We start from the raw sequence: 56,991 nt of genomic DNA, 5'->3' as shown, positions 1-56,991 counted from the left end.
TCCAGGATCCGGCGCCGCACGATCAGGTACGGGGCCGGCGAGCGGAAAGGCCTGCCGGATGGCAGGCCTCAGCCGGAGCGGCACCTGGTCTCGGTGGCGCTCCGGTGGGACGGCCGTCAGACGACGGCGACTCCGCGCGGTGGACCCCTTGAGGTGATGGCGTGAACGAGGAGGAACGGCCGAAGCGTCCTGGGGGAGTGGTGCGGCCGGATGTTCGGCTGGTGGAGGGTGACTCGTGGGCCGGAGATCAGTCGCAGCGGGAGCAACAGCCGCCTGGTGGCGGTACGGAGAACGGCGAAGGCAGCCCGTTCCCCATAAGCCAGCCAGAAGCCGCAAAGCAGCGCCGCAAGCAAGTGAGCGGCGAGCATGCCGTACGACCCCATGCCGGCCAGATGCTCAACGCTGGTCTCGGCTGCTGCCTGCATCGAATGGTGGCCATGAGCGGCGTCGGCCGCCATCGGCATCGTGTGGTGCGCCATGTGCATGGCATGCGGATCCGACGGAGACTGCGGGTGGCGTTGCGCCTGCGCCGCGGAGAACCACAGATGCAGCGTGCTCTGCGCCGCCAGCGTCACGAGGACCACGAACGGTACGCCGCGCTCTCGGTCGGCCACGAACCATGCGGCCATCCCGACGCCGGCGAAGGAGGTGCCCAGCGCCCATCCCGGTATCGGCGTTCCGGACATGAGGTGATGACCGAGGGCGGCGAGCAGCACACAGATGGCCGCGAACATCGCGGCCCGCGTTGCTCGGAATCCCCAGGCCGGTCGCATGGCTGAACCATGGTCGCACCTCCTTGGCGGTCGCCACAGAGGACCCAACTCCGGGACCATGGCGCAGGTCACATCCGGCACCCGGGAACCAATCACCACAGCGATCCGACTACTGCCTTGGAACTGCGGACAAGGAGTGGACGTGACCGAAGTACAGCGCTCGGAGGTCGAGACGGGTGCCCAGCCGTCGTCAGGCCGGGCCGGCTCGGCGAAGACCGGCGCGCGCAGCGGGGGCTCGGGGATGTTCCGGGCCTTCTGGCGGTGGCACTTCTACGCCAGCTTCCTGGTGATCCCGGTGGTGGTGCTTCTGGCCGGGACCGGACTGATTTACCTGTTCCGGTTTCAGATCGAGCCGATGCTGCACGCGGAAGTGATGAAGGTCGAGCGGCCGGCCGGATTGCAGGCCCAGCCGTACGCCGCGCAGGTCGAAGCGGTGCAGCGGGCTTTCCCGGAGGCGACGGTGGTGTCGATGACCGAGCCGTCCGCGGCGGATCGGTCGACGACGTTCTCGCTCGACACGGGCGACGGGCCCCGGGACGTGTTCGTCGATCCGTACGAGGGCAAGGTGCTGGGTTCGCTGAATCCCGACACCACGCTGTCGGGTGGCGCGATCCGATTGCACGGGGATCTGATGGTCGGCCGGTGGGGCGAGTACGTGATCGAGATCGCCGCCTGCTGGGCGATTGTGATGGCCCTGACCGGCTACTACCTGTTCTTCCGCGGCCGGGTCGCCAGAGCGCGGCGCCGCGCGGCTGGTGCGGCCGGCGCCGTACTACGGTCGCGGCACGGCCGGACGGGCGCAGTACTCGGTGTCGGGCTGTTGTTCCTGATCGTGTCCGGGCTGCCCTGGACAGGGTTCTGGGGTGAGAAAACCCAGCAACTCGTGACCAGCCAGGGCAGCTCGTTGTGGAGCGAGGATCATGGCGCGTTGTCGAATCCGACCTCGACGCTGGACGAGTCGCTGCCGCACAGTCACACCGTTCCGTGGGGGCTGGGCAAGACCGAGGTGCCGAGCTCTGACCCGTCCCAAGCGAAGCGGTCGGTGGCGACTGTCGACACCGCGATCGAGGTCGGGCAACGCAACGGCCTGCGGCACCCGATGACGATCGCGCTGCCCGACGGCGACGAAGGCGTCTATTCGGCGATCGGCTACGCCTTCCAGGACCCCGGCAAGGAACGCACCGTGCATGTCGACCAGTACGGCGGCCGCGTGGTCTCCACGTACGGCTACGGCGACTATCCGGCGTTGGCCAAGGTGGTCTCGCAAGGCATCGCGCTGCACGAAGGGCGACGCCTCGGGCTGGTCAACTTCTGGGCCACGGCCTTGTTCTGCGCCGGGGTGATCTTCATGTCGGTCAGCGGCCCGATCATGTGGTGGCGTCGACGTCCCTCCGGCCGAGCGGTAGGCGCACCACGGGGCCGGCTCCCACTCCGCGCGACGCCGGCCCTGGCCGCCCTGATCGTTGCCCTCGGCCTCTTCCTCCCACTCTTCGGCATCACCCTGGCCGCGCTACTCCTCCTCGACCAACTCCTCCTCCGCCGATTCCCCAGCCTCCGCGACTGGTTCAACGTCACCCCCTAGCACAGGCGCCGCCGAACTGCGCCGTGATGATCGCCGAATTGGTCACCGCGCAGTTGAGATAGCCGTCAGCTGTTCTCGGTGATGCGGCTCATCGACGCATTCCCGTTCGCCAGGGACTGTGCGAGGACTTCGGCCTTGTCTGTCCCGTTGGCGGCGAGGAATGTTGTGGCAGCCTCACGACTCAGGACGAGTGCCAGTGAGATGGTCTTCCCGGCCTTCTCCACCCACGAAATCAGTCTGTCCACCAGCTCGGCCGGCGTTCCTTGCGTGTCTACCAGGGACGGGTCGGCGGTGGTCACCGAGGTGACGCGGAGGTGGTCGTCGAAGTCCAGCACCAGCGACGTCCACAGCTCGCCGTCCGCGTGAACGCCAAGCACTGCGCTCGATCGGGGTTCGACGTAGGCGCCGACGGCTGCACGAACTTCGTCGTAGGAGGCACCCAGTCGCCACTGCAGGCCGAGCGTCTCGCGCGCCGGTCCGGGACATGTGACGATCCCGTCTGGGTAGGAGTCCAGTGTGGCATAGGTCTTGCGGATGTAGTCATCGAGGTCCTCGTCGATGGTCCAGTTATCCTGGACCTCGGCGAAGTAGCTGTCCACCGCGTCCCGCTCCATCACCACGACGAAGTCAACGAGGTGTTGGTTGGCCTCGTAGAGCTCGCGGGCGACACGCTGCGGATCGTCGATGACGTCGACGCGCCCGTTGACCGGCAGACCCGCGGTGTGCTGGAACTTGAGCACCCGCCCGGCCTCATGGATGACGACCAGGCGGCGGCATGCCTTGGCTGAGTGGAGCAGCAGCGCCTGGGCGTTGCGCCACTGGTCGACGTCGATGTCGGCCATCAGAACGTTCTCGTGCAGCATCGCAGACTCCCTCAGGCGCTGAAGACGCACCGGTAGACGTGAATCGAGTAGGGCGGCAGACTCTCGGCAATGGTCGTTCCGTGGGTGGCCACGTCCCGTCCGTCCCAGATCTCCCGTACGGCGTCCAGCTCCGTGCCGACCTCGATCTCGGCCGGGATCGTCGCGGCGGTCGGGTTGGCCACGAACACGACCTTGGTCCTGGGATCGCCGACCGTGTGATGCACCGTGACCTCGATCGCTGGGTCGTTGGCGGTCATCTTCACCAGGCCGGAGCGCCCGCACACCTCGGCCAGGATGGCCGGCACGGTGTCCAGGTCGGGCACCAGGATGATTCGGCCGGAACCGATCTTGGCCTCAGCTGCTCCGGCGGCCAGCGGGACAGCATCCGCCAGAGCTTCCCGGAGCACCGTGCACGGCCGCATGGTGCTGTCCAGACTCGGGGCTTTCGGCCCGATCACCAGCGTGCCACCGCTGTCGACGTACTCGGCGAGCGAGGTCTGCAGGCCGGAATCCAGATAGTCGAAGGTACTCAGCACCAGCAATTTGTGTGCCTGCCAGCGCTTGGCAGGCAGCGCTGTATCGGACAGTACATAACCGAATCCGGAGCGGGTCAATGCATCCGAGAACGCCGAGAACCAGGTCGCCTTGGCCAGCTGGACAGGCTCGTCGAATCCGAGCGAGTCCTCGCTGACCGTCAGAGCACCGGCGTACTCCGAGAAGCCCGAGGGCGTTTCCAGGAAGTCACCCGGGAAGGAGATGAGGACCGACGCTGCTTCGAGCCGGTCATATTCACGGTTGGCGAGCAGCAGGACGTCCTCCTGCCTGCGCAGGTTCCGGAAGTCGCCGGCCTCGAGCATCTCGTTGACAGTACGGAACATCTCGACCTTCTCGGGCCGTTCCCGGCCGTCGCGGCGGATCGGCGAGTCCAGCCAGCGGTCGCGTTCCACCAGCATGTAGCGGGAGAACCCCCGGATGCCGTGCATCAGGGCCGCCTTGGTGACGAACTCCTCGTCATCGAGATCACCAGGGTTGAGGTACCACGGCCAGACGCCGGCGATGAACTCGGGGATGTACGGGTACCGGCTGGTGCCCACGACGTACGAGGCGATCGTCTTGACGTGGGAGTAGAGCTCCTTGCGCGAGTAGATGTCGAACCCGACGAAGTCGAGGTGCTCCTCCAGGGCCGCGAGGTTGTACGGCGCGGTGAACCCCGAGACCGCTCCGCCGGGGCCGAGAGGGTGCGGATAGTTGTGGAACAACGCGATTCCGGCCAGCCCTCGTTCCCGCATCATGTCGGCGAGCCGGGCCATCGAGGTGATCAGGTAGCGCTCGCGGTACTCGGCCCAGTCCGCGTACCACGGGATCTCCTGTCTGCTGGTGGCATCGAAGCGCCTCGGCGGATCGAGCGACTCCACGCTCGAGTAGCTGGCGGAGTACGCCGAGTTGAGCCCGGGCAGGTCGCCGTACTTGTCGAGGACGAACTGCCGGTATCCCTCGATCGAGGCGTCCGAGTAGTCGGCGATGTAAGCGTTGACGCCGAAGAAGTACGCCATCTCGTTGTCGACCTGGGCCGCCACGATCCCACCGTGCGGGTAGGCGTGCTTGGCGAGGATCGAGCAGATCGCGTCGTACCACAGTGCGGTCTCGGCGAAGAACTCCTCGCTCGCGTAGTTCAGCGCAGGAATCGGTTTCGGCACCTGGGTCAGGACGACCTTCGAGCCCCTCGCGCTGCGCGCGTGCAGCCGTTCGTCGGCCAGAATCCGCTTCGGATAGCCGAAGTAGGTGAGCTCGGAGTTGATCTGAGGGCCTGGACGGACGACGATCTTGAACCCCTTCGCCTCGCACAGGCTCAGGAACGCGTCGATATCGTTCGACGGGTTGACCTGGCCGAAGTCGAAGCGACCCCGCTCGATCTCGTGCACCTCCCAGGGGATGTAGATCGAGATCATCGTGAACCCCATCCGTCGCACCGAGTCGAGAATGGAGTCCCACTTGTCGCGATCGAGGCGCCAGTAGTGGACGGCACCGCCGTACAGGGCGGTTGCTTCACCGTGCAGGGTGAAGGCGCCGTTCCGGAGTGCGATGGGGCGATATACATCAGCCGACGGGGACAAAGCTGCTCCTATCCACCACGAGGTGTGGCTACTTCTTCCGGGCAAGGGCGACGGCGAGGATGATGATGACGCCGCGGACGACCTGCTGCTGGCTCGATTCGAGCCCGGCGAGAATCAGGCCGTTGTTGATGAGACCGATCAGGAGAGCACCGAACAGCGTGCCGATCACGGCGCCGCGGCCGCCGAACAGACTGGTGCCGCCCAGGATGACCGCGGCGATGGCCGACAGTTCGTCGCCGGATCCCCACTGGAACCGGCCGGACTGGAGCCGGCCCGCGTAGAGCATGCCGGCGACCGACGCCACCGTCGCCGAGATCAGCAACACCTGGAACTTGATCCGCCTGGTGTCGATACCGGTGAACTCGGCCGCGGTCCGGCTGCCGCCGGTCGCCACCACCTGCCGGCCGAACCGGGTTCGGTTCAGAACGACGGCGCCCACGACGACGAAGGCCGCCATCCAGACCAACAGACCCGGGATCGGCCCGAAGTCGCCGCCACCGAAGATGAGGTTGAAGGTGTCATTGAGGATCGGCTGAGGCGCCGAGTGCGTGATCCACTGCGCCACGCCCGCGGCGATTCCGAGCATCCCCAAGGTGACCAGGAACGAGGGGATGCCGAGCCGGCTGACGAGACCGCCGTTGATGGTGCCCACGACGACGCCGACAGCGAGTCCGGCAAGAATTCCGGCCATCAGGCCCCAGTGCGCGATCGCCATCGCCGAGCAGACGCTCGCCAGGCCGGCCACCGAGCCGACGCTGAGGTCGATCTCGGCGCAGGCGATCACGTACGTCATGCCGACCGCGATCACCGTGATCGTCGCGGTCTGCCGGAAGATGTTCAGCAGGTTGCCCTGGCTCAGGAATCCGTCGTCGCGCAGCAGTACGGCGAACAGCACGAACACCGCGACGAAGGCGATGTAGATGACGTAGCGACGCCAGTCGACGTCGGCCAGACCTCTGATGAGGTCTCTCGTACTCCGGCCGGAGGTCGACAGCGGAGGGCGGGCGGTAGTCGGGTCGGCCATGTCAAAGTCCTTGGACGGCGAGTTGAAGGGATTCCTCATCGGGGATGGCCGCACGCGCCAGTTCGTCGGCCACGGCGCCGTTGCGCAGCACCAGCACCCGGTCGCTGACGGCCAGCAACTCGGGAAACTCCGAGGAGATGACGATCACGGCTCCGCCGGCGTCGGCGAGCCGACGGATCATGGCGACGATCTCGCCCTTGGTGCCGATGTCGACGCCCGCGGTCGGCTCGTCCATGATCAGCACCTCCGGCCGGGTACCGAGCCACTTGGCGATCACCACTTTCTGCTGGTTGCCGCCGGACAGCCGCCGTACCGGTTGATCCGCATCGCCGGCCTTGATCGCGAATCGTTCGATCAGAGTCCGGCTGAGCCGCCGGCCGGATCTGGTGTCGAGGAAGGGCCCGCGCCGGATCGTGTCCAGGACCGGCAGCAGCAGGTTGTCCGTGACCGAGTGCTCGAGGACCAGCCCCTGCTCCCGGCGATCCTCGGGGATCAGCGCGATGCCGGCCCGCTGCGCGTCCCGCGGGTTGCGGACATCGATCCTGCGGCCGTGCATCCGGAGTTCACCGGAATCGATCCGGTCGATACCGAACAGACACCGGGCGAGTTCGGAACGACCGCTGCCCATCAGCCCGGCGATGCCAAGAATCTCGCCGGCCCGCAGCTGGAAGGAGACACCCCGCACTCGCGTACCGGAGTAGAGGGTGATTGCCTCGAGCAACACATCGGTGCCGGCGGAGGACTCGCGTTCCCGGTAGCTCAGCGCGCCGTCATCCGGCCGGCCGATGATGCCCTCGACGATCTCGGCCGGGGTGACCTCGTCGAGCCGCCGGGTGAACAGGCTGCGGCCGTCGCGCAGGATCGTGATCCGGTCCGCGATCCGGTAGATCTCGTCCATCCGGTGCGAGATGTAGATGATCGAGATCCCCCGCCCCTTCAGCCGGCCGATCAGCCCGAACAACGCATCGACCTCGTTCCTGGCCAGGCTCGCGGTGGGCTCGTCGAGAATGAGCACCTGGGCGTTCTGCGCCACCGCCTTGGCGATCTCGGTCAGCTGCCAGTACGCCGTGGACAGGTCGCCGACCACCGCGTCGATGTCGACCTCGACCTCCAAGTCTGCGAAGATTCGTCGGCCCCGATCGCGGGAGTCCCGGTCACTGATCATGCCGACCCGGTTTCGCTTCTCCGCCGTTAGATAGAGGTTCTGGGCGACGGTGAGACTCGGAACCAGACTGAACTCCTGGAAGACCATGCCGATCCCGGCGGCCTTGGCGTCGTCGACCGAGCTGAACGCGACCGGCGTACCGGAGACCAGGATCTCGCCCGCGTCCTTGGTGTACACGCCTTGCAGGATCTTCATCAGGGTCGACTTGCCAGCTCCATTGCCTCCGGCAAGGGCATGGACCTCCCCGTAGCCGACCTCGAAGTCGACGCCCAGCAGCACCGGCACGCTGTCGAAACTCTTGCGGATCCCCCGCAGCTCAACGACCGCGCTCATTTCTTGAAGGCCTTCTGCAGATCTGCCGGAGCATCGACGTGGTAGACCTGCTGCCACGCCTCGAGCACGCTGTCGTGGGTGACCGGCAGCGCGCTGAGGGCGATGTAGGGCGGTGCGGTCTTGCCGAGCACCGCGCCGGCGGCTAGTTTCGCCTCGGTCACGCCCTGGTCAAAGGGTCGCTGCGCGCCGAGGCCGACGACCAGTTGGTCCTTGGCCAGCGCGATCGCGACGTTCTTGCCGAGGTCCTGGGTCGCGATCTTCAGATCCGTCCGGCCGGACGCCCTCGCGGCGGCCATGATCCCTTCGGCGGGCACGTCCCAGACGCCCCAGATGCCGGCCAGGTCCGCGTGCTTGCTGAGCATCGCGTTCGCGGCCGCCTGAGCGTCGCCCGCGAAGTCCGGCCCGGCAATGCCCTTGGACTCGACGATCTGCACGTCGGGGTAGTCCTGCGTGATCGTCGTCCGGAAGCCGTCGTAGCGCTGCTTGGTGACGAAGAAGTCGGCCTCATGGAAGATCACCCCGATCTTGCCCTTGCCACCGAGCGCCTTGGCCAGCAGGTGCGCCGACACGACGCCGTTGCCGTAGTTGTCGGCCGACACGACACTGACGTAGTCCTTACCAGCCGTCATCCCCTGCGGCACGTTGTCCATGAAGACGAGCTTGATCCCGGCGGCCGCCGCCTTCTTGTACGCAGTCGCGGTCGCGACCGGGTCGGTCGGGATCGACACGATGATGTCTGGCTTCTTCGTCATCACCGTCTCCAGGTCGGAGACCTGCTTGTCTGGCTTGAAGTTGGCGTCGGTGGTTGCGACGACCTGGATGCCGAGCTTGCCGAACTCGTCCTTCAGACCGGCTAGCTGGGCGCTCGCCCAGTCGTTGCCGCCGTAGTGCATGACGATGGCGGCGGTCGCACCCATCGCCTTGACCTTCGTGACCTCGGCCTCGGTCAGCGCGGCCGTCTCGGCCTTCGCCGGTTCCTCGCCGTGCGGACCCTTGCTGAGAACCTTGCCCTGCAGTGCGGCGAGCGCCTGGTCGGCTTTCGACGAGATCCCCGGATCCGGGGCCACCGACCCCTCGGAACTCGGTGAGCAGGCACTCAGCACGAGTGCGATCAGAACGATGCCCGATAGTGAACGGCGCAACATCATCACCAGCTCCTCTTGGTCGGTATGGCAGAGCCAATATCGAGAGTGTGAACGTTCGCCTTAGCCGAAGTCAATAGCTCGGGCGAACGTTCGCCTAGATTCTTCCGAGTGCGCCGGGAGGACGCCGGAGAGATGGTTAGCGGGCCGCCGTGGTGGAGTCGCGGATGACCAGCTTCGGCACCGCGGGGGTGACGTCGACCGGAGTGCCCTGGACGAGGCCGAGCAGTATCTCCATGCAGCGCTCGCCAACGATGCCGAAGGACTGGCGAACCGTGGTGAGTGGCGGGAAGGTCTGCGGGGCGAACTCGTTGTCGTCGAACCCGACCACCGAGATGTCGCGCGGAACCGACACTCCTGCCTCGTAGAGCGCCCGGAGGAAGCCGAGCGCCATCAGGTCCGAGGCCACGAAGATCGCGGACGGCAGGCCTTCGGCGAGCAGCCTCCGCCCGATGGCGTACGCGCTGTCGCCGGACCAGTCGCCGTACCGGACGGCGGGGGCAGCCAGGTTCGCCGCAGTCAGCTCGGCCTGCCAGCCGCGCAACCGGACCTGCCCGTCGAGCCATTCCTGACTGCCGGCCAGATGAACGATCTCGCGATGCCCGAGCTCCACCAGGTGCCTGGTCGCCAACCTGGCACCCAGCTCCTGGTCCTCGAAGAACACCGTGAACCCGTCGTGACTGGTCTCCCCCGGAGCCAGTAACACCACCGGCACGGTCACCGGAACCGCCTGGATCACATCGGCGATAGGCATCCGCGGCGCGATCACGACGATCCCCTCCACCGCGCGCTTCGAGAACTCATGGAAGGCGCGGATCGCGTCGTCGGGGCTCGGGTTGCTCATCGTCGTGACGATCGCGTTGTAGCCGGCGTCACGGGCCGCCTTCTCCACCGCGGCGAGCGTGCTGACAGGCCCATAGCGCGGCGAGGCGTCGGCGATCACACCAACCGTTCTGGACCGGTTCGTCACCAGAGCCCTGGCGTTGTCGTTGCGCCGATAGCCGAGATCCTCGGCGACCGCGAGCACCCGCAGCCGGGTCGACTCCGCGACCCGCGACCCACCATTGAGCACGCGAGACACGGTCTGGAAGGAGACGCCAGCCTCCCGGGCGACGTCTTTCAACGACGGCCGCCGTAGCACGTTGTCCCTCACATCCCTGACGTTACCTCGCCAGGCACCGGCAGCAGCGCCTGGCAGGGTGTCTGATCCGTATGCCTTGCGGCCGTCGGGCGGGGCGGTGGGGACGCGGGCGAGGTAGAGCTGTTCGCTCTTTCTTCCGACGCCTCGATCGATAGCCGAATCCGGGCCGGGTCCCGCGGGATCCGGCCCGGACGGCTCAGTGCGCTAGTTGACGATGATCTTGTCGACCTCGATCGTGAGGCCCTTGACGAGTGGCGTGGAGGTTCCGGTGGTGACCGTTCCGGTGCCCTTCTGTACACCCTTGATGTTCATCGAGTAGGTCATCGTGCCGCCGGGCGCACCTGGCGTACTCAGCACCCGGTAGTCCTGGACCGGCGGACCGGTGATCTGGCTGCCGGCCGTCCCCTCGAAGTTCTCGGCGCCCACCGTCAGCCCGTACGCCGGACCTGGGTCACCGGGCAGGTTGGCCGGATCGTAGGCGTAGGTGATGTCCTCGGTGCCGTTGACGCCGATCCACTGCTGGAACACCTTCAGGTTGGTCGTGCCGAACAGGTTCAGCCGCCATTCGAGGACGAGCCACGTGCTCACGTCGTCGGTCAGAGTGGCTGCGAAGACGCCCGGAGCCGCGGTCCCGTCGAGGTCGGTCCAGAAGGACGCGAGCACGTTGTTCGGGCGGGCGGGATCGGGCAGGCTCTGCGGCGTGAACTGGATGTCGTCCGACCCCGACGTTCCGCCCGCGACCGAGTAGCCGTTGGAGGTCACGCCGATCCTGGTGTAGGTCTGCCCGGCGAACACGAACGGCGGAACGTTGAAATTCACCGCTTGCTCGTCGCCGACCGGGGTCGGTGTGATGCCGAAGTCGTCCAGCGGGAGGTAGCCGAACAACTCTCCAGGTGCGATCACCGGTTTGTCGGGATCGCGCCCGGCCAGGGTCGCGGTCTTGGTGGCGATCTGGCTACCGATCTTGGTCGCACCCGTCACGCTGTTGAGCCGCAGTTGCGAGCTCAGCGTGCTGACCGCGGTCACGTCCGTGGTCTGCAGGCTGTTGTTCTGCACAGTCACGGTGCAGGTCGACTGGCCGGTGTTCCGCGCGATCGTGCCCGGAACGCAGGTCTGGTCGATCGGCACGATGCCTTCCTGCCGGAAGAACGCCACCGGCAGGTGCAGGGTGCGGGTGCCGCCGAGCTGCCTGAGGTTGACCTGGCCGAAGTACTGACCATCGGGCAGGTCGGGTGCGGTGATCGTGATGGTCAGCTTCCGCGTCTGGCCAGGGTTGACCTCGAACGCGGGCGGCAGAACCGTGATGCGTGCGCCGCTGACGGTGCTACCGCTCGCGGTGAAGCGGAGCTTCTGGTTGGTGACGTTCTTGACGACGCGCTCGGCGGTGATCACGCCCGGCATGGTGGGCGCGTTCACGGACGGCAGGTTGAGGTCGATCCGGTTCAGCGCGCTGGTGGCCGAGGCCGCATAGTTCGCCGCTGTCTCGTCCAGGGTCAGACCGGGGTCGCCGGCCTTGGTCAGGTCGATGCGGCCGCCACCATGGTCGAACGGGTCGGCCTGCGTGACCCGGTCAGGCTTCTTGACCGTTGTCTTGGCCGTTGTCTCCAGCGCGGACTTGACCTGGCCCGGCGTCCACGACGGATGCAGGGCGAAGACCAGTGCGGCAGCGCCGGCCACGTGCGGTGACGACATCGAAGTACCGGCGATCGCCTGGTACAGGTTCCCGGGCGGTCCCTCGGACGGGGACTCGGGAGTCGGTGTGGCACCGGCAAGGATGTGCAGCCCGGGGGCGGTGACATCGGGCTTGAGGAAGTCGCCACCAGGTCCGCGCGACGAGAACGACGTCATCACGTCGCCCTGCCAGGTGGCCTTCGTCCCCTGCGTCATCGTCGCGGTCGTGCCCGGGTGCGCCGCGAGGAACGCGAGCAGCGCGTCGGCGTCGGGCTTCTCGAGCTGCGCGGCCGGCAGCCAGTGGTTGTCGGTGAAGACGTCGGACGGCGAGGTGGTGTTGTACATCAGCATCCCGACGGCGCCGCCCTGCTTGACGTTGAAGCCCTTCATCACCCGGCCAGGCGTGAACCGGCAGGCGACGATCTTGCCCGTGAGCGTGCCCGCGGGTGCCGCAGTGTTGCAGGTCGCATCGGTGTATCCAGGCGTGGAACCAGCCAGTACGACGGGCGTCGGCGTACCGAGGCCCCCGGTGACCGAGGCGCCGGTGACCGTGGCGGTCGCAGCACCGTCGGTCAACGTGACCGTCGAGCGGAAGGTCCGGCTCTGGGTGGAGGCTGCCACCGTGGTGACCCACGGGCTGCGGTGATCGGTCGTGTTCGCGCCCGGACCGGAGTTGCCGGCCGAAACGGCCACGAACACACCAGCGGCGTACGCGTCCAGGAAGGCGAGCTCGACCGGGTCGCTGTACGGGTCGCTGCCGCCGGAGATCGAGAAGTTGATCACCCGGACACCGTCGAGGATGGCGCGCGCGACAGCCGCCGCCGAGTCGGACGGGAAGCAGCCCTCTGCACCGCAGACCTTGTAGACGGAGACCGCCGCTGCCGGTGCGATGCCGCGGATCGGTCCGCGGCTGATGCCCAGCGGGTTCGCGTCGGCGACCGGACCGCCGGCCGAGGTCGTCGACGTGTGCGTGCCGTGACCGTTCGAGTCACGGGCGGAGTCGGGGTAGACGTCGCCGCCGATCACCGCGTTGTAGGTGTCGAGGAACGGCCGTCCGCCGATCAGCTTGTTGTTGCAGACGAACACGTCGGCCGCGGGTGTCAGCGGGTTGTCGCCGAAGTCGCACACCCGCGGTGTGGCGTCAGCGGTCGCCGGTGGCGCCGGCAGCGTGCCGGGATCGGCGTACGACGGGTGCTCCGGCCACGAGCCGCTGTCGAGGATGCCGACGATGACGCCCTTGCCGGAGTTGGCCGAGCCGCCGAGCTGGTTGTAGATCGTCGGGGCGCCGATGAAGTCGCCGCTAGAGTCGGTCAGCAACTGCTGTGGATTGTCCTGCTGGACCGCGGCGACGCCGGGGAGCTTCAGCAGGTCGCGGGCCTGGTTCGCGGGCACGCTGAGCGCGACGCCGCCGTACACGGTGCGCAGTTTCTGTCCGGCCCTGGCGCTCGGAACCCTGGTCTGCATCGCAGTGAGGAAGGCGTTCTCCACCGCGGTCACGTGCTTGAGGTACTTGGTGGCGTTGGCGCCCCTGGGGTCGAGGCGCTTGCCGGTGACCGAGGGGCTGGTGCCGGGGAGGCCCTTGATGCCGCCGCGGTACGAGGCGAGCGAGTCGTAGTCGAGCTTGACGACCACGCGGACCTGCTTGGCCGACGTGCTGTTGATGAGTGCGGGGTCGCTCTTGGCGAGCTGACCGCTGGGCGACTTCGCGCCGTTGACCGTACTGGCGACCGCGAGCGGCGTCGCCGTCAAGGGCCGGCCGCTCGGGGTGGTTGGTGGCGGGTCGGCGGCAATCGCGCCCGTCGGGACCAGGGCTGCGGTGAGCAGCAGACCGGCTGACAACCCGGCCATGGTGGTGCGTCGAATGGTTCGTCGGTATATCGGTGACCCCATGCGTTGGCCTCCCGTGAAGGCAGATGGACGCCGTCACCGCAGGAAGCCGACGCTGAACGTCAGGGTGATCCCCCAGGTCGCCGTAGCAAACCCCTCAGTCCCGTTGACCGATCCCCCCGGGTACCGGCGTACCGGCCGGCACCCCCACGGTGCCTGCCTGAGCCGAGGCTAAGCCCATATTTTCACCACGGCCAGACCTCGCAACTATCTGTGCGCGCCCGCCTCGGCGTCGCGGATCAGTTCGGCGGCGACGTCGCGGAGTTTGCGGTTGGTCTGGCGGCTGAAGCGGACCAGCGTGTCGAACGAACGGCTGGACGAGATCGAATAGCGCTCCATCAGCAGGCCGACGGCCTGGCCGATCAGGTCACGGGTCTCGATGGCGGCCAGCAGGTTCTCTTCCCGTTGCGCGCCCGAGTAGGCGACCGCCGCATGGGCGGCGAGCAACCTGCCGACGTGCTCGGACTCGTCGGTGAACTCGTCCGCCTCCTCGGCGTACAAGTTGAGCGCACAGAGGCTGTCATCCTTCACGAACATGGGAAAGGCCAGCATGCTCAGGGCTCCCAGCGCGGCGGCGCGCGGCGCGAACAGCGGCCAGCGAGGTTCGCGGCGCATGTCGACGACCCGGACGATCCGATGATGCAACAAGGCGTCCAGACACGGCCCCTCGCCGAACTCCGTCATCACGGCGTCGACCCGCGCCGGCAGCCCGCCCGACGCCGCCTTGTGTTCTACGCGTTTTCCGCCGACGAGAGTCGTCACGGACCCGGCCAGGGCTCCAGGTACGAGGTCCATCGCGGCCTGTACGACCTCCCGCAGCACGTCATCGGGGTCGTCGGCGCGGTGCAGATCCCGGGCCAGTTCGCTCAGCACATGGGCCAGCCGGTCCGGCCCGGGCTGACTGTCCTGCGGTGCCGGCCCGACACTCGACAATTTGCGGCGATCAGTCACAGGCCTTCCTTGATCCTTCCGGCTTAGCACTGCCCGGCCGTCCAGTCCAGCGCTGGCGTGTTGGTCCAAGGGGGTTGATCGAAGCGCTTCCAGCGGTCATAGTGGTTCAGCCTCAGACAGCCGGGCATGATCTTTCGACCTGCCGGGGCTGCTATGCGCGATCACGACACCAGTACAGCTCGCGAACTGATCGCCTTTCTTCACACCGTCGAGGCTGAATTGCGGGCGGCTCGCTGTAGCGCCGACTTCGATCGGCTGACTGCGCTGATCCGAACGAAACGATCGCTACTGCGCGAGCTGCGCCGTCGCCGCCTGCATCGATCCAGCGTGGCGTGATTCGCCATCCACCGTCCGATTGCAGGCCCGTCCCTCTCCGGAGGGGGCAGGGGGAGCGGGCCTGCAATCACCTGTCCCAGAACGCCGACGGCATTCAGTCGCAGGTGTCGCAGATTCCGTTGGCTGGGGTCTGCAGGTTGCACTTGGGGCACTTCTTGATCGGGCGCTCGGCGATCGCGGCCTTGCGGGCTCGGGCGCGGGCGGCGCCGAGCTTCGGCGGGATCATCGCGCTGCCGCCGTCGGCAGGCAGACCGGCTGCCTCGAAGTGACGGTAAGTGGCGAGGCGCTCGTGGGAGGCATGTACGTCGGGGTCCGGGGGAGTGGTACCGGTTGCTGCACCCACGATTGCGGCGTACCCGTCGAAGACGCTCTCGTCGGGGTTGACGCACAGTGCCGACAGCATCGGCTCACCGCGGCGCAGGCTCTCCGCGGACACCTCGGCGAGCACGCCCCCGATCCACTGCCGGGTCGCCTGCTTGGTGCGGATACCGGTCAAGTCCTGTACGCCGGCGGCGATGTCCTTGTGCTGCACAAGCGCCTGGTACTTCTTGGCGGCGAGGATCAGCATCTCCCGCGCGGCCCCCGCCCACTTGATGCGGGCGGTGGCGACCCCGACATCGGACACGTCGCGCCAAGCGCGTTCTTCTACATCCGGCAGTTCGTGGTCTGATGCGGCGACATCGAAGGTGGACACTCGGCAGACCCTAACCGGACCACGTCCAATCAGCGAAAACCGCGCCTCAGGAGACCGCGCCTCAGGAGGAAGGTCCGGGCTTGCCGTCGAAGGTGACCTCGATGGTTTCGGCGGCCTTGTGGCGCTGGGCCCGGGCGTACATCGCGTAGGCGCGCTGGTCGGCTGGTGTCAGGTCGGTGGCGGAGTCGGTGAAGAGCGCCAGCAACGAGCGCGGGTAGAGCTGGTGGGCGATCACCGAGTTCAGTTCGGCGCCGATCACGGCGATCACCGACGCGGCGTAGATGAGACCGATCAGCCCCAGGGTGAGGGCGAAGACGCCGTTCACCTCGCTCGTCTTGGCCAGTACTTCGTTGACGTAGATGCCACCCAGACGTTCGAGCAGATGCCAGCCGACAGCGGTGAAGAACGCCCCCGGGACGATCTTCCGAAGGGCGGGCCGAGGCCTCGTGGCCGGGCGCAGGCACAGGGTCAGCATGACAGTGAGGACCAGGACCGATCCGATGGAAACGAGCCACCCCATCGTGATGGCGACCTCACCGGACAGCGATGCCTGGCTGCCGGCCAGGACGGTCAGGGTGGCGAAGCTGAGCACGGTGAGACCGGCCAGCGACAGCAGCGCCCCGGACCGCAGCCGCCCGTGGAACGGATTGGGGCGTGCGTTCCGGGGGACTCCCCAGATCACGTTGACCGCGTTCTGTACCGCCTGCCCGAGCCCGATCACGCCGTACACCGCGGCGAGCGTGCCGACGATGACGGCCGGGGTGCTGCCTTGCAGGCCCTGCGGGGTGGCCAGCTGAGTACCGACGATCGGGAACTCCTTGAGCGCCGATTGCAGGACGGCCTTCTGCAGATCCTCGTTGCCCTGCAGAACGAACCCGAGAACGGATGACGAGATCAGCAGCATCGGGAAGATCGCCGCGAAGGCGTAGTACGTGACGATCACCGCGAGATAGCTGCCCTGGTCGTCGAAGAACTTGTAAACCACGGCGAGCGGGAACCCGAGCCGCCGACGCCGCCGCTGCGCAGCGTCCAGCCGCCGCCCCAAGGTACTCACGGCCCAACCGTACGGTCCCCGTCCTGGATCTTCTCAGCGCCGCCCCGCGAAGGGCACCCGCTGTCGGTGGGGTCAGTTTCGGTAGCGGAAGATGATTCGGCCTCGGGTCAGGTCGTAGGGGCTCAGCTCCACCAGGACGCGGTCTTCCTGGAGGATCTTGATGTAGTTCTTCCGGATCTTTCCGCTGATGTGGGCGAGAACCTTGTGGCCGTTGGTGAGCTCGACCCGGAAGCTGGCGTTGCGGAGGCACTCGACGACGATGCCCTCGACTTCGATGCCGCCGGTAGTCCTGGGCATCGTCAGGCCTTTCCTCGCTGGTGGACCAGCTCCAGATTGCTGCCTGCCCGGCGAGCGCCGGACCGCGTGCCACTGATTCTCCGCGACCCGGGAGACCTCAGCGGGTGGTCGCCGAGATCCGTACTGAAAGGCAAAGAGTTCATAGGTGTTTCCTTTCGGGAGTGCCGAACTTCTCGAGGCGCTCCCGGCGACACCTACGTCAATCGCCCGCCCGTGACCACGAGAGGGGGAGCACCCACTGCGCTACAGCGTTCATGGGTTCTCACCTCCAGGCGTGATGTCACGGACCACGGCACGGTACCAACGCGGCCACCGCACCGGCCAACCAATTATTGGTCGGCCCGTGCCGGGCTGAACCAGAGGAGCCGTTGGGTGCCCGGCCACTGCTGACTGGCGTTAGGGGTTCAGGACTTGGTAACGCAGGTGGAGGGCGTCGCGGCCCTCCAGTTGCCTGACGAGCTGTAGTTCCATGTGCTTGGTGTCTCGGGTCTCGAACAACCGGCGGCCGGAGCCGAGTAGTACCGGGACGAGGTGGATTTCGAGCTCATCGAGCTGGCCGGCGCGCAGCAGTGCCTGGGCAGCCCCAGCGCCGTGGACCATGACGGCGCGACCGTTCGCCGCGGCGCGGGCCTGGGTGGCGCAGGCGACGACGTCGGTGCAGAACGTCGTGCTGCTGGGCGATTCGTCGTTCGGGTCGACGTGATGGGTCAGCACGAAGATCGGTACGCCGTCGTGGTGGTCGCCCTGCCAGCCGTCGGCGAGCTCGAAGGTTCGGCGTCCCGAGATCAGGGCTCCGGTGTCCAACGCCTCGCCGAACACCTGACCGTTGATGCCGGGGGACAGCCGGTCATCCAGCCAGTTGAACAGCCGTCCGCCGTCGCGCCCGAGTTCTTGGCCTGCCTTGTCGTCTGGTCCGGCGATGAACCCGTCGAGGCTCATCGACATGTACAGCCGGATCGGTCCCGTCGTCACGACTGCCGTACTTCGTAGCGCAGGTGCTGGACGCCGGGTGCCTCGAGCGTCCGGACCAGTTCGAGCTCGATGTGCTCGGGCGGGAGGCCGTCGAACAGCAGTCGGCCCTGGCCGAGAAGGACTGGCCTGAGCTGGATCTCGATGACGTCGAGCTGGCCGGCTTTCAGGCATTCCTGGGCGGTGTAGGCGCCGTGCAGCAGCACGTCGCGATCGCCTGCTGCTGCCTTGGCCCGCTTCACGCACGCCTCGATGCCGTCGGTGACGTAGTGGACCAGTTCGTACGGGTTCTCGGCCGGTGGCTGATGGGTAGGAACGAAGATCGGTACGCCGTCGTGGTGGTCACCGCCCCAATACCCGGCGAAGTCCCCGGTCCGCTTGCCGGTGATGACGGCTCCGGTAGCCATCGCCTCGTCGAAAACGATCCGGCTGTTCGGATCGCTGGGCCGATACGCGTCGACCACCCTGTCGCCCTCGCTGTCGCCGTTGCCGAGCCAGTCCATCAGGCGCATGCCGTTGATGCCAGCCGGGTTCTGGGCGTCGTCTCCGGGGCCGGTGATGAAGCCGTCCAGCGACATCGCCATGTACAAGATCACTCGAGACATCCTGTTCCTTCCATTCGATTACAGGGGATTGCGGGAAGAGAACAACCGGTCGGCTACAGAGTTCACCGCGACGACGCCCATCGCAAGCCGTCCGCAGCTGCCCACAGCGCCCGCAAATGAGTGGACCGTAAAGGATACCGCTGTCGCCTTCCTGTCACCGTCCTGTCGAGAGGACCTTTCTGATCCCACTTTCAGACCGGCGCCCGTACCGAAGGCGGTTGGAAAGCACCACCTGAAACGCTCATGACTACCAGGCAACCGACAAGAAGCCGGGTTGGTCGTCGATCACGCTATCGACGCTAGTCGGCAGGAACCTCAGCCCGCTTGAACAAATCGCGCAGCCCCAGCCCCCGGGTCTGAGCCACGCGCTTCGGCGGTGCAGGTTTCGAGTTCGACGGCGGTCCAGGTGAGGCCGTCGGTAGGCTGTCGGTCGTGACCGGGGATTTCGAGGGGTGGCCGCCGGGTGCCTTCGATGTGCTGCTTCAGCTTGAGGGTGATCCTTCCGCTGATGTCCGGCGGCGATGGAGGCAGGACCGGGAGGAGCTGGTTCGCCGTCCGATGATCGAGTTGCTCGATGCGGTGGCTGACGCGGATTCGGCGTACGAGGACTTCTCGGTCTGGGGGTACGGCGACGTTCTGGTGCAGGCATGGCAGCGTCAGAGCGCGATCGTCCGGCTGGGCCGGAACGTCGAACTGGGTGTCCGGTTCGATCTCGACGGTCTGGAGGTCGGGGTGGCGTGGTGGTACGCGCCCGCGGTGCAGATCGAGCGGTATCGGGCCGCGGTGGCGGATTCCGGTTCTGGGCGGCGGCTGACCGGGATTGTCCGGAAGCTCGAGCGGGAGGAGTTCGCGATCTCGGGCGATCTGCTGAAGCGGCCGCTGCGAGGGTTTCCGGCCGACCATCCGCGGGCACAGCTGCTGAGGCACCGGTCAGTCATCGCGACCCGGCCGCTCGGCTGTGACGACTGGATTCACACACCCGCCGCGGCTGATCGAGTGGTCTCCGCTTTCACCCAGTTGCGCCCGCTGGCACGGTGGCTGGTCGAGAACGTGTCCCGGCCCTGACGCTACGACGTACTGCGGGCCAGCATCAGTCTGGGTGGCCCTTGCGGCGGCGGCTTACTGCGCGTTCGGTCTCTCGGGTTGCCTCGCGTTCGGCGAGGGCGTGTCGTTTGTCCCAGGTCTTCTTGCCGCGGGCCAGGGCTATCTCGACCTTCGCGCGACCGTCCTTGAAGTAGAGGGTGACGGGGACGATCGTCAGGCCGCCCTCGTTGACCTTGCGCTCGATCTTGTCGATCTGGGCACGATGCAGCAGCAGCTTCCGCTTGCGGCGGGAGCCGTCGTTGAACCAGCGGGCCTGGGAGTACTGCGGGATGTGTACGCCGTGCAGCCAGATCTCCCGGTTCTCGACGATGGCGAAGCCGCCGACCAGGGACGCCCGCCCGGCACGGAGCGCCTTCACCTCCATACCCTGCAGGACGATCCCCGCCTCCCAGGACTCGCCCAGCTGGTAGTCGTGGGCAGCCTTGCGGTTGCGCGCGATCACGGGGTTGGTCTCGGGTTTCTTCACACGATGATTCTGCCCCGACAGCCCGCGCAACGAGCAAACTGAGGCCGAGTGCGGCGGCAGAGGGAGTGTTAAGCGTTCGGCTACAACTTCTCGTGACGGTCGGCGGCGTTCTGCCACACTCGCGACACTCATCAGCTCGATCAGAAGGGTCACCGCCCATGCCCTCGAACCTGTCCGTGAGAATCTCCGCCACTGCTCTCGCCGCAGCCACCGTCTTCGCCATGGCGCCCGCGGCCTCAGCCGCACCCCCCGATGCCGTTGCCACCGAGAGCCCTGCCGCGGCCGGGGTGACGCTGAAGGTGTCCGCCACAGCAGCCGAGACGCTCGGCGCTTCCCGCCAGTCGCTTGTGGACGCGGTCGCCGCCGATGCGCTGGGCAGGTCGGTTGACGGCCGGGGCGTTGCCAAGTCGATTGCCCTCGGCAACCTTGCTGCCCAGGGCCGCAAGGTTGTAGTCGACGTCCGGTCGGCCGTCCCCGGCTGGGCGCGGGGTGTTGCTTACGTCGAGGCGCCCGCCACCCCCGACGCGCATCCTGAAGGGTGGCTGTACATAGCCCGCTACACCAACGGTCACTGGGTCAGTGGAGTCGAGGGTGACAGCGAGTTCGCCGAGTACGTCGGCTCGTCCCCGCTCGTCGGCGCAGCCGAGCGCAGAACCATGTCGGCGTACGCGAAGCACCAAACTGCGACGACCATGGGCACCACGGCGAACACCGGTGGGCTGTTGCTGCCGTGGATGCCGGACTACTACATGACCGTCACCGGTGGGCCGCACGCCAGCGACGGTGTCAATGGTTACTGGAGCAGCCTGGACCTCGCGGGCGGCAACGCCAGCGGGCGGGTCCGGTCATCGCGGGACGGCACGGCCACGTCGATGTGCGGCGCCGGTCGCGGTTGGACGCGAGTGATCCATCCGAACGGCTTCTCGACGGACTACTACCACATGTGGAACGCGACCTACTACAACGGGACACCGGTCGGCAGCAGCGCACTGCTCGGCAACATCGGCACCGACGTCTGCGCCGGCGGATCCGCATCTGGCGCTCACGTCCACTGGAGTCTGCGGACGTACGACGCCAACTACAACGGCGCGTACACCTGGTTGCACGGCCGCACCATCGGCGGCTGGACCTGGTGGAACGGCGCCAGCCAGTACCAAGGCTGCGCAACCCGCCTCGGCGTCACCGCCTGCCCGGGCACCGCGATCTACAACCGCACCAGCTGATCCACCACCCACTCCGCACCCGGCGCCGTCCCCGCCGGGTGCGGAGTCACGGGACCCACCCTGGTGGCTGGTTCCTGCTTACAATCGGGCGTGGCGCGCTATCTGTTGGAGGCGGGCGATTATGGGCTGGTGCGGTTCGCTGTCTCGCCGCTGACCGAGCTCGGCAATTCGTTGCGCGCGTTGCGTTCGCCAGGCAGCTATCCGTTGCAGGCTCCTTGGTACGCCGCGGTGTGCCGCGTCCGTGACCAGCTCCCGCTCGACGTCCTGAGCGGGTTGATCGGGCCGAACTTCGACACGCCGGACCTGTTCAACCCGCGGGCGGACGTGCCGCTGACCATCGAGGCGCAACTCGCCTACCTGCGAGACCAGGACCTGCGAGTGCTCGCTTCGGACATCGAGTTCGCGGTCGGCGGGATCCCGCACCGCCTCGGATCGCGTGGGCGGTCGTTCGGCGATCAGCTGGCGGACGCGCTGGCGGCGTACTGGCGATCGGCCTTTCGGCCACATTGGCCGCGGATGCGCGCAGTCCTCGATGCAGACCTCGCTCGTCGGGCTCGGTCGCTGGCCGAAGCGGGCGTGATCGCCACCCTGAACGGATGTGGCCCGGCGATCCGCGCGGACACGACGTCGATCACGGCACACATCCTGGGGAGCAGCCACGACGACCTCACCCTGTACACGCGTGGGCGGCCGTTGTACGTCGTACCGTCGCTGTTCACGCTGAGCAGCTCGACGCCGCTTGGTGACTCGGACCCGTTGGTGATGTACCAGGCAACCGACCAGCGCTCGATGTGGACCGACACGATCGGCCGCCCGGGCGAGGCCGGCCTCCTCAGCCCGCACCGCCTGCGATACCTCCGCGCCCTCGGGTCCGGGCAGTCGACGACCGCGCTCGCCGCGCGGTTCGGAGTGACCCCGTCGGCCGCGAACCAGTCGCTGCGCGCGATGGCCGCGCAGGGCCTGGTCCGCGCGCGTCGTGATGGCAGGACCGTGCTCTACGATCGCACCCCACTGGGAGATCAGCTCGCCGACCTGACCTGACCACCGCCAGATCGATCCGGGAGCCGCCGGACGGACTGAGCGTGATGTGCGACACGAGATGTCACAGACGCGATGGCTGCGGGGTCGTATGGATGACCGCGTACTGCGGCCCGGCGTGAAGGATGTCCAAGGAGGGTCGAGCCATGCATCGCCCGTGGAGCAACCTGCGAGCAAGGGTATTCCCCGATCACTGGTCGTTGCTGTTCGGCCAGATCGCCTTCTACAGCTTCATCGTGATCGTGGTCAGCGGCGTGATCTTGACGGTGTACTACGAACCGTCGGTCGATCCCGTCGGGTACGACGGACCGTACGCACCGCTGCGTGGCGTAGAGATGTCACGGGCATTGGATTCGACCATGGCGATCAGCTTCGAGGTTCGCGGTGGGTTGCTGACGCGCCAGGTCCATCACTGGGCGACGCTGATCATGGTGGCGGCGATCACGCTGCACTTGTTGCGGCTGTTCTTCACCGCTGGATTCCGTCGGCCACGGCGGATGAACTGGCTCGTCGTTTTCGGGATCCTCACCGTCACGCTGGCCGCCGCCCTCACCGGCACCTCGCTCCCGGACGACATGGCGTCCGGCACGAGCCTCGCGGTACTCGATGGTGTGCTGCAAGCGACTCCGGTCGTCGGCTCAGCCATCTCGGCACTGTTATTCGGCGGGCAGTTCCCGAGCGATGTGCTCTCGTGGTTCTACCCGTTGCACATCGTCGTCCTGCCCGCCGTACTTGTCGTCCTGTTCGTTGCCGCTGCGGTCCTCGCACTCAGGCACAGGCCCGCGCAGTTCACCGGACCCGGGCGAACCGAGGACAATGTGGTGGGACGCCCGGCAACGGTGGCCGCGGTCAAGAGTGTTGGTCTGTTCTGCTTCGTCGGGGGAGTAGCGATCTTGATGGCCGCGACGGCGACCATCAATCCGGTGTGGCTGTACGGCCCCGCGGATCCGGCGAACGCCTCGGCCGGTGTCGGCCCGGCCTGGTACCTCGCCTTCCTCGACGGCTCGCTCCGGCTGGCACCGGGCTGGGAATTCGTCGTCGGGGGCAAGACGATCAGTCTGGCCGTACTCCTGCCGGTCACGATCTGCACGCTGTTCCTCGCGCTAGTCGCCATCTACCCGTTCATCGAAGAGCGGCTGACCGGCGACCGTAACGATCACCACCTCCTCCAGCGGCCGCGCAACAACCCGACCCGAACGGGCATCGGAGTCGCCGGCGTCACCTTCTACGGCGTCCTCTGGGCCGCAGCCGGTGCGGACACGATGGCCGTGCTGTTCCACCTTTCGGTCAACTCACTCCTGCGCCTCTTCCAGGTCCTCGTGATCCTGGGGCCGCCCGCCGCACTGGTGATCACCCGCCGCATCTGCCTCGGGCTACAGCAGCACGACGCACAGATCGCGGTGCATGGCGTCGAGACCGGCATCGTGGTCCGGCAACCGGACGGCGGGTACGTCGAACAGCACCGCCCAGTCGACGCCTACCGGCGCTGGCAACTCGTGGGCGCATCCACCGAAAAGAAAACCGCGGGCCAGCCGTAGCCGGGGCAATTAAGTCATGCTGGCGGGGTGGAGGATGGGCTGATCGCGGAGCTTCGGTTGCCGTCGCCGGTCGTCGAGATTGATGACGACCGGTTGAGGGCTGCGGGGGTGCGGGGTCTGCTGAAGCGGGATGAGCTGATTCATCCGGATGTGCCTGGGAACAAGTGGCGGAAGTTGAAGTACAACATCGCGACTGCTCGCGAGTTGGGGTTCGAGACTCTGCTGACATTTGGTGGGGCGTATTCGAATCACATCCGGGCCACCGCCGCAGTCGGGTTGTACTGCGGCTTCAACACGATCGGCGTGATCCGGGGTGAGGAACACCTGCCGCTCAACTCTTCACTGCGGTACGCCGTCTCGCGTGGCATGCGGATCACCTATCTAGCCCGTTCGGCGTACCGGGCCAAGACATCGGACGCTGTGGTCGAGGCGCTGCATCAGGAGTTCGGCAACTTCTATTTGATTCCGGAGGGCGGCAGTAACGCGGATGCGGTCCGGGGATGTGCGGAGTTGCCGACCGAGTTGGATGAGTCCGTCGACGTCGTGTTCTGTGCGGTCGGTACCGGAGGGACGCTTGCTGGTGTGGCTGCCGGGGTGCGGCCGGATCAGTTGGTGATTGGGGTTCCGGTACTGAAGGGTGGCGTGTTCCTGGAGGACGAGATCGTTGGGCTGCAGGAGCAGGTGTATGGCGCGCGTGCCGGGTCGTGGCGGCTCGAATGTGATTACCACTTCGGCGGCTACGCGAAGCGGACGCCTGAGCTGGATGAGTTCATCGACGACTTCGAGGCGCGGCATGGGTTGCGGCTGGACTGGGTGTACGAGGCGAAGATGATGTACGCACTGTTCGACCAGGTCGCGCGCGACGCGTTTCCGCGGGGTACGACGATCGTGGCGTTGATCAGCGGATCCGGCGAGGTCCGGAGGTCTGATGGCTAGGCTTCCATCCATTCCAGTTGACCGTCGTACCGCGGATCGAGAGCAGTTGGCTGCAGGTGAAGCTCGCCGGTCCGACGGACGTGTCCGGCCTGGACGTCGAGTACAAGGTCATCAGCCTGTACAGCCGCGATGGCGGCAGCCGCAGCGGGGAGCTGACGTTCGTCCTGGCGGTGGAGGAGTTGACAGAGAGCCTGACCCGGCCGCCGTTCGCGAAGGCTGGTCAGCGGATGGGATTCGAGAGCCGTCAGTACGCCGCGAGGTTCGATTTCGACAGCCTGCCCGCCCGCGACATCCGGTTCGACGTCCGGGAGCCTGACGGCAGCAGCACCGTGGCGGCGCTGACCGTCCGGGATTCCCAACGCCGGGCGTACCCGTCGAAGGCGATGCGGCTGGCACCGGACATGTTCTTCCACGAACACGTCTACCGGGCGACCGGCGAGGTGATCACGCTCCCGGCCGGTCAGTACGAGATCTCCGCCCGCCGCGGACCGGAGTACCGCGAGGTCCGGGTCGAGGTCGACCTGTCGGCCGACAGCGAGGCGGTGACGATCGAGCTCGATCGCTGGGCCGATCCGGCCGCACGTGGCTACTACTCGGGTGACCCGCACATCCACGCCGGCGGCTGCTCGCACTACAGCGTGCCGTCGGAGGGCGTTACTCCGGAGACGATGATCCGGCACGTTCGCGGCGAAGGGCTCTGGCTGGGCAGCGTGCTCACCTGGGGGCCGTGCTACTACCACCAGAAGCAGTTCTTCAGCGGCGTGTCCATCAGCCCGCGCGCCGAACTGGAGTACCCCGCGATGCAGCAGGCCCAAGGCATGACGTGGGATCCGCAGGACACCGACCGCGACAGCCAGAGCCTGCTCCGGTACGACCTCGAGGTGTCGGGTTTCCCGTCCAGCCATTCCGGGCATGTCATCCTGCTCGGGCTCACCGACCAGGACTACCCCGGCACCCAGCTGATCGAGGACTGGCCGTCGTGGAACCTGCCGGTCATGCGCTGGGGCCATGCGCAGAATGCGTTGGTCGGGTACGCGCACTGCGGTGCCGGCCTCTCGGTCGGAACCGGCGAGTTGCCGAACTACGTCATCCCGGGATTCCAGTCGATCGGTTCCAACGAGATCATCGTCGATGTGCCGCTCGGCGCCGCCGACTTCCAGTGCGGTGCCGAGTTCGATCCCGCCGCCGAGCTCAACATCTGGTATCACCTGCTGAACGTCGGCTACCGCACGCTGATGCTCGGCGAGACCGACTATCCCTGCATCTACGACGACGGCCCGGGAGTCGGGCGCACCTACGTCCGGCTGCCTGAGGCGCCGCAAGGTGAGCAGGCCTTGGAGGCGTGGCTCGGTGGGCTGAAGGACGGCCCGTCGTACTTCGGCGACGGCCGCAGCCATGTCTACGACTTCGCCGTCGATGCCGACACGGCCCGGGAGCACGCAGTCGAAGCTCCGGGACAGGTCCGGGTAACCGCGACGGTCACGGCCTGGCTACCCGAACAGCCACCCGCGCCACCAGCGGCGGGCCGGCCGGTGTACTCCGCACCTGTCGGCTGGCACCTCGAGCGGTCACGGATCGGCCAATCCCGCAAGGTGCTCGTCGAGGTTCTGGTGAACGGCGTTCCGGCCGGGGCGCAGGAACTACTTGCCGACGGCAACGAGCAGGCGATCGAGTTCGACGTGGACCTGGAGCGTTCGTCCTGGGTCGCGCTGCGGATCCTGCGCAGTGTCCACACCCAGCCGATCTTCGTCGAGATCGCCGGGCTCCCGATCCGGGCGTCGCGGCGGAGCGCGCAATGGTTGCACGACTCGGTTGACGCGCTGTGGAAGGCGAAGTCCGGGTTCATTCGCGAGACCGAACGATCGGCGGCGCGGGAAGCGTACGACGCCGCGCAAGCCACCTACCTGGTCCGGCGCGGCGAATGCGAGGTGGACTGATGGTTCACGGCGAACCGGCGGGCTGTTGCGGGCCGGTCGACACCACGGCACCGATCTCGGTCACGATCAATCCGGAGGCACGGGTGAATGTCGCCCGGACCGGGAGCCGGGTTGAGAGCTTGGCCATCGGTGACTGGCACACGATCGAGTTCCCGATCGTCAACACCGGGTTTGTGACAGGTCAGCTGGTGATCGAGGGCGACCCGGTGCCCGACGTCGAGCTGGACCTTCCGGTGCACGACCTGACCGGCGAACCACGCCAGGAAGGTCGCTTCCGGGTCCGCTTCGACGTACCGACGATCGTGGACGTCACCCTGACGTTCCGCGCCCTCGGAGCACTCGGAGGGCTGGCCATCCACAGTTCCCTGCACCTGATCCTCCGCTCGCACGTGGCTTAGCTGGTTGGTGACCCTGAAGGGTTTGTTATCGGGTCGTTATCAACTAGTGTTCCTCGCTGTCGCGGGGATGAGCCGCGCGCTGAGCTGGGAGATGAGATGCGGCTGCCACACACACGGCGGTCCAGGGCAACGGTCGCGATCGCCGCGACCTGCGCGATCGCCGCCGCCGGGGTGACGGTGGCCCTGGCGAGAGGCGGTGACTCGGACCTGTCCGCAGGTACGACGCCGGCCGGTACCGGCGCCAACGGGCCTGCCGGCTCAGGCCCGGCCTCGACCGGGGCCAGTACGAAGCCCTCAGCCGGCAGACCGTCGACCAGTCAGCCCGCCAGGTCATCAACCCAGCCGGTCCGCAAGCCCAGCCCTTCAACGGCAAAGCCCTCGACAAAACCGACCACCAAGCCCACCGCGAAGCCCACCAGCAAGCCGCCGACGAAGCCGGACCCGATCCCGCAACAGGGCAATCCGCTCTCGCAGACCAGCGGCTTGTACGTCGACCCGCAATCCGAGCCGGTCCGCTGGGTCGGCGGACACGCTGGTGACTCGCGGCGGGCGATGATCAAGGCCGGGATCGCCGACCGCCCGATCGCGCGCTGGTTCAACGGTGATGGCGCGGACGCGTCCGACGCGCGGGCCTACACATCGGCGGCGTCGCGAGTCCACAAACTCCCGGTGCTCGTCTTGTACCACCTCCCGCAGCGCGGATGCGGGGCCGGCGAGGGTGCTGCCAGCGCCGCGGCGTACCGGTCGTGGATCGATGCGATCGCCGCGTCGATCGGCAAGCGCCCCGCCGTCGTCATCCTGGAGCCGGACGCGCTGCCTCAGCTCGACTGTTTGAGCTCGTCGGCGCAGACCACCCGGCTGTCGCTGTTCAGCTACGCGGTCGACCGGCTGCGGTCCTCCGCACCGAACACCTGGACGTATCTGGACGCCGGCCACGACGACTGGACGCCGGCCGGCACGATGGCCAAGCGGCTCACCTCCGCCGGTATCGCGCGCGCCCGCGGGGTCGCGCTGAACGTGTCGAACTTCCAGTCCACCGCCCGCAACGTCAGCTACGCCCAAGCTGTCAACGCGGCCCTTGGTTCGGCCAAACATTTCGTCATCGACACCAGCCGCAACGGCAACCCGCTGAACGGCGACGACTGGTGCAACCCGACCGGCCAACGGGTCGGCGCCGCACCTCGTACCGGGGGCGCCAGCGGCCTCGACCTACAGCTCTGGGTCAAGCCACCAGGGGAATCCGACGGCAACTGCGGCATCGGTACCGGCACTGAAGCCGGCGACTTCAGCCCCACCATCGCCATGAAGCTCTTGGGCCACTAGGCGATTCAGCGAACTCGGTCGGTCGCGGCGAAGTAGGTGTGTTCGATGACCTGCACGCGGCCCACGTAGCTGTCGACCACATCCATCTGCACGACGAGGCAGCAGCCTCGGCCAGCCTGAGCACGTGACCCGGGTCTCTCAAAATGCTCCTCGGAAGGGTGCAACCTGATGGAGTGCGCCTTCCGTCTTGTGGGGGACATGGAGAGTGGAGGCGCGGATGGCGGAGCGGGACGAAGCGTTCGTCGAGTTCGTGGAGGCGGCGAGTCCGTCGCTACGGAGGACGGCGTACCTGATCGGCGGCGACCGGCACAAGGCGGACGACGTCGTCCAGGAGACGCTTTACAAGGTGTACCTCGTCTGGCCGAAGGTGCAACGGGCCGGCAACCCGTTCGCCTATGCCCGCCGGATGCTGGTCAACGTCGCGTACGACGGTGGCCGGCGCCCCTGGCGCCGGGAGGTCACCAGCGCCGAGGTCCCGGAGTACGCCGTCCAGAACGGCGACTTCGCGGCCGGGCACGCTGAGCGTGACGAAGTGCTCGAAGCGCTGCGAGCACTGGCGCCACGGCAGCGTGCCTGCGTTGTCCTGCGGTACTACGAGGACCTCTCGGTCGAGCAGACCGCGGAGATCCTCGGGTGCTCGGAGGGCACGGTGAAAAGCCAGGCCGCCCGCGGCCTCGACACTCTCCGCAAGGCCATCGATCGGCGACGGAGTCCGGCGCTGTGAAGGAGAACGAGATGGAAGACACCCGCGAGGTCAGCGCTGAACTGCACCGCCTGGCCGACACCGAACCACTGGACCACTTCGACACCGGAACGGTCCTCACCCGAGGCCGCCGCGGCCTTCGCCGTCGCCGCCTCCTAGGTGCGGGCGGTGCCGTCGCCGGCGTCGCTGCGGCGGCCCTCGCCGTCACCGTCATCCCCAACCTCATCACTTCGGGCAACAACCCCGGCGTAGCCGGCACCCAGACCGAGAACTCACAGTTCAGCCCGGTCCCCGGTATACCCCGCGGCGAGGACGGTGCCGGCCAGCGGATTTCCAAGCAGGAGGCCGAACGCCGCTGCGCGCTGCGGAACCCCGGTCCGACGTACCCGCTGGAGGAATACACCGGCCGCTCGGCCGGCTTCCGGTCTGTGAGCGCTCGCTCCTACGACGTGCGGAAGGATCCCAGAAGCGGAAACGCCGGCGGATGCGTGATCCCCGGCGGGGACAAGCCGTCGGCCGCGCTGGTCGCTGCCGCGAAGGCGGATCCGTTCCCGAAGAACGCGGCCGACCAGCTGCGCAACTGCTCGGTCAGGGCGTGGGTCGACATGACCAAGTGGCGCATCCAGGTCTCCGACCGTCTGGATGAGCCTCGCGAGGGAATGTACCCCGCATTCACCGACTCACTGCTGATCGCGATCTCGCCGTCCGGGAAGACAGCGGTCGCCTGCCAGTTGCAGCCGGCCGGCATCGTGGGTATGGGTAAAAACCGCGGCGGGGCGATCACCGCCGTGCGCCTCGACGACCTCGGCACGGACGACCCGCGGATGGAGTGGCCTGACGGGACCCTCGGCAAGGAGATCGCCACCATGATTCTCGGAAGTTCGGACTGCAATGACACTGGCAAGGTCTGCGCCCGATCGCTGCCCCTGGGTTGGGGGCAGGCACCGGCGGACACCGCCAAGGTCGTCGTACAGGTCGGCTCCGGCCCGAAGTACGAGGCACCGCTCAAGGACGGCTGGTTCGCCTTCACCGCGCTCGACAAGACTCCACACACCGAAGCCGACCGGATGACGGTCAGGTCGTACGACAAGGACGGAAAGCTCCTCAGCAAGCTCTACCCCGAGAAGTAACCGAGACGCCGGCCCGGGACCACCCGGGCCGGCGTCAGCCCCCCACCATCCGGATTCGTCCGGATTCTCCCCGCGGTCGACCGAACGCCACGAGACTCGTCGCAGACAGGTTGATCCGGTGGACCAACGTCCGTTTGGGATACACGATGAACCCCGGCGAGCATGCCAACGGCCACATCGTGTTCCGGCCGGTCAACACGACCAACGAGACCGTCTTCTCGACCTGCAAGGACGGCGGGACCGGCGAGATCTGGGCCCCGGACCGGGCGTGCTCGACCGGCAAGACCTGGTGGGTCTCCGGATATCAGGACCGAGCCGACGCGTACATCTACAACGTCAACGGCGCGCTCATCGCGGCGGGCGCCACGAACTGGACCAACTGAGGTAAGTGGGCGGTGACCTGTGCCGTCGACGCGGTTCGGTCACAGCCGGCCGCAACTGAGTAGTGTTTCGCTGTGATGCCTTCAGTTCGCGCTCGCCGTCCTCGTCCGGCCGACATGACAGTCCCCGTCGGCGCGCGCTCGGTGTTCACCGACGGTGCCTGCTCGCGCAACCCTGGACCTGGGGGCTGGGCCTGGGCGCTGTCGACGACCGAGTATGCCGCCGGTCACGAGGCTGCCTCCACGAATCAGCGGATGGAGATCCGTGCGGCCCTCGAGGCCGTGCGGGCGAATGACGGTCCGCTGTTGGTCGTCTCGGATTCGACCTACGTGGTCAACTGCTTCCGCGACGGGTGGCACAGAGGTTGGCTCGAGCGAGGTTGGCTCACCTCAGCAAGGAAGCCGGTCGCCAACAGGGACCTCTGGGAGCCCCTGGTGGAGTTGGTGATTGAGCGCGGGGATGTCGCCTTCCAGTGGGTGAAGGGCCATTCCGGCCACGAGATGAACGACTACGTGGATGGCCTGGCCGTCGCTGCCTGCTTCCCACAGCACTGACCTGGATGGCCGCGCGGCATCCCATTTGCCTGTCCCGTCACTGGCCTCGGCCGGATCGGTCCTCTTGGGTCCTACCGTGTCATCGCGACGGCGATTCGGGCTGCGATGGCGGCGTTGTTTCGGGCCAGGGCGAGATTGGCTGGGATGCTCTGGCCGTCTGTTTCCTTCTCGATCCTCGCCAGGACGTACGGCGTGACGGCGGGGCCGGTGACTCCTGCATCGGCGCTCGCGTCGACGGCGGCGGCGAGTACGGCGCTGATGCGCGACTCCGGGATCTCGTCGGCTACGGGGATCGGGACGGTCAGCAGGACGCCGGTGGTCGGCCGCGCCCGATACCGCAGTACGTCGCAGACCGTGTGCTCGTCGTCGACTCGGTGGGGGACCGGCAGACCGCTCGACCGCGTGTAGAAGGCGGGGAACCAGTCGTGCTGCCAGCCCAGGACCGGGACGCCCGCGGTCTCGAGGTACTCGAGTGTCCGTGGCAGGTCGAGGAAGGCCTTGGCGCCGGCGGAGACGGTGATGACCGGATGGTTGGCGATGGCGTCGAGGTCGGCCGAGATGTCCCCGGTGAGCTCGGATCCGCGGTGGACGCCACCGATGCCGCCGGTGGCGAAGACCGAGATGCCTGCCGCGTGGGCCAGCGCAACCGTCGCCGAGACTGTGGTGACGCCGACATCCCACTTCTGTGCGCGTGCCACCGACAGATCGCGCTCGGCGACCTTCCGCCTGCCTTGCAGCACTCGCTTCTCTTCGTCCGGCGTGAGCCCGAGATGGGGCCGGCCGTCGAGGATGGCGGCCACAGCGGGTGTGGCGCCGAGATCGAGAACTGCTTGCTTGCAGACCTCGAGCGCGTCGGCGTTCGCGGGGGCGGGCAGGCCAAGGGTCGAGAAGATGGTCGACTCCAGCGCGACGACCGCCCGGCCTTCGGCCAAGGCCTGCGCCACGTCATCGGAAAGGACGGCCTCAGTCACGGACAGCTCCCTGTTCATCGGTGGTCAGGATGGCGCCAGGTTCAGTGAGAACTCTCCTGGCGAGGTTATGGCCTGCTTCGACTGCCTCGACAGGCTCGGCATTGTCGAGTACTGCAGCCAGGAAGGCCGCCGCAAACGCATCGCCGGCGCCGGTCGTGTCACGAGAACGGGCCATGACGGCCCAGTCAGCGAGTACGCCGAGAGGTGGTACGCCTCCGCGCCGGAGATCCACGAGTCCGGAACATCGGCGAGTTCCGCCGCGGCGGCTCGGTCCGGGAACATCGTGCGTTCGCCATCGTCATCCACCAGGATGACGATGGTGCCGGTTCGGCCCTGTCGCTGGACCAAGGGATCGACGCCCGCCGCGACCAGTTCACGCACAAGTGCCGCACCGACCACGTCGTCCCCGACCCGGCCGACCAACCGGACCGGAGTACACCAGGCGCTGTTGGCTCATTGGTTCACACTATGGCGGCGACGGGCCCGGCGAGGTGAGATAGGAAGATGACAGTCCAACTCAATCACACCATCGTGCATTCCCGCGACAAGGAAGAGGCCGCTCGATTCCTTGCGGAGATCCTCGGAGTCGCCGAGCCAACGCCGTACGGGCCGTTCCTGGTCGTGCAGCTGGGGGAGGTGTCCCTGGACTTCGCTGACGAGGGCGGCGCGGTCACCCCGCAGCACTACGCGTTCCTGGTCGGTGAACCGGAGTTCGACGCGATCTTCGAGCGCATTGAAGAACGCGGCCTGGACTACTGGGCCGACCCCTTCCGGCGACGGCCGGGGGAGATCAACACCAATGACGGCGGCCGTGGCGTGTACTGGCTGGACCCGAACGGCCACATCCTGGAGATCATCACCCGCCCGTACGGCGGCTAGCGGAAGCGGATCGAGATGACGCGGTACGTCGAGTTGCGCAGGCACACCGACAACGACGGTGATCGCCTCACGCCACAAGGGATAGCGGATGCCGAGGCGATCGCCGCTCGGCTGAGTCCGCCGTACGCCGCTTTCGTGTCGACCGGCGCAGCACGCTGCACCCAGATGGTGGAGATACTGCGGAGCGCGGCAGGCCAGGACGACGTACCGATCACCGAAGCGACTGGCCTCCGCTCGTCGGTGGAGGACCGCTGGCGCGACGCGGCGAAGGCAGCAGGAAAGGGCGCGGACGTCGAGGCCATCCGGACGGTCGACCCAGAGCTCGTCGAGCGGGAGTCATGGCTGCTAGGCCTGGTGTTGAGGCAACTGATGGAAGACCTGCCTGAGGGCGGCCGCGCACTAGTCGTCGGCCACAGCCCCACCAACGAAGCCGCCATCCTGGGCCTGACCGGCCGGGTGATCCCTACCTTGGCCAAGGGCGAAGGCGTACTAGTAACCAACGACGCCAACCACTACCAAACCGAACCACTGCCCTGAAATGTCAAAGCCGGCCCGTGGATCCAGACCGGCTCCCCGCCGCGATCGCCTCCCAGCGACGTCGTCGTGTCCCAGCCCCGACCCCGACGCCGCTTCCTACCCCGCCGGAAAGCTCGATTCCCACGTCTAGTGGTGTGTCCCGTCAACTCCTGGGCACCGGTGAAAAACATTTACCAACTGGTTGCCAGAAACTGCTCACCTGGATAATCTTTTGCCTACTCGACGGGCGAACCGTGATCGAGAGGAGAAAGTTGTGCGAGGAGAGCTGTCGCGGAGGCGGTTCCTTGCGGGGGCTGGGGCCGTTGGTGCCGCCGGCCTGTTGCCGGGGTGTTCCGGGGACGAGCGGGGTTCGGAGATTCTGCAGGTCTGGGGCGGCGTGCCGGCGGCGTCCGGGCCGGGGAAGGTGGTGGAGGCGTTCCAGCGGAAGTTTCCGCAGTACAAGGTGAACTACACGCGGTTCGTCAACGATCCCCGCGGCAACCTGAAGCTGGACACCGCGTTGCAAGGTGGCCTGGACATCGACGTGTACTTCACGTACACGTCGGCATCGCTGGCCCTCAGAGCGGGATCAGGGATGGCCGCGGATCTGACCGACCGGGTGAAGGCGGACCTGGAGCTCGCGTTGTTCCTCGACGCCGAGCAGCCGCGGGCGTTCGTCGAGGACGGTCGGGTGAAGGCGCTGGCCACGGCCCGGGAGCCATACTTCGTGCTCGTCAACGAGACGCTCCGCCGGCAGGCCGGAGTGGAACTGCCGCGGCGCTGGACGATCGACGAGTTCCGCGCGACCGCACGTTCACTGACCACGGACCGCACCGTCGGCGCGTACACGGTCCCCGACCTCGCGCGGATCTCCCTCGGGCCGGACTACTGGTACGGCGAGGACGGCAAGTCCAACTTCGACGACCCGGTCTTCGAGCAGACGCTGGCCACCGGGCGCGCGATGATCGACGAGGGCAGCACGTTCCGCTGGAGCGAGGTGCTCGCCCGGCATCTCAACACGTACCAGCAGAACTCGTTCCTGAAGGCCGAGTTCAACCTCTGGCCGACCGCGCCGTTCAACCTGCGCTACCTGTACGACGGGAAGTTGTACCCGCACGACTTCAAGGTCGGCTTCGTGCCACCCCCGACGGTGCCGGGCGGCGGTGACTGGAACGGCGGCAGCTACAACAACTTCGTCATGATGAACCCGAAGTCCGCCAAGACCGAGGCGGCCTGGCAGTTCATCAAGTTCTGGCTGACCGAGGGATCCGCACCGATGCTCGCGGGAGGCAAGATCCCGACGCTCGGCAACGTCACCGACGACCAGCTGGTCACCGGCCTGCTCGGCAAGGAACCGGACAAGTACTTCGACCTGGACTCCTTCCGTCGCGTCGTCCTGCAGGCCGAGCCCAAGCTCGCCACCGACACCAAGCTGGCCGGCTTCCCCGAGATCACCCTCGCCTACAACCAGCAACGCGACCTGTGCTGGCTGGGCGAGAAAGCACCAGGACCCGCGATCCGCGAGGTCTACCGGCTGGCCAATGCCGCCATCGCCCGCAACGAGGGGAGTGCCTGATGACCGTCGCGACTCCACCCGCGCCAGTGCGGACCGCCGTCGAACGGCGACCTGCCGAGGGACCCGGCCGCGGCATCAAGCCCAGCGGCTGGACCGGCCTGGCCTTCATCGCGCCGAACCTGCTCGGCGTCGTGGCCTTCACCCTGATCCCGCTGATCAGCGTGATCCTGCTCGCCTTCACCGACTGGAACCTGGTGTCCGGTCTCGGCGGCATCGACTTCAACGGCCTGGACAACTTCGTCGCGATCGCCCGCGACCCGGGCTTCTGGAACGCTGTCGGCCTGACACTCCTGTACGTCGGAGTCAGCGTTCCCCTGACCGTCGTCCTCGGACTGGCGCTCGGGATCGCGCTGAACCGCCCACTGCCGGGCCGTGCGGTCCTACGGGCCGCGTTCTTCCTTCCCTACATCGTCAACACGGTCGCGATCGGCATGACGTGGCTGATGCTGATGAACCCGCGGTCCGGACTCGTCAACCAGACCCTGGACATCTTCGGGATCTCGCCGGGCTGGTTCGCCTCGTCGCACTGGGCGCTGCCGGCGCTGATCGTGATGGCGGTCTGGGGTGGGGTCGGCTACTGCTCGCTGATCTACCTGTCCGCCCTGCAGGACGCGCCGAGCCAGCTGTACGAGGCGGCCGACATCGACGGCGCCGGCGTCTGGGCCAAGTTCCGCTGCATCACCTGGCCATCGTTGCTTCCGACAACGATCTTCCTCGCCGTGACGCTGACCATCGGCGCTTCCCAGGGCTTCGGGCTGATCGCGCTGATCACCTCCGGCGGCCCGGGCGACTCCACCACGACCATCTCGTACTACATGTACCAGACGGGATTCCAGTTCTACCGGTTCGGCTACGCCTCGGCGATCGGCCTGGTGACGTTCGCCGGGGTACTCGTGCTGACCCTGCTGACCTGGCGGGCGCAGCGAGGGAGGGCTCTCAATGACTAGGACGATGACACAGCAACGGGCAGCGAAAGCCAAGTGGTACTGGGGAATCCCGCTGTGGATCCTCGCGATCGCCTTCCTCGCGCCGTTCGCCTGGATGCTGTCGACCGCGCTGAAACAGGACGTCGACGCCTTCAGGGTTCCGATGCAGTGGATCCCGGACCCGGCCCAGTGGGAGAACTTCAAGACCGTCCTGGTCGGCGAAACCTCCGTCCTGCCGGCCTTCGGCCGCTCGGTGCTGGTCGCTCTGCTCCGGGTGGCGGGTGAGCTGATCACCGCGACGATGGCGGGCTATGCCTTCGCCCGGATGGCGTTCCGCGGCCGCGACCGGCTCTTCCTGCTCTACCTGGCGACCGCGATCATTCCCGCGCAGTTGCTGCTGGTGCCGCGGTTCATCTACTTCCAGAGGCTCGGCCTGTACGACACGCTGTGGGCGCTCATCCTGCCCGGCATGTTCACCGTGCTCGGCACCTTCCTGATGCGCCAGTTCTTCGTCAGCCAGCCGGCCGAGTTCGCCGAGGCGGCCCGGATGGACGGCGCCAACGAGTGGCAGATCTTCAGCAGGATCTACCTGCCGCAGGCCGCGCCGGTACTGAGTGCGCTCGGCATCCTGGCCTTCGTCTGGTCCTGGAACGACTACGAGACACCGCTGGTCCTGATCAGCAGCCCCGACCAGTACACCCTGCCGCTCAGCCTGACCAACTTCGTCGACGAACAGGGCTCGATCGCACCCGGCCTGACGATGGCCGCCTCGGTGGTCTCGATCGTGCCGGTGCTCCTCGTCTTCGTCCTCCTGCAACGGCGCTTCGTCGCCGCCATGACCCATACCGGCATCAAGTAGAGGGATACGTGATGATCGCGGGATGGGAGTAGAGATGGACAGAGCCGACAGCCCGAGCCCGCTGCAGGTGGTCAAGCGGGCCCTGCCCGATCTGAACGGCTCGATGCACCGGGTGGCGGAGCACATCCTGGCCAACCCCGACGAGGTGGCGCGCGGCTCGATCACCAAGCTCGCGACGGCCGCCGGGACCTCGGCGGCCACGGTGACCCGGCTCTCGACGCACCTCGGGTTCGCCGGATACCCCGCGCTGCGTGCTGCGCTGGCGATGGAGGTCGGCCGAGGACTGGAGGCGGGCTGGACGAGTGACATCGGCCTGGCCATCGGCCCGGCGGATCCGCCCGAGCAGGTGCTGCACGTGCTGGCCGGCACCCAGGCGAACGCGCTGCGGAACGCGCTGGGGTCGATCGACCTGGTCGCCGCGGCCCGGGTGGCGGACGCGATCGCCGGCGCGCGCCGTACCCATATCTACGGCGAGTGGGGCGACGCGATCCCGGCCCGCGAGCTGTACATCAGGTTGCTGCGGATCGGCATCCCGGTCTGGTTCTTCGACGGACCGCAGTCCGCGCAGATCGCCTCCGGGCTGCTCGGTGACGGAGATGTCGCGCTGGTCGTGTCGCGGTCCGGCATCGACCCGGCGACGCTGGAGTTCATCCGTCGCTCGAAGGCCGAGGGTGCCCTCACGGTGGCGATCACCGGCGTCGCCGACTCGCCGGTCGGTACGGAGGCCGAGGTCGGCCTCGACACCGGTACTCCGGCCGGCGGTACCTGGACCGAGTTCTTCGCCGGCCGGGCCAGTGACACTCTCACGGCCGGCCTGCTCTTCGTCCTGGTCGCCCAGCGCGTCCCGGACCACCTCACCGCCAACCACCCGAACGGGCCGGGGCAACCGGTCGTGCATCCAGATACCAGATAGGTGATTGCATGCAGCAACTCCACGTCCAGTCCGACCTGATCGTGGTGGGTGGTGGCCTGGCCGGCGTCTGCGCGGCGATCGGCGCCGCCCGGCAGGGGAGCACGGTCTCCCTGATCCAGAACCGCCCGGTGCTCGGGGGCAACTCCTCCAGCGAGGTGCGGGTCTGGGTCTGCGGTGCCACCGCCCACGGCGTCCAGCACTTCGCCCGCGAGACCGGGATCATGGGCGAGCTCTTCGTCGAGAACCAGTACCGCAATCCCGAGGGCAACCCGTACTACTGGGACCTCGTCGTACTGGAAGCGGTCCGGGCGGAGCCGAGCATCACGCTCTACCTCAACACCGACGTCCGGACCGTGGAGGCGTCCGGGCCGGCCGGCGACCGGGTGATCACGTCGGTGACCGGCTGGCAGATGGGGTCGGAGAAGGAGATTCACTTCACCGGTCCGGTCTTCCTCGACTGCACGGGCGACGGGCTGATCGGGTTCCTGGCCGGTGCGGACTACGTGACCGGACGCGAGCCCAGGTCGCAGTACGGCGAGTCGTGGGCGCCGGAGGTCCCAGACCGCAACACACTCGGCAGCACGATCCTCTTCTACAGCAAGGATGTCGGGCATCCGGTGAAGTACGTTCCGCCCTCGTTCGCGCTCGACATCACCAAGACCTCCATCCCGGAGCGCCGGGTGATCCGGACCGACCACAACGGCTGCGCCAACTGGTGGGTCGAGTGGGGTGGCGAGCTCGACGTCGTCGACGACAACGAGCTGATCCGCGACGAACTGCAGGCCGCGGTCTACGGGATCTGGGACCACCTCAAGAACTCCGGGCTGTACGACGCCGACAACCTCACGCTCGAGTGGATCGGGTCGCTCCCGGGCAAACGCGAGTACCGGCGGTTCCTGGGGGACCACGTGCTCACGCAGCACGACGTCCTCGGGCAAGAGCTCTTCGAAGACCGAGTCGCCTTCGGTGGCTGGTCGGTCGACCTACACCCGCCGGGCGGAATGTACGCGACCGAGCGCGGGTCGAGGCACTGGCACCCGGATGGGAACTACCACATCCCGCTGCGGTCGCTGTACTCGCGGAACGTGCGGAACCTGTGGATGGCGGGCAGGAACATCAGCGCCAGTCATGTGGCGTTCGGGACTACTCGGGTGATGGCGACGTGCGCAGTACTGGGTGAGGCGGCCGGGGTGGCTGCTTCGGTGGCGTCGCGGGCCGGGCTTACTCCTCGTGAGCTGGCTACTGAGCATTTCGACCTGGTGCGGAAGGCGTTGCATCGCGCGGACGCGTCTGTGCTGGGTGTTGCAGACACTGACCCGGACAACGTCGCGCTGACGGCGTCGGTGACGGCCTCCTCGACACTGCGGCGGATGGCGGTGGAGGTATCTGCTGGGACTCGCGAGCTTGCTACCGACCTGGCGATGGTGGTGCCGGTCGATCCCGAGCTGGATGGTCTGGAGCTGCTGGTGGATGCCGCTGTGGCGACGAGGCTCACTGTTGAGCTGCACGATCCACTGAAGCCGCAGAACTACCTGCCGCTGCGGAAGCTCGCCGAGTGGACCATGGAGGTGGACGCCGGCGAGAAGCGGTGGGTGCGGTTTCCAGTGACATGGAGACCTGAGCAGGCGCAGAACGCGGTGCTTGTTCTGAAGGCGAATCCCTCGATCGCATTGCATGTCGCGGACTCGGCACTGCCAGGGATGATCTTCTTCGCGCATCGGAGTCCGGATCCCGACGAGCAGTACACGGAGCAATTCCGGGAGTGGAAGCACATCCTGCCGCGGGCGAGTCTGTGCTTCCGGCTAGGGGCCGAGTCCGATTCCTATGCGCCGAACAAGGTGGTTGGCGGCTTCGGGCGTCCATATGGAGGCCCGCAAGTGTGGGTGTCCGAAGACCTTGCCTGGGACTCGGTGCCTTGGCTGGAACTGGCTTGGCCCGAGCCGGTGGAGGTGGCTGAAGTAGTGGTGATCCTGAATGACGACGTGGAGGAGGATCTGATCAACCTCCATCACCACCGGACGCCGTTCGACGTACTGCCGACTCTGGTGCGGGACTACGAAGTACAGGTGGCTGATGCCTCTGGTACGTGGCAGACGGTGGCCACTGTGACAGAGAACCGGCGGCGCCGGCAGAGCCATCGGCTACCGGCCCCTCTGACCCTCTCGCGGTTGCGGCTGGTGGCGCGAGCTACCAATGGAGCATCGCGTGCTCATGTCGTCTCCGCGCGTGTCTACGCCGCTTAGCGACCACTGCTGGCAACTATGGGCGCCGTTCCAAGGCGTCGATCAGGGCGAGCGGGCCGTCGGGCCCGATGATTTCTGTGGTCGACGGGGTCAAGACAACGATATCTCTCTGGCGCTGTCAAGGGGTCGCGTTGCTTGGTGTGAACACGCTCAACGACGCACATTCTTGCGCGAAGATTGATGGTTGACAACACTCACATGCATTGACAACGTATGCCCTCTCGTCCGGTCCGGCCTGCCTCCCGAGGTCGGCCGCCAGGGAAACGGAGTCGTCATGAGGAAGCGTTCCCCAGCGGTGCTGGGTGCTCTCGCGGTCGCGGTCGCGATCACCGTGGTGGGCTGCACCAGTCCCAATTCACCGAATGCGAAGAAGTCCGAGCAGTTGGGTGGCTACGACCCCGGCTACACCTGCAGCAAGGCGTCCTGCCCGACCGCGCTGACGGCCGGGCTGGCCGGTGGCCAATCGACCTTCGTGCGGAACTTCAACCCGTTCTCGCCGACGGCCACCTCGGGCACGTTCTTCCTGTACGAGCCGCTGTGGATGTTCAACATCCTCAAAGAGGGCGAGTTCATCCCGTGGCTGGCGGACAAGCCCGTGTGGTCGCCGGACGGCAAGAAGATCACCATCAAGCTCAATGACGCCGCGACCTGGAGCGACGGCTCCCCGGTCACGGCCGACGACCTGGTCTTCACCCTCGAGGCGCTCAAGAAGGACCCGGAGCTGCAGAAGTTCGAGTACGTCGCCGCCAAGGCGGTGGACGCCAAGACCGCGGAGATAACCTTCGCCGGCCCGGCGTACACGCTGGAGAGCACCATCGGCGGCGTCTCGATCGTGCCGAAGAAGATCTGGGAGTCGCAGGACCTGAAGAAGTGGACGAACCCCGAGCCGGTGGTCAGCGGGCCGTACAAGCTCGGGCAGTTCTCCAGCCAGCAGGTCGTGCTGCAGGCCCGGGCCGACTACTGGAAGCAGAAGGTGCCGGTCCCGCAGATCAAGATCCCGATTCTCGGCCAGGCCGAGGAGCAGAAGCTGATGTCGGGCGAGCTGGAGTGGTCCGGCGGTGCGATCCCGAACGTCAAGAAGGTCTACGTCGACAAGGACCCGAAGCACAACCATGCCTGGTACCCGTCGTACGGCTCGCTGAACGTGTACTACAACCCGGCCCGCAAGCCGTTCGACAACGCGAGCGTCCGCAAGGGCCTGTCGCTGGCGATCGACGGCGACCAGGTGATGAAGATCGTCACCCAGGACCTGTCGTACTCGATCAACCCGACCGGGATGGACCAGAAGACCCAGGGCAAGTGGATCGCCCCGCAGTACAAGGATCTGCCCTACGGCAAGGCGAACGCCGAGGCGGCGCTGGCCGAGCTGGCCAAGGCCGGGTACACCAAGAAGGGTGACCAGCTGGTCGGACCGGACGGCAAGCAGCTGACCGTCGACCTGCCGGAGAACGCGGAGTACAAGGACGCCATCCAGCGGGACCAGATCATCGCCGAGCAGTGGAAGAAGATCGGCGTCAAGGCCAACGTACGGCCGGTACCCGGTACCCAGCTCGACGCGCTGAAGAAGTCGGCCGACCTGGACGTCACGGTCGGAGGCGCGGTGTACGGAGCGAACCCGTGGAGCTACTACGACGACATCCTCAGCTCCAAGAACGCCGGCGCCTGGGCAAACTACGGAAGCTGGAAGGACCCGGCCACGGACGCGTTGCTGAAGAAGCTGTCCGAGACCGGTGACCCGGCCGAGCAGCTGAAGGTGGTCGGCGAGCTGCAGAAGGTCATGGTCGAGAAGGTGCCGAGCTTCCCGGTGGCGAGCATCGGCGCGTCGGCGGAGTACAACTCCAAGCACTGGGTCGGCTGGCCGAACGAGGAGAACCCGTATGCGATGCCGCCGCCGTGGGCCGCGGGTGACAATCTCCGGGTGGTTCTGTCGCTGAAGCCGAACCCCGACACATACGGAAGCTGACAGCCGGATGACGTCGAGTGTCGAGGTCGTCGACTCGGGCGGCGGCAGCGCGGTGCCGCCGCCCGGCGCGGAGCCCCTAGCTAGTCCGGGGCCGAAGCGAGGCCGCCGGTCGTCGTGGGTGTACGTCGCCCGCCGGGTCCGGTTCTACCTGGTCGCGACCTGGGTCGCGATCACGCTGAACTTCTTCATTCCCCGGTTGATGCCGGGTGACCCGGCCGGCGCGATCATCGAGAACCTGCGCCGGACGCAGACAGTCTCCGCCGAACAGGTGCGGGCGATCCAGCGGCTGTTCGGTGGTTCGGACGATCCGCTGTGGCGGCAGTACTTCGGCTACCTGAACCAGCTCGCGCACGGTGACTTCGGCATCTCGACGGCGTTCTATCCGACCCCGGTCTCGGAGGTGATCGGGTCGGGGATCTGGTGGACGCTCGGCCTGGTCGGAACCACCACCATCCTTGCGTTCCTGCTCGGCACGGGTCTCGGCATCCTGGCCGGACGCCGGCCGGGCCGCGGGTTCGACGCGATCGCGGCACCGCTGTCTACGTTCATCGGCGCGCTGCCGTTCTTCGCGGTCGCCCAGCTCCTCCAGCTGTTCCTGGCCGGGAAGCTCGGCTGGTTCCCCGACATCCATGGGTACGACGTCGACAACCTGGTGCCCGCGTTCGACCTCTACTTCGTCCCGAGCGTGATCCACCACGCGCTGCTGCCGGCCTTCACGATCATCGCCGGGTCGATCGGCGGCTGGCTGCTCGGCATGCGGAACATGATGATCACCACCATCTCCGAGGACTACGTGCTGCTCGCCGAGGCGAAGGGACTGTCGCCGCGCCGGGTGATGACGCAGTACGCCGCCCGGAACGCGATCCTTCCCAGCGTCACCGGCCTGGCCGTGTCCCTCGGGTTCGTGGTCGGTGGGTCGCTGCTGGCCGAGGTGGTGTTCGCCTACCCGGGCGTCGGCTACCTCTTCTACCAGTCGGTGACGAGCGTGGACTACCAGCTGATGCAGGCGCTGTTCCTGATCATCTCGCTGTCGGTACTGGCGGCGAACTTCATCGCGGACTCGGTCTACGGACTGATCGATCCGCGGGCCAGGGAGGACGTGTGAACAGGCTTCGCCTGCCGGACAGTACGAAGGTCCGGGTCGGCCTGATGATCTTCGGCTTCTTCGTGCTCGTCGCCCTCGTCGGCCCGACCCTGGTCACCCACGTGTTCGGCCTGAGTGCGACCGAGCTGGACGTCGAGCACTTGCGCGAGGCGCCGTCGTCGGCGCACTGGCTCGGTACCGACAAGAACGGTCGCGATCTACTCGCCCGGCTCGTCGTCGGGACCCGGACCTCGTTGCAGATCGGCCTGTTCGCTGGACTGATCGCGACCGGCCTGGCGACGCTGCTCGGCATCGCCGGCGCGTACATCGGCGGCCGGACCGACGCGTTCCTGACCGCCTTCACCAACATCTTCCTGGTGATCCCCGGGCTGCCGCTGCTGATCATCGTCGGCAGCTACGTCAAGGGCCGCGGCGGCTGGTGGGTCACCGCGCTCATCATCGGCCTGACCAGCTGGGCCGGCGGCGCGCGGCAGAAGCGGGCCCAGGCGCTGTCCCTGCGCAACCGTGACTTCGTGACCGCGACCGAGATGCTCGGCGAGTCGCGGCGCCGGGTGATCGTCTTCGAGCTGGTGCCGCACCTGGCACCGCTGATCGCGGCCAGCCTGCTGTTCTCGGTCGTCGGCGCGATCTTCGCCGAGGCCGGGTTGGCGTTCATCGGCGCCGGCAACCCCTCGATCATCAGCTGGGGGATGCTGATCAACGAAGCCGGGCCCAACGCGCTGTTCAACGGCGAGTGGTGGACGTTCGTTCCGCCGGCGGCCTGTATCGCGCTGCTCGGCACCGCGGCCGGGCTGATCAACTTCGGCATCGACGAGATCTCCAATCCCCGGCTGCGGATGGTCGCCCGCAAGGCCTCCACCAGGCTGACCGCGGTGACGGGAGCCAAGCGATGAACGAAGTACTGCTCGAGGTGGACGGCCTGCACGTCGGGTACGAGACCGAGGACCGGCCGGTCAACGCGGTGGTGGATGCGAGCTTCACGCTGCGCCGGGGCGAGATCCTCGGTGTCGCGGGGGAGAGCGGTAGCGGCAAGTCGACGCTGATCAACGCGATCACCCGGCTGCAACGGCCGCCCGCGGTGACCACGGCCGGTACTGCGCTGTTCCACGCGCAGGACGGCAGCAAGGTCGACCTGCTCCGTGCCGATCGCGACCAGCTGGCGAAGATTCGCTGGGAAGAGGTGTCGATCGTCTTCCAGTCGGCGATGAACGCTCTCAATCCGGTCCTTCGGCTCGGTGCCCAGTTCGTCGACGCGCTGCAGGCGCACCGCCGGCTGAGTGACGCCGACGCGGAAGCCCGGGCGGCCGAGCTGGTCCGGATGGTGGGGATCCCGGCCGATCGGTTGCGGGCCTTCCCGCACGAGTTGTCCGGCGGGATGCGGCAGCGCGCCACCATCGCGCTGGCCCTGGCCTGTGATCCCGAGCTGGTCGTGATGGACGAGCCCACGACGGCGGTGGACGTCGTGATGCAGCGCCAGATCCTGCGGCAGGTGCAACGACTGCAGCGCGAGCTGGGCTTCGCGATCGTCTTCATCACCCACGACCTGTCGCTGCTGATCGAGATCGCCGATCGGATCGCGGTGATGTACGCCGGCCGGATCGTCGAGCTCGGTCCGGCCCGGCAGCTGTACGACGACCCGCTGCATCCGTACGCGGCCGGGCTTCGCGACTCGTTCCCGCCCTTGCACGGCCCGATCCGCGTCCTGCGGGGGATCCCGGGCTCGCCGCCCGATCTCCGCGACCCGCCGCCCGGGTGCGCGTTCCACCCCAGGTGTTCGAAGCGGTTCGCGCGCTGTGACACCGAGCTGCCGGAGCTGCTGCGCCCGGTCGATGGTCGTCAGGTGGCCTGTCACCTGCACGATGCCGCCGTACTAGGAGAGCGTCCAGTGGAAGGTGAGAAAGTTGGCTGAGGCAACGGAGAGACCCGCGCCGGTGCTCGAGGCTCGCAACGCCACGAAGTACTTCGAGGTGCGCGGCCGGGGCCACCACGAGGTCCGCGCCCTGGAGGCGGCGAATCTCACCTTGTACCGCGGCCGGATCGCCGCCCTGGTGGGTGAGAGCGGCAGCGGCAAGACCACGCTGGCACGGTTGATGGCGTTGGCCTATCCGCTCACCGACGGCGAGATCCTGCTCGACGGAGTCCCCGCCGACCCGCGCGGTCAGAAGGACCGGCGACGGTACTACGCCCGCGTCCAGCTGATCTTCCAGGACCCGTTCTCGTCGCTGAACCACTTGAAGCGGGTGCGTTACATCATCGGCCGGGCCTTGCGAATCCATGGGCACGCGTCCGGCCGCGCCGAGGTCGAGGCAAAGGTCCTGGAACTGCTGGAGCGGGTGAACCTGACGCCGGCCAAGGACTTCATCGACAAGTTCCCGCACCAGCTCTCGGGCGGTCAGCGCCAGCGCGTCGTGATCGCTCGGGCTCTCGCGGTCGAGCCCGCGGTCCTGCTCGGCGACGAGCCGGTCTCGATGCTCGACGTGTCGATCCGGCTCGACATCCTCAACCTGCTGGCGAAGCTGCGCGATGACGAGGGCTTGGCGATCCTCTACATCACCCACGACATCGCGAGTGCGCGTTACTTCGCCGACGACATCAACGTGATGTACGCCGGTCAGCTGGTCGAGTCAGGTCCGGCCGAGGCGGTCAGCCAGCAGCCGAAGCACCCGTACACCCGGCTGTTGCTCGACTGTTCACCCGATCCGGATCGCAGCGACAGCGGCGTGGTGGACACCTTCGACGACGAACTAGGTGAACCGCCCAGCCTGATCGACCCGCCACCGGGCTGCCGCTTCCACCCACGCTGCCCGTTCGCGCGCGACGAGTGCCGAACCCGGTTGCCCGAGGCAACCACCTTCGAGGACGGCAGCTGGACCCGTTGCTGGCTGTACGGAGAGGGCGGTCAGGCCGGGTGATCTGTTGGGTCGAGTCAGCGGTTGGACTCCTTCCCGGTCTCACGCTGCCAGGCCTGGTGGCGGTCGGTCAGGCGCGCAACGAGATCGGGCCGCTGGGAGGCGAGATCGTGTCGCTCGCCCGGGTCGTCGGCCAGGTCGTGCAGGCGGACGGCGGGGCCGAGGGTGGCGTGCTCGATGCTTTCTAGGTAGGAGACCTCGCCGGCGTCGCGGTCGACTGTGGTGAGTTTCCATCGGCCGGCGCGTACCGCCCACTGGAAGCCGGTGTCCCAATGCAGTTCTTCGTGGCCGCTGCCGCCGGTGCGCAGTAGGTCAAGCTGATCGAGGCCGTCGCAGTCGGCGTACGACGCGGGGTCCGCGCCGGCGGCGGACAGGACGGTCGGATAGAGATCCATCGAGCTGACCATGCCGGCGCGGCGGATGCCGGCGGGAAGGTGTCCGCCGGGCCAGCGGACCAGGAACGGGACCCGGATGCCGCCCTCCCACAGTGTGTACTTGGTGCCGTTGAGTGGTGTGTTGTCGGCATAGTTGCAGGTCGAGCCGCCGTTGTCGGTCAGGTACACGACGATGGTGTCGTCGGCGATGCCGAGGTCGTCCAGTTCGCCCAGCAACGCACCGATCTGTGCGTCCATCAGTTCGAGCTGGGCCAGGTAGTACTCGCGGCCGTGCTCGAGATTCGGCGTGATCGACCCGTCGTACCATCCGCCGTAGCCGACCGCGTCGTCGTCGTGCCAGTCGTCGCGGTTCGGCAGGCCGCGCCTGCGCAATTCCTCCGGCGGGAGCTGCCAGCAGAAATTGTGCACCGCGTTGAACGCAAGCATCAGGAAGAACGGCTCCGGTGCCGAGGAGTGCCGGCGGGTGAAGTCACGAGCCCGGGCGCCGAGTTCGTCGGTGAGGAAACCCTCGAGTTCGATCTCGTCGTCGCCGTCGAGCATTGGCTGCACCGCCATCCGCCAGGATGCCTCCGATCCGTACTCCGCGACCGCGCTGTCCGAGTGCCGCAGGTAGTTCAGCCGGCCCTGCTGCTTGCCTGCAAGGCCGTAGTAGGTCTCGTCGAAGCCGTGATGTGGCGGGCACCCCCGGTCGCCGACGTCCTCCTGACCGTAGTGCACCTTGCCGAGATAGCCGGTCGAGTAGCCGAGTCCCCCGAACTGTTCCGCCAGACTGGGGCGGTGCGCCGGAAACGAGCTGTCACCAAACCAGCGAGCACCCCATCGCGCCTGATACTGGCCCGCGATCAGCCCGGCGCGGGACGGGCTACAGATCGGCGCCGTCACGTACGCCTCGGTGCACTCCACCCCCTCGGCCGCCAATCGGTCCAGTCCCGGTGTCCGCACCTCCGGATGGATGCCCAGTGACGAGCGATCGGCATAGCCGTGGTCATCGGACACGATCAGGATGACGTTCGGTCTCGTAGGCTTCACGACGACACCGTACGATGCCAGCTTTGCGCCTGCCCAGCGCGATCTCAAGCGCCAAAGCGGCCTTCACGGTTCCTTGCTGACGGTGCTGCGCGCGAAGGCGACGGCCTCGGCGAGCAGGCGCGCCAGAGTTGGCCGTCTGCGTCGAAGGCCCAGTCGAAGAGGCTGCCGTAGGTGTTCGGCAGAAGATCTTCGGGACGCAGTGCCGATTCCGGCAGTTCCATTGTTGTCGTTCTGGTCTAAGTGGCCGTGAAGCGCGAACAATCACGGGCCGGCCGGCATCAGGCTCTGCAGAACCAACACCACGAGAGGAATCTCCACCATGAAATTGAGACGAGTCTCCACTGCTGCGGCCGCTGCTGTCGTGCTTGGTGGTCTGGCAAGTGCTCCTGCCATCTCCGCGACTGCTGCCGGTACCGCGTCTGCTTCGGCCGGCAGCATCACGGCTGCTTGCGCCATGACCGCTGGGTCTGTGAACAGTGCTGGTGACCTCCGCTATTCGACGATCACCGCGACGGCGCCGCCGACCATGAAGCAGGGGACAGGGCCGCATATGTACACGCCCGGTGCCGCCAGGATCAGTTCGACCTGGACGGACACCCTGCTGAACCCGGTCGGCAGGGTCACCTCGGGCTATGTCGTGCTCGGTTCGTCCCTGTATTCGTCGGCGTACGGCACCGACACCGCCGGCCAGCCGATCAACCGGTCAACGCGGATCGGCGGCGGCTGGGGCAACTTCACCATGGTCGAGGAGTCCTTCTACCTCGGTGCGGGGGCCCCGTCCACGGGCCGTGGCAACCGGTACGGCCTGCGCAGCGACGGCGTACTGTTCCGTTGGGCCGGCGGGTGGCGCGCTGCCGGTTCGTACCCCGGTTTCGCCTCGGTCAAGGCGATGGCGCTGATCAGCGAGACAGCGACGTACGACACGTTCCTCGCGACAACCCGCGGTGGGGCGCTGTACACGATCCGGATCCCGGTCACCTCCCCGCTGAAGCCGGTCGTCAAGCAGGTCCGAAAGTCCACCTGGCAGGGCTTCGAGCACATCGTCGCCGAGAAGTGTGGCGCACAGGGCACGCTGCTCACCGCCATCGACAAGGACTCCGGCTCGGCCTACCTGTACGCCGTCAGCCACGCCAACGGCACCGCCACCGTCATCAAGGGCCTGGGCAAGGTCCCCGGCACCTACAAGGACTCCCTCTACTACCTCACCACCGCCGAGGGGAACCCGCCGCTGTTCGGTGAGTGATCCACCACCCCACCCGTCTTGATCCAGTGGCCGCCGGCAACCAGTCGGCGGCCACCGTGATGTGTGACACGGGATGTCACAGGCGCGTTGGCGACGCCGGGCTTGTCCGGTCAAAGGATGCTGAGCGTGATGCTGCCTCGGACAAGATTGCCGATGGCAACTTTGTCCTTGCCGGCCAGCGTGTCGACGGTCAGCTGGTCCGCTGGTTCCGCGTCCGACAGAGTGACGTCGGTCTTCAGTCCCGAGACCCGCACGTTCCCGCCGGAACCGGAGACCCGGATGTGGTCCTTGCCGGCGGTGCCTGTGACGGTCACCGCGTCGGCCGCGGAGTCGCCGCCGCTCGCGTTGATCTGTGCGCCCAGGTCGATGCCTACCTTCTGAACATCGGTCCCGCGCAGGTCGGCGACGGTGACCGTGTCAGCGCCACCGAGCGCGTTGAGCGTGACCCGCTCGACGTCGTCGGTATCCATCACGATGTTGCCCAGGTCCCGGGTGAACCGCAACCGCGGACCGTTGGCGGAAGCAACGAACTTCTCCGCGGCGGCCGAACCGTTGAACACCATGGTGTCCTGGCCGCGACCGCCCTCGATCACGTCGCTGCCGTCGCCCGGATCCCAGGTGAAGGCTGCACCTCGGCGCCGTAGTCGATCCGCACGGTGTCGTTGCCGCCTCGGCTGTTGATCTGGATCTGGCCGAAGTCGCTCCGCTTCACCGTGCGCTTCGCCGTACCGTCGCCGAACTCGACCTCGAGCACTGTCGTATCGGCAGCCGGCACACGCAATGTGATGTTGTCCGCGTAGTTCGTGCCGGTGACGATCAGCTGGCCAGTGTCGATCACGACGCTACTCGCCGGCGCCGCTGCTGCCGGGCCGGCCAGACTCACGGCGATGCCGGTGCTGAAAGCCGCGACAGCTGCCGCGCTGAGACCTCGCCGGAAACTTCTGCTGACATGACTCATGATGCGATCCCTCCCAATTGGCGTTACCTATGAGCCCTACACGGGCGCCACCACCGGCCGGTTCAAACCAAATACCGGGGTGTACTCCGGTCCACCGCACAAAAGTTGCCCAGAGCAACCAAAGACGGAAAGTCCGGATCGTCCTAAGGGTGCGGTGCGTGCGGGGATCAGGGATCGATCAGGGCTATCCACAATGTGCCGCGCACCTGCGACGAGGACGATCGGCATTGTCAGCTACCGGACGTCGAACCGGATTGGGCCGGGGTCCGTGTAGAGAGCACGGAAGGCGTATCCGAACCCGCAGAGGCAGGCGATCATGACAACAGTCGCGGTGGATTCAGCACCGACGATCGTCGGCTCAGGATGGCTGGTGGCCGGCCGGTACCGCTTGGTTGCGTTACTTGGCCGCGGCGGCATGGGCCGCGTCTGGCTCGCCGAGGACGAGCTGCTGCGGCGGCGCGTCGCCCTCAAGCAGGTGATGCTGAGCGGCCAGGCGTCCGAACATGTCCGCGCCAGTGCGCTGGCCGAGGCGCGCGCCGCGGCGCGACTGGATCACGACAGTGCGGTCAAGGTGCATGACGTCATCGAGGACTCTGGCGACCATTGGATCGTCATGGAGTTGCTGTCGGGGCGGACCCTGGCCGAGACGGTGGCGTCGGACGGTCCGCTGCCGACTGCCGAGGTACGGCGGATCGCGCTGCACCTGGTCGACGCGCTGCGGGCCGTCCATCGCGCGGGTCTGGTGCACTCCGACGTCAAGCCGGCGAACGTACAACTGTGTGACGACGGGCGGGTAGTGCTGACGGATTTCGGCATCGCCACCGAAATCGACGACGAGCAGACGCTGTCGAGCGAGGCCATGGCCGGCAGCCCGGCGTACATGTCACCGGAGCGAGCCCGTGGTGACGCGGTCGGCCCGGCATCCGACCTGTTCTCACTCGGCGCGACACTGTTCGCGGCCGCCGAGGGAAGGTCACCGTTCGGCGCCGGCGACCCGTTCAGCACGCTGGTTGCGGTGGTCGAGGCCCGGCCAGGCCCGTTCGTGAACGCCGGGCCTCTGCGCCCGATCATCGAAGCCCTGCTCACCAAAGACCCGGCCAACCGACTGACCCCCGACCAAACCATCACGGCCCTCCACAACCTGGCCCGCACCCCTCAACCCACCTGATGGTCTATGGGCGTTGGAAGGGGAGGGGCTGGAGGGTGGGCCAGCGGGTGCGCATGATGTCGCACAAGGCTGCGGTGAGCCGGCCGAGATCCTGCAGTTGACTGCCCTCAGCGGTCAGCCGGCTGACGATCTGCAGACGGTGTGCGAGGCGCTGACGCGCGGTGGCGGTGCCCCACTTCCAGTCATGGTTGGGGATTCTGGCCAGGTGGTCGGTGGTTTCGCGTTCGGCCCGCTGGACTAGCGCGTCGCCGCGGAGCAGCCAGCCGGCGCACACATCGGTGAGATCGCCGCAGACCTCGGTGCCGGTCGCGTTCTGCCAGGTCATGCGGTAGGCGGCCTCTGCGGCGTCCAGGGTCTCGGAGTGGGGAACGGTGGCGCACCAGCAGGTCGGGAAGCCGATGCGCAGGTAGGCGAGTTCCACGAGGCCGTTGCCCAGCGCGGCTTGTTCGAAGTCGATGAACCGTACGCCGGCGCTGGTATGCAGGTCATTGCCGGGACAGGGGTCGCCGTGCAGCAGGGCAGTGCCTTCCATCCGGGTCAGGCGATTTACCAAGCCGTCAAGCTCGTCTCGAGCACCAGCCGGAACCGCCGCGCCAAGAGTCCGGGCAAGCCCGAAGAAGGAGTCGATGTCGTCCTGGCCCGGACCCGACCATGCCGGCAGACTGCCCCGGGAATCAGCGTGGGTGGCGGAGTGGAGCCGCGCCAGCGCCGTCGCGTAGTCCACCACCCAGTCCGCGCGCGGCTTCTGGTGTTCGAGGTGCTCCAGGACCAGTACTCGTTCGCCTGGGTCGGTGCCGAGGAGCATCGGTACCACGGGCGGGTCGACCCTCGACGCGATATGCAGCAGCCGGCGGCCGTACCTCTGCATCGTCATCCCGGAGATCGCCGAGCCGATCAATGCCCCGAGCGCCCAGGGGCCATCGCCAGGCTGGCGTGGATCGGGGTGTAGCCGAGGCCGACCTGGAGGAACATGCCGAGCACGAACGTACCGGCCATCGCACCGAAGAAGACGACTGCGAAGAAGATGCCGGACACGTACGAGCGGGTCTTCAGCAGGCGGGGCCGCAAGCTGTGCGCCGACGGCCTCGCGAGCTACATCGCGGAGGCGGAGAAGGCGCTGGTCGACGACCGGGAGCCGTGGATCGCCTTCGAGGCGTTCCTGCATGCGCTGGTCGACGCCGACACCAATTCGCTCACGCAGCGGCTCGCGGGGACGTTCACGCCGACGCCCGAGCTGTTCGAGTCCGCCAGCCGGGCCGGTGAACTGAATCTCGCCGTCTACGAGCGGACGAAGGAGTACCTCCGCCCGGGCATCGTGGTGGAGGACTTCGCGATGATCCTCGAGCAGATCACCTCGATCAAGCTCGGCGACGAGGCCCGGACCAACCGGCTTCGCCACCGGTACCTGACGCTCGTACTGGAGGCGATGCGCCGCACCGGCGAACAACCAGGCGGCGGCCCAGACCTCCCAGGCCCGCCACCCAGCGGCGACGAACTAACCAACCGCTGGCGAGTCCAGGCCCCCAGCGCATAACTGAGCTACGTCAGTCCTTCAACGTCGGACGGGCTGAGATTGGCGATGACGTGCTGGATGCGGTCGAGGGAGCTCGCTGTGTCGGTTGAGGGCAGGTACTCGAGGCCGATTCGTCCTCGATAGCCGAGGTCGTAGAGGACGCGGAGTTCGTTGTCCCAATCGGTTGTTCCGGTGCCGGGTTCGTGTCGGCCTGGTACGTCGGCGGTCTGGACATGGCCGACCAGGTCGATCCGGCCGGCGAGTACGGATTCGGGCCGCTCGTTCATGACGAGGGAGTGGTAGTGGTCATAGAGCGCCCGGACGTTGGGGGAGTCCACCTCTTCGACGATGTCGAGGCATTCGACCGTGGAGTCGAGGAAGGTTCCGACGTGGTCGACGCGGGAGTTGAGGTTCTCCAACAGGAGCACTACATCGGAGCCCTCGAGCAGGCTTGCGGCGCCACGTAGGGCTGCGACGATTGCTGCGTCCTGTTCCGATCGAGGAACACCTGCTTGGTGGTCTCCGGCGGTGATGACGAGAAAGGGGCAGTTCAGGTCTTGCGCGATGGCTGCTGACTTGGTGACGGCGGCGAGGAATGTGCTGTGCGTGGCCCGGTCGACCAGAACCCCCATTGGGTCGACGCACATCGTTTGCAACCCGATGCCGGTCTCTTGGAGAGCTTGGTGGAGGGCGGCGATGTCCTTTCCGCGCCAGGCCCAGATCTCGACAGCTGGCAGACCCAGCGCGGCGGCGGTGCGTACCCGCTCGGCGACGTTCGCGTCGCCCTCGCCGCGCTCGGTGAAGAGCAGCTCAATGTTGGCTGACAGTTCATACATCGGCGTCGTCCTCCTGGAGGCGGTCAGACAAAAGGCCGTTGCCGACGAGCCAGCGCTGGCGGCAACGGCGTCGAGGATGTGGGTGGTGCAGTCGTCGACTCAATGATGCGCCAGCGTAGGTAGTCGCCGGCCCGGAGCGCCCGCCTACCTGAGCTGCGTCTGCAAGCAGTCTCGCGCCGCAGCCCGTCGAGCGGCTTGCCACTCGGGGCTCTTCTGCCAGTAGTAGTGGGTCTCCGTCTCGGGTGCCAGCGCAACGATGTCGAACGTGGTCAGAGCGAGGTGGACCTGCTCCCAACTCGGCAGCGGCACCGAACGATGTTCGGCGTACGCCGTCCAGAGGTGCCGGCGGAGGTCACCGTAGGAGCGTTCGGCGGCCCAACTTGCGCTGTCCCACAGGCGCCGTTGGACGTGCTCGAGACCGATGTCATGGCACGCCGCAAGCGCCGCGCCGAGCTGCCCCGCCAGCATTCGCAGGTGTTCGGGCGACATGTCGCCGGGCACGGAGCCCCGGAGCCGAGTCGCGGCGAAGAACGGGTACGGCGAGATCGCCGGCTCGTCCCAGCGGCCGAGCAGTTTCGAGACGAGCGGGTGGTCGACAGTTGCGTAGACGTCGCATTCGCGCTCGAGCTGCGCGACGATCGTGTGGTTGCGAGGAAACAGAAAGGCGCGATCCTCGGTGAGGAGCACATGCTTCGTGGCTCCGTCGAACCGCGGCTCGATCGGCCCGTCTACTTCGCAGACCTCCCTGAATCGCTTGAGTTGCGTTGGGACGAGGACAGCGGCGATGGCTGTTTCGTCATCCATGTCGAGCCACCGACGGACGCGTTTCTCGCGGGGGTTCGGGCAACTGCCGTCTCCTATCGACTGCCTGCGACGCGCTCCGATCGAACGCGTCGGTGTCGGCTCCAGGAAGAACTCGGGTGGCTATCGATTTCATCGTATGCGCATCGAATCGACTGCAGGCTGCGTCGACACCCCAGCTACCCGATCGACGAGCCGGGGCGTCAGCAGCGGCCAGGCTGACTCCCGACACACTGCTGCAGCACTCGTGGGACAGTTGCCCGACGATGACGATCTTTACGTTCCACCTTGCGGAGCTTCGGCCGGCGACGACGGCGGGGGCATTGTGGAGGGCGCCGGCTGTGCCATCTACGCCTGGGTTGCGGTACGCCGAGTGCCTGGCGCTGATGCGCCTTGGTGCGCCGACCGTCTCGCCGGCCCGGATGCAGCTGCGTCGGATGGCGATGTTCGCGCGGTGGGAGGACGAGGCGGCGGTCGAGACCTTTCTGGCGGATGACCCCCTGGGCAGGGAGTTGGCAGCAGGCTGGCACGTGCGTATGCAGTTTCTGCGCCGCTGGTCGCGGCTTGCGGCCTTGCCCGACCTTCCGGCGAGAGCGGGCGAGTGGGACCCTGCCGAGCCCGTCGTGGCGGTCACGCTGGCCCGGATGCGCCTTCTGGAGGTGCCGAGGTTCCTGAAGTGGGGCAAGCCCGTGGAGCGGCTGGTTCGCGACCATCCGGGGGCCACGCTGGCGCTGGCCGCGATGCGCCCGCCGCGGACGATCTCTACGTTCTCGGTCTGGCGGTCCGTGCGGGAAATGGAAGAGATGGTGCACGGCCACAGCACTGTCCCGGAACCCGACCGCCATGCCGCCGCAATGGTCGAACGCCGGCGCAGGGACTTCCACCACGAGTTCGCCACCCTGCGGTTCCGGCCGCTGTCGGAGCACGGCTCGTGGCAGGGGCAGCGGGGGATCGTTCCCCGATAGAGGCGCTGCTGCTCGTCGCCTCCAGGTCGGGCGCAGAGGATGTTGTCGGCGGTGAAATCCGGTGGTCCGGCATCGCCGGTCCCCTTACGCTTGGATCGAATTGAGCGCTGCCGCGAAATCGCGGCAGGCGCGTTGACGAGTGAGGGGAGCCCGGCCGTGCGTCACCGCATCGCTGTGAGTGTTCCCCGGTCACGGTACGACGTGATCCTGGTGTCTTCGGGTGTCAGGTGCCGGCTGCGCGGTCGGCTCCTGTCCGTGACGAACTGACCCAGCCTGTCTTGCAGGCGGTTGCATTCTGAGCCGCCGCCGGGGGTGTGGCGCATGGCCTGACCACAGGCCGCTTCGTCTGTGAATCGCGCTGTCCCGATCCGGATCATCCGAAAGGCCATCGGCCCATGCGTACAAACCTTGACCACCGTCAACAGAACCGCCCACTGTCCGGCCTGCGTAATGTCGGCATTCTCGCCCATGTCGATGCCGGCAAGACCACCGTCACCGAACGGATCCTGTATCTCACCGGCACCACTCACAAGCGCGGTGAGGTCCACGACGGCACCACCGTCACCGACTTCGACTCGCAGGAACGCGATCGCGGGATCACGATCTTCGCCGCGGCCGTTAGCTGCGACTGGGACGGGCACTCGATCAACCTGATCGACACCCCGGGCCACGTCGACTTCTCTGACGAGGTGGAGCGCTCGCTGCGGGTGCTCGACGGTGCCGTCGCACTGTTCGACGGCGTCGCGGGAGTCGAACCGCAGAGCGAGTCGGTCTGGCGGCAGGCCGACCGGCACGGGGTGCCGCGGATCGCGTTCGTCAACAAGATGGACCGCCCCGGCGCCGACCTCGACGCAGCGGTGGCCTCGATCCGCGAGCGGTTGCACGTGACCCCGCTGGTGGTCCAGTTGCCGATGGGAAAGGAGGCCGGGTTCAGCGGAGTGATCGACCTGATCACGATGCGGGCGTACGTCTGGAGCGACGGCAGCGACACCTTTGCGGAGGGCCTGGTGCCCGATGCCCTTCTGGAACAGGCGATGCGACGGCGCCGGCTGCTCGAGGAGACTGTCGCCGAGCTCCACCCGGTCGCGCTGGACGAGTTCTATGCGCGGTCAACGGTCTCGGCGGAGACGCTGGCTGCTGCGCTGCGGGACCTGACCCGGTCTGGTACCGGCGTGGTGCTGCTGTGCGGATCGGCGTACCGCAACCGCGGGATCGAGCCGCTGCTGGACGCCGTCGTCGCCTATCTGCCTTCGCCACAGGAGGTGCCGGCGGTGCGCGGCATGTCGGACGGTGCCGTACAGGAGCGGATCGCCGACCCGACGGCGCCGTTCGCGGCGCTCGTGTTCAAGGTCAACTCGACAGCCACCGGGCGGCTGACGTACCTGCGGGTGTATTCGGGAACGATTCGGAAGGGAGAAACAGTGATGGACGCGGGCGCGGGACGCACTGAGCGGATCAGCCGGATCCTGCGAGTGCAGGCAGACCAGCACGTGGAGGTCCAGCAGGCGCTCGCCGGCGACATCGTCGCGGTCGTCGGGCCGAAGTCCGCACGAAGCGGCGCCACCCTGAGCGCGCCGGCAGCACCGTTGGTTCTCGAACCGCCAGCCGTGGCCGACCCGGTCGTTTCCGTGGCAGTCGAGGCCCGCAGGAGCACCGACACCGACCGGCTCGCGTCGGCACTGACGCGGCTGGTCGAGGAGGACCCCTCGCTGACGGTCCGGACCGATTCCGAGACCGGTCAGACGCTGTTGTCAGGTATGGGTGAGCTGCACCTCGAGGTCGCGGTGGAGAAGATACGTCGTGCTCACGGGCTGGAGGTCGGGGTCGGCCGGCCGCAGGTGACCTACCGCGAGACGGTCGCGCGCGGGGTGTCCGGGTTGGTGTACCGGCA

General features: G+C 67.2%; 54 protein-coding genes and 1 pseudogene (1 of these 55 cut by a window edge). 31 read left to right on the top strand and 24 right to left on the bottom strand.

Going from position 1 to position 56,991, the window contains the following annotated elements:
• Positions 1-116: 116 nt before the first annotated feature.
• Positions 117-773, bottom strand: coding sequence for a hypothetical protein (locus A3ES_RS0101765; RefSeq protein WP_020385051.1), 657 nt, complete (start codon positions 771-773; stop codon positions 117-119).
• 142 nt (positions 774-915) lie between these two features.
• Here A3ES_RS0101765 and A3ES_RS0101760 point away from each other — a divergent pair, with 142 nt between their 5' ends.
• A complete protein-coding gene (locus tag A3ES_RS0101760; protein ID WP_020385050.1) occupies positions 916-2,355 on the top strand; it encodes a PepSY-associated TM helix domain-containing protein in 1,440 nt (479 codons plus the stop codon).
• A 65-nt stretch (positions 2,356-2,420) separates the two neighbouring features.
• On the opposite strand, the gene A3ES_RS0101755 is transcribed toward A3ES_RS0101760, so the two are convergent.
• The 8 genes from A3ES_RS0101755 to A3ES_RS0101720 all read right to left on the bottom strand — a co-directional run bounded on the left by A3ES_RS0101755 (position 2,421) and on the right by A3ES_RS0101720 (position 14,646).
• The gene (locus A3ES_RS0101755) at positions 2,421-3,218 is read right to left on the bottom strand and encodes a hypothetical protein (RefSeq protein WP_020385049.1); all 798 of its coding nucleotides are present in this window, start codon (positions 3,216-3,218) and stop codon (positions 2,421-2,423) included.
• 11 nt (positions 3,219-3,229) lie between these two features.
• Complete coding sequence (locus A3ES_RS0101750; RefSeq protein WP_020385048.1) at positions 3,230-5,332, bottom strand: alpha-amylase family protein; 2,103 nt, start codon at positions 5,330-5,332, stop codon at positions 3,230-3,232.
• Positions 5,333-5,360: 28 nt separating this feature from the next.
• Entirely contained in the window at positions 5,361-6,356 is a 996-nt protein-coding gene (locus A3ES_RS0101745) for an ABC transporter permease (protein ID WP_020385047.1), read from the bottom strand.
• Between the two features lies 1 nt (position 6,357).
• Positions 6,358-7,854, bottom strand: a complete 1,497-nt coding sequence (locus A3ES_RS0101740) for a sugar ABC transporter ATP-binding protein (RefSeq protein ID WP_020385046.1) — start codon at positions 7,852-7,854, stop codon at positions 6,358-6,360.
• Positions 7,851-9,002, bottom strand: a complete 1,152-nt coding sequence (locus A3ES_RS0101735; protein ID WP_020385045.1) for a substrate-binding domain-containing protein — start codon at positions 9,000-9,002, stop codon at positions 7,851-7,853. Before A3ES_RS0101735 ends, A3ES_RS0101740 begins: the two co-directional genes overlap by 4 nt.
• A gap of 133 nt (positions 9,003-9,135) precedes the next feature.
• Positions 9,136-10,149 carry a LacI family DNA-binding transcriptional regulator gene (locus A3ES_RS0101730; protein ID WP_020385044.1) on the bottom strand — a complete coding sequence of 338 codons (1,014 nt, stop codon included), beginning with the start codon at positions 10,147-10,149 and terminating at the stop codon, positions 9,136-9,138.
• Between the two features lie 192 nt (positions 10,150-10,341).
• Positions 10,342-13,656 carry a S8 family serine peptidase gene (locus tag A3ES_RS56655; RefSeq protein WP_020385043.1) on the bottom strand — a complete coding sequence of 1,105 codons (3,315 nt, stop codon included), beginning with the start codon at positions 13,654-13,656 and terminating at the stop codon, positions 10,342-10,344.
• Positions 13,657-13,902: 246 nt separating this feature from the next.
• Positions 13,903-14,646, bottom strand: a complete 744-nt coding sequence (locus A3ES_RS0101720; protein WP_020385042.1) for a GAF and ANTAR domain-containing protein — start codon at positions 14,644-14,646, stop codon at positions 13,903-13,905.
• A 126-nt stretch (positions 14,647-14,772) separates the two neighbouring features.
• Here A3ES_RS0101720 and A3ES_RS0101715 point away from each other — a divergent pair, with 126 nt between their 5' ends.
• On the top strand, positions 14,773-14,982 hold the full coding sequence (locus A3ES_RS0101715; protein ID WP_157630254.1) for a hypothetical protein: 210 nt from the start codon (positions 14,773-14,775) through the stop codon (positions 14,980-14,982).
• A gap of 94 nt (positions 14,983-15,076) precedes the next feature.
• Here A3ES_RS0101715 and A3ES_RS45880 read toward each other — a convergent pair whose 3' ends face one another.
• From A3ES_RS45880 to A3ES_RS0101690, 5 genes are all read right to left on the bottom strand, one after another.
• Positions 15,077-15,676, bottom strand: a complete 600-nt coding sequence (locus A3ES_RS45880; RefSeq protein WP_020385040.1) for a hypothetical protein — start codon at positions 15,674-15,676, stop codon at positions 15,077-15,079.
• Positions 15,677-15,737: 61 nt separating this feature from the next.
• Complete coding sequence (locus tag A3ES_RS0101705) at positions 15,738-16,730, bottom strand: YihY/virulence factor BrkB family protein (protein ID WP_020385039.1); 993 nt, start codon at positions 16,728-16,730, stop codon at positions 15,738-15,740.
• 72 nt (positions 16,731-16,802) lie between these two features.
• Positions 16,803-17,027, bottom strand: a complete 225-nt coding sequence (gene infA, locus A3ES_RS0101700) for a translation initiation factor IF-1 (protein WP_020385038.1) — start codon at positions 17,025-17,027, stop codon at positions 16,803-16,805.
• Positions 17,028-17,423: 396 nt separating this feature from the next.
• On the bottom strand, positions 17,424-17,999 hold the full coding sequence (locus A3ES_RS0101695) for a dihydrofolate reductase family protein (RefSeq protein ID WP_020385037.1): 576 nt from the start codon (positions 17,997-17,999) through the stop codon (positions 17,424-17,426).
• Positions 17,996-18,601, bottom strand: coding sequence for a dihydrofolate reductase family protein (locus A3ES_RS0101690; protein WP_026162471.1), 606 nt, complete (start codon positions 18,599-18,601; stop codon positions 17,996-17,998). The genes A3ES_RS0101695 and A3ES_RS0101690 overlap by 4 nt, the downstream gene beginning before the upstream one ends.
• Positions 18,602-19,033: 432 nt before the next feature.
• Here A3ES_RS0101690 and A3ES_RS0101685 point away from each other — a divergent pair, with 432 nt between their 5' ends.
• The gene (locus A3ES_RS0101685) at positions 19,034-19,666 is read left to right on the top strand and encodes a DUF2461 family protein (RefSeq protein ID WP_051084596.1); all 633 of its coding nucleotides are present in this window, start codon (positions 19,034-19,036) and stop codon (positions 19,664-19,666) included.
• A 25-nt stretch (positions 19,667-19,691) separates the two neighbouring features.
• Here the strand turns inward: A3ES_RS0101685 and smpB are convergent, their stop codons facing one another.
• Positions 19,692-20,171, bottom strand: coding sequence for an SsrA-binding protein SmpB (smpB, locus tag A3ES_RS0101680; RefSeq protein WP_020385034.1), 480 nt, complete (start codon positions 20,169-20,171; stop codon positions 19,692-19,694).
• A gap of 176 nt (positions 20,172-20,347) precedes the next feature.
• Between smpB and A3ES_RS0101675 the strand changes: the two genes are divergently transcribed.
• From A3ES_RS0101675 to A3ES_RS0101620, 11 genes are all read left to right on the top strand, one after another.
• Entirely contained in the window at positions 20,348-21,394 is a 1,047-nt protein-coding gene (locus A3ES_RS0101675) for a M23 family metallopeptidase (protein WP_202806410.1), read from the top strand.
• Positions 21,395-21,484: 90 nt separating this feature from the next.
• Positions 21,485-22,435: an ArsR/SmtB family transcription factor gene (locus A3ES_RS0101670; RefSeq protein ID WP_020385032.1), complete on the top strand. Its 951-nt coding sequence runs from the start codon at positions 21,485-21,487 to the stop codon at positions 22,433-22,435.
• A gap of 143 nt (positions 22,436-22,578) precedes the next feature.
• Positions 22,579-23,970: a cytochrome bc1 complex cytochrome b subunit gene (qcrB, locus tag A3ES_RS0101665; RefSeq protein WP_020385031.1), complete on the top strand. Its 1,392-nt coding sequence runs from the start codon at positions 22,579-22,581 to the stop codon at positions 23,968-23,970.
• Between the two features lie 27 nt (positions 23,971-23,997).
• Positions 23,998-24,906, top strand: coding sequence for a 1-aminocyclopropane-1-carboxylate deaminase/D-cysteine desulfhydrase (locus tag A3ES_RS0101660; RefSeq protein ID WP_020385030.1), 909 nt, complete (start codon positions 23,998-24,000; stop codon positions 24,904-24,906).
• A 17-nt stretch (positions 24,907-24,923) separates the two neighbouring features.
• Complete coding sequence (locus A3ES_RS45875; RefSeq protein ID WP_020385029.1) at positions 24,924-26,843, top strand: CehA/McbA family metallohydrolase; 1,920 nt, start codon at positions 24,924-24,926, stop codon at positions 26,841-26,843.
• Positions 26,843-27,241 carry a hypothetical protein gene (locus tag A3ES_RS0101650; protein ID WP_020385028.1) on the top strand — a complete coding sequence of 133 codons (399 nt, stop codon included), beginning with the start codon at positions 26,843-26,845 and terminating at the stop codon, positions 27,239-27,241. The genes A3ES_RS45875 and A3ES_RS0101650 overlap by 1 nt, the downstream gene beginning before the upstream one ends.
• 96 nt (positions 27,242-27,337) lie before the next feature.
• Positions 27,338-28,564: a glycoside hydrolase family 6 protein gene (locus A3ES_RS45870; RefSeq protein ID WP_020385027.1), complete on the top strand. Its 1,227-nt coding sequence runs from the start codon at positions 27,338-27,340 to the stop codon at positions 28,562-28,564.
• A 217-nt stretch (positions 28,565-28,781) separates the two neighbouring features.
• Complete coding sequence (locus A3ES_RS0101635; protein ID WP_020385026.1) at positions 28,782-29,288, top strand: SigE family RNA polymerase sigma factor; 507 nt, start codon at positions 28,782-28,784, stop codon at positions 29,286-29,288.
• A gap of 11 nt (positions 29,289-29,299) precedes the next feature.
• Complete coding sequence (locus A3ES_RS0101630) at positions 29,300-30,397, top strand: hypothetical protein (protein WP_157630253.1); 1,098 nt, start codon at positions 29,300-29,302, stop codon at positions 30,395-30,397.
• Between the two features lie 146 nt (positions 30,398-30,543).
• Positions 30,544-30,780: a hypothetical protein gene (locus tag A3ES_RS0101625; RefSeq protein ID WP_020385024.1), complete on the top strand. Its 237-nt coding sequence runs from the start codon at positions 30,544-30,546 to the stop codon at positions 30,778-30,780.
• 114 nt (positions 30,781-30,894) lie between these two features.
• Complete coding sequence (locus A3ES_RS0101620) at positions 30,895-31,332, top strand: ribonuclease H family protein (protein ID WP_026162469.1); 438 nt, start codon at positions 30,895-30,897, stop codon at positions 31,330-31,332.
• A 71-nt stretch (positions 31,333-31,403) separates the two neighbouring features.
• Here A3ES_RS0101620 and A3ES_RS0101615 read toward each other — a convergent pair whose 3' ends face one another.
• From A3ES_RS0101615 to A3ES_RS56980, 3 genes and pseudogenes are all read right to left on the bottom strand, one after another.
• Entirely contained in the window at positions 31,404-32,303 is a 900-nt protein-coding gene (locus tag A3ES_RS0101615; RefSeq protein WP_202806409.1) for a pseudouridine-5'-phosphate glycosidase, read from the bottom strand.
• Positions 32,296-32,478: a PfkB family carbohydrate kinase gene (locus A3ES_RS56985; protein ID WP_169501727.1), complete on the bottom strand. Its 183-nt coding sequence runs from the start codon at positions 32,476-32,478 to the stop codon at positions 32,296-32,298. The genes A3ES_RS0101615 and A3ES_RS56985 overlap by 8 nt, the downstream gene beginning before the upstream one ends.
• A 48-nt stretch (positions 32,479-32,526) precedes the next feature.
• Positions 32,527-32,684 (bottom strand): annotated as a pseudogene (locus tag A3ES_RS56980) (hypothetical protein); the annotation flags it as partial.
• A gap of 123 nt (positions 32,685-32,807) precedes the next feature.
• Here A3ES_RS56980 and A3ES_RS0101605 point away from each other — a divergent pair.
• The 12 genes from A3ES_RS0101605 (at position 32,808) to A3ES_RS0101550 (ending at position 46,195) form a co-directional block, all read left to right on the top strand.
• A complete protein-coding gene (locus tag A3ES_RS0101605; RefSeq protein WP_020385020.1) occupies positions 32,808-33,182 on the top strand; it encodes a VOC family protein in 375 nt (124 codons plus the stop codon).
• A 15-nt stretch (positions 33,183-33,197) separates the two neighbouring features.
• Positions 33,198-33,719 (top strand): histidine phosphatase family protein, encoded by a 522-nt coding sequence (locus A3ES_RS0101600; protein WP_020385019.1) that lies wholly within the window; start codon positions 33,198-33,200, stop codon positions 33,717-33,719.
• Positions 33,720-33,972: 253 nt separating this feature from the next.
• Positions 33,973-35,274, top strand: a complete 1,302-nt coding sequence (locus A3ES_RS0101595; protein WP_063745909.1) for an ABC transporter substrate-binding protein — start codon at positions 33,973-33,975, stop codon at positions 35,272-35,274.
• Entirely contained in the window at positions 35,274-36,221 is a 948-nt protein-coding gene (locus A3ES_RS0101590) for a carbohydrate ABC transporter permease (protein WP_020385017.1), read from the top strand. Before A3ES_RS0101595 ends, A3ES_RS0101590 begins: the two co-directional genes overlap by 1 nt.
• Positions 36,214-37,059, top strand: a complete 846-nt coding sequence (locus tag A3ES_RS0101585; RefSeq protein ID WP_157630252.1) for a carbohydrate ABC transporter permease — start codon at positions 36,214-36,216, stop codon at positions 37,057-37,059. Before A3ES_RS0101590 ends, A3ES_RS0101585 begins: the two co-directional genes overlap by 8 nt.
• 34 nt (positions 37,060-37,093) lie before the next feature.
• Positions 37,094-37,972 (top strand): MurR/RpiR family transcriptional regulator, encoded by an 879-nt coding sequence (locus A3ES_RS45860; RefSeq protein ID WP_169501724.1) that lies wholly within the window; start codon positions 37,094-37,096, stop codon positions 37,970-37,972.
• 8 nt (positions 37,973-37,980) lie between these two features.
• Entirely contained in the window at positions 37,981-40,215 is a 2,235-nt protein-coding gene (locus tag A3ES_RS0101575; protein ID WP_020385014.1) for an FAD-dependent oxidoreductase, read from the top strand.
• A gap of 274 nt (positions 40,216-40,489) precedes the next feature.
• Positions 40,490-42,178, top strand: a complete 1,689-nt coding sequence (locus A3ES_RS0101570; RefSeq protein ID WP_083933118.1) for an ABC transporter substrate-binding protein — start codon at positions 40,490-40,492, stop codon at positions 42,176-42,178.
• A 7-nt stretch (positions 42,179-42,185) separates the two neighbouring features.
• Complete coding sequence (locus tag A3ES_RS0101565) at positions 42,186-43,283, top strand: ABC transporter permease (RefSeq protein ID WP_020385012.1); 1,098 nt, start codon at positions 42,186-42,188, stop codon at positions 43,281-43,283.
• On the top strand, positions 43,280-44,176 hold the full coding sequence (locus A3ES_RS0101560) for an ABC transporter permease (protein WP_020385011.1): 897 nt from the start codon (positions 43,280-43,282) through the stop codon (positions 44,174-44,176). The genes A3ES_RS0101565 and A3ES_RS0101560 overlap by 4 nt, the downstream gene beginning before the upstream one ends.
• Complete coding sequence (locus tag A3ES_RS0101555) at positions 44,173-45,192, top strand: ABC transporter ATP-binding protein (RefSeq protein ID WP_020385010.1); 1,020 nt, start codon at positions 44,173-44,175, stop codon at positions 45,190-45,192. The genes A3ES_RS0101560 and A3ES_RS0101555 overlap by 4 nt, the downstream gene beginning before the upstream one ends.
• A complete protein-coding gene (locus tag A3ES_RS0101550; RefSeq protein ID WP_026162467.1) occupies positions 45,185-46,195 on the top strand; it encodes an ABC transporter ATP-binding protein in 1,011 nt (336 codons plus the stop codon). Before A3ES_RS0101555 ends, A3ES_RS0101550 begins: the two co-directional genes overlap by 8 nt.
• Before the next feature lie 14 nt (positions 46,196-46,209).
• Here the strand turns inward: A3ES_RS0101550 and A3ES_RS0101545 are convergent, their stop codons facing one another.
• Complete coding sequence (locus tag A3ES_RS0101545) at positions 46,210-47,616, bottom strand: sulfatase family protein (RefSeq protein ID WP_157630251.1); 1,407 nt, start codon at positions 47,614-47,616, stop codon at positions 46,210-46,212.
• A gap of 319 nt (positions 47,617-47,935) precedes the next feature.
• Here A3ES_RS0101545 and A3ES_RS0101535 point away from each other — a divergent pair, with 319 nt between their 5' ends.
• The gene (locus A3ES_RS0101535; RefSeq protein WP_083933116.1) at positions 47,936-48,859 is read left to right on the top strand and encodes a hypothetical protein; all 924 of its coding nucleotides are present in this window, start codon (positions 47,936-47,938) and stop codon (positions 48,857-48,859) included.
• Positions 48,860-48,969: 110 nt separating this feature from the next.
• On the opposite strand, the gene A3ES_RS0101530 is transcribed toward A3ES_RS0101535, so the two are convergent.
• Positions 48,970-49,452, bottom strand: a complete 483-nt coding sequence (locus A3ES_RS0101530) for a hypothetical protein (protein WP_020385005.1) — start codon at positions 49,450-49,452, stop codon at positions 48,970-48,972.
• The gene (locus A3ES_RS0101525; RefSeq protein WP_020385004.1) at positions 49,449-49,817 is read right to left on the bottom strand and encodes a hypothetical protein; all 369 of its coding nucleotides are present in this window, start codon (positions 49,815-49,817) and stop codon (positions 49,449-49,451) included. Before A3ES_RS0101525 ends, A3ES_RS0101530 begins: the two co-directional genes overlap by 4 nt.
• A 316-nt stretch (positions 49,818-50,133) precedes the next feature.
• On the opposite strand from A3ES_RS0101525, the gene A3ES_RS45855 reads away from it, so the two are divergent.
• Positions 50,134-50,985, top strand: coding sequence for a serine/threonine-protein kinase (locus tag A3ES_RS45855; protein WP_020385003.1), 852 nt, complete (start codon positions 50,134-50,136; stop codon positions 50,983-50,985).
• Positions 50,986-50,989: 4 nt separating this feature from the next.
• On the opposite strand, the gene A3ES_RS0101515 is transcribed toward A3ES_RS45855, so the two are convergent.
• Positions 50,990-51,859 (bottom strand): protein kinase family protein, encoded by an 870-nt coding sequence (locus A3ES_RS0101515; RefSeq protein ID WP_020385002.1) that lies wholly within the window; start codon positions 51,857-51,859, stop codon positions 50,990-50,992.
• 96 nt (positions 51,860-51,955) lie between these two features.
• Here A3ES_RS0101515 and A3ES_RS45850 point away from each other — a divergent pair, with 96 nt between their 5' ends.
• Positions 51,956-52,519 carry a TetR/AcrR family transcriptional regulator gene (locus tag A3ES_RS45850; protein WP_157630250.1) on the top strand — a complete coding sequence of 188 codons (564 nt, stop codon included), beginning with the start codon at positions 51,956-51,958 and terminating at the stop codon, positions 52,517-52,519.
• 5 nt (positions 52,520-52,524) lie between these two features.
• Here A3ES_RS45850 and A3ES_RS0101500 read toward each other — a convergent pair whose 3' ends face one another.
• Positions 52,525-53,334 (bottom strand): TIM barrel protein, encoded by an 810-nt coding sequence (locus A3ES_RS0101500; protein ID WP_020384999.1) that lies wholly within the window; start codon positions 53,332-53,334, stop codon positions 52,525-52,527.
• 144 nt (positions 53,335-53,478) lie between these two features.
• Complete coding sequence (locus A3ES_RS0101495) at positions 53,479-54,138, bottom strand: hypothetical protein (protein ID WP_020384998.1); 660 nt, start codon at positions 54,136-54,138, stop codon at positions 53,479-53,481.
• Positions 54,139-54,476: 338 nt separating this feature from the next.
• Here A3ES_RS0101495 and A3ES_RS0101490 point away from each other — a divergent pair, with 338 nt between their 5' ends.
• Both A3ES_RS0101490 and fusA read left to right on the top strand, forming a co-directional pair.
• Positions 54,477-55,100, top strand: a complete 624-nt coding sequence (locus A3ES_RS0101490) for a hypothetical protein (protein ID WP_237744827.1) — start codon at positions 54,477-54,479, stop codon at positions 55,098-55,100.
• A gap of 395 nt (positions 55,101-55,495) precedes the next feature.
• On the top strand, positions 55,496-56,991 hold the 5' portion of the coding sequence (fusA, locus tag A3ES_RS0101485; RefSeq protein ID WP_020384996.1) for an elongation factor G. The gene runs 598 nt beyond the window's last position; 1,496 of the gene's 2,094 nt are visible here — the first part of the coding sequence; it begins with the start codon at positions 55,496-55,498; the stop codon falls past the right edge of the window.

The sequence above is a fragment of the Kribbella catacumbae DSM 19601 genome (assembly GCF_000372465.1).
Lineage (GTDB): Bacteria > Actinomycetota > Actinomycetes > Propionibacteriales > Kribbellaceae > Kribbella > Kribbella catacumbae.
The sequence above is the reverse complement of the archived record's forward strand: the minus strand, read 5'-3'. Positions and strand labels throughout refer to the sequence as shown.

Coding starts and splice junctions, on each gene's coding strand:
- A3ES_RS0101765 (WP_020385051.1), bottom strand. CDS start 773: ATGCGACCGGCCTGGGGATTCCGAGCAACGCGGGCCGCGATGTTCGCG.
- A3ES_RS0101755 (WP_020385049.1), bottom strand. CDS start 3,218: ATGCTGCACGAGAACGTTCTGATGGCCGACATCGACGTCGACCAGTGG.
- A3ES_RS0101745 (WP_020385047.1), bottom strand. CDS start 6,356: ATGGCCGACCCGACTACCGCCCGCCCTCCGCTGTCGACCTCCGGCCGG.
- A3ES_RS0101740 (WP_020385046.1), bottom strand. CDS start 7,854: ATGAGCGCGGTCGTTGAGCTGCGGGGGATCCGCAAGAGTTTCGACAGC.
- A3ES_RS0101735 (WP_020385045.1), bottom strand. CDS start 9,002: ATGATGTTGCGCCGTTCACTATCGGGCATCGTTCTGATCGCACTCGTG.
- A3ES_RS56655 (WP_020385043.1), bottom strand. CDS start 13,656: ATGGCCGGGTTGTCAGCCGGTCTGCTGCTCACCGCAGCCCTGGTCCCG.
- A3ES_RS0101715 (WP_157630254.1), top strand. CDS start 14,773: ATGATCTTTCGACCTGCCGGGGCTGCTATGCGCGATCACGACACCAGT.
- infA (WP_020385038.1), bottom strand. CDS start 17,027: ATGCCCAGGACTACCGGCGGCATCGAAGTCGAGGGCATCGTCGTCGAG.
- A3ES_RS0101690 (WP_026162471.1), bottom strand. CDS start 18,601: ATGTCTCGAGTGATCTTGTACATGGCGATGTCGCTGGACGGCTTCATC.
- qcrB (WP_020385031.1), top strand. CDS start 22,579: ATGCATCGCCCGTGGAGCAACCTGCGAGCAAGGGTATTCCCCGATCAC.
- A3ES_RS0101650 (WP_020385028.1), top strand. CDS start 26,843: ATGGTTCACGGCGAACCGGCGGGCTGTTGCGGGCCGGTCGACACCACG.
- A3ES_RS45870 (WP_020385027.1), top strand. CDS start 27,338: ATGCGGCTGCCACACACACGGCGGTCCAGGGCAACGGTCGCGATCGCC.
- A3ES_RS0101635 (WP_020385026.1), top strand. CDS start 28,782: ATGGCGGAGCGGGACGAAGCGTTCGTCGAGTTCGTGGAGGCGGCGAGT.
- A3ES_RS0101630 (WP_157630253.1), top strand. CDS start 29,300: ATGGAAGACACCCGCGAGGTCAGCGCTGAACTGCACCGCCTGGCCGAC.
- A3ES_RS0101625 (WP_020385024.1), top strand. CDS start 30,544: ATGAACCCCGGCGAGCATGCCAACGGCCACATCGTGTTCCGGCCGGTC.
- A3ES_RS0101620 (WP_026162469.1), top strand. CDS start 30,895: ATGACAGTCCCCGTCGGCGCGCGCTCGGTGTTCACCGACGGTGCCTGC.
- A3ES_RS56985 (WP_169501727.1), bottom strand. CDS start 32,478: ATGGCCCGTTCTCGTGACACGACCGGCGCCGGCGATGCGTTTGCGGCG.
- A3ES_RS0101605 (WP_020385020.1), top strand. CDS start 32,808: ATGACAGTCCAACTCAATCACACCATCGTGCATTCCCGCGACAAGGAA.
- A3ES_RS0101600 (WP_020385019.1), top strand. CDS start 33,198: ATGACGCGGTACGTCGAGTTGCGCAGGCACACCGACAACGACGGTGAT.
- A3ES_RS0101590 (WP_020385017.1), top strand. CDS start 35,274: ATGACCGTCGCGACTCCACCCGCGCCAGTGCGGACCGCCGTCGAACGG.
- A3ES_RS0101585 (WP_157630252.1), top strand. CDS start 36,214: ATGACTAGGACGATGACACAGCAACGGGCAGCGAAAGCCAAGTGGTAC.
- A3ES_RS45860 (WP_169501724.1), top strand. CDS start 37,094: ATGGACAGAGCCGACAGCCCGAGCCCGCTGCAGGTGGTCAAGCGGGCC.
- A3ES_RS0101575 (WP_020385014.1), top strand. CDS start 37,981: ATGCAGCAACTCCACGTCCAGTCCGACCTGATCGTGGTGGGTGGTGGC.
- A3ES_RS0101570 (WP_083933118.1), top strand. CDS start 40,490: ATGAGGAAGCGTTCCCCAGCGGTGCTGGGTGCTCTCGCGGTCGCGGTC.
- A3ES_RS0101565 (WP_020385012.1), top strand. CDS start 42,186: ATGACGTCGAGTGTCGAGGTCGTCGACTCGGGCGGCGGCAGCGCGGTG.
- A3ES_RS0101555 (WP_020385010.1), top strand. CDS start 44,173: ATGAACGAAGTACTGCTCGAGGTGGACGGCCTGCACGTCGGGTACGAG.
- A3ES_RS0101535 (WP_083933116.1), top strand. CDS start 47,936: ATGAAATTGAGACGAGTCTCCACTGCTGCGGCCGCTGCTGTCGTGCTT.
- A3ES_RS0101525 (WP_020385004.1), bottom strand. CDS start 49,817: ATGAGTCATGTCAGCAGAAGTTTCCGGCGAGGTCTCAGCGCGGCAGCT.
- A3ES_RS45855 (WP_020385003.1), top strand. CDS start 50,134: ATGACAACAGTCGCGGTGGATTCAGCACCGACGATCGTCGGCTCAGGA.
- A3ES_RS0101515 (WP_020385002.1), bottom strand. CDS start 51,859: ATGACGATGCAGAGGTACGGCCGCCGGCTGCTGCATATCGCGTCGAGG.
- A3ES_RS45850 (WP_157630250.1), top strand. CDS start 51,956: ATGCCGAGCACGAACGTACCGGCCATCGCACCGAAGAAGACGACTGCG.
- A3ES_RS0101500 (WP_020384999.1), bottom strand. CDS start 53,334: ATGTATGAACTGTCAGCCAACATTGAGCTGCTCTTCACCGAGCGCGGC.
- A3ES_RS0101495 (WP_020384998.1), bottom strand. CDS start 54,138: ATGGATGACGAAACAGCCATCGCCGCTGTCCTCGTCCCAACGCAACTC.